Origin of the sequence: Roseateles puraquae (assembly GCF_002205845.1) — a bacterium.
GTDB lineage: Bacteria > Pseudomonadota > Gammaproteobacteria > Burkholderiales > Burkholderiaceae_C > Pelomonas > Pelomonas puraquae.
Map to the genome: position 1 here is coordinate 1 of NZ_NISI01000013.1, position 57,671 is coordinate 57,671.

Consider the following 57,671-nt stretch of genomic DNA (forward strand, 5'->3'; position numbering starts at 1 on the left):
TGGTCCATAGTGCGTACGTATCCATCAAGTCGTTGATGGATACGAGCATCCTAGGGCTGCCTCAGCGGATCAACATGCCTTGGCTGGACGCTTACCTTGATCGCACCCGTGTCGTAGGTTTGCAGCTCGAACGCGCTGGTCTTGCTCCAGCCGCTAAGCGCCGGATAGTTGATCACGTAGCGCTCGCCCACGACATAGTGAGGCTCCGCCGTCAGCAGCCAAGGACGGGAGAACTCACACCCCAGCAGCGACATGTGCAGGTCACCGCCACGGCGGACTTGATGCGGGGCCAAGCCAACCAGCCGGGCGGGCGTGGCGCCATAGAGCTGCCCGATGGCAGCGGCATGGGACGCGCCGCCCTTCACGATGGACCCACAGCCCAACAATCGCGCCGTTCCCGCCAAGCCGACAACGCGGTTCATCTCGGCCATGCGCAACGCGTAGGCGACGAGAGTTCCGACTTAGCTGAGGATCGACAGCGATGTCTTGAATCGCCACAACCCGTCCCTATAATTCCGCTCTGCTAGCACTCGGCTCGGTCGAGTGCTAACGAAATCGGGCCGAGTGATCGGCCTCCTTTTCACGGTGAGCCGCTGCCATTGCGCTGCGGCCGCTTCAGTTCCAACTCGCAAGGAGATTCCATGAAGCTGCGCCCCCTGCACGATCGCGTGATCGTTCGCCGTCTGGAGCAAGAAACGAAGACCGCCTCGGGCATCGTCATTCCCGACAACGCCGCCGAAAAGCCCGACCAGGGTGAAGTGCTGGCCGTCGGCCCGGGCAAGCGCAACGACAAGGGTGACTTCGTTGCCCTGAACGTCACCGTTGGCGACCGTGTCCTGTTCGGCAAGTACTCCGGCCAGACCGTCAAGGTCGACGGCGAGGAACTGCTGGTGATGCGCGAAGAAGACCTCTTCGCCGTCGTGCAAAAGTAATTCAGCAGTCGAAATTCGACTCTGACCCCAATTTAAGTATTCGGAGAATCACATGGCAGCAAAAGACGTAGTCTTCGGCGGCGAAGCCCGCGCCCGCATGGTTGAAGGCGTGAACATCCTGGCCAATGCGGTCAAGGTGACCCTGGGCCCCAAGGGCCGCAACGTGGTGCTGGAGCGCTCCTTCGGCGCCCCGACCGTGACCAAGGACGGCGTGTCGGTCGCCAAGGAAATTGAGCTGAAGGACAAGCTGCAGAACATGGGCGCCCAGCTCGTGAAGGAAGTGGCCTCCAAGACCAGCGACAACGCCGGTGACGGCACCACCACCGCCACCGTGCTGGCCCAAGCCATCGTGCGTGAAGGCTCCAAGTACGTGGCCGCCGGCCTGAACCCGATGGACCTGAAGCGTGGCATCGACAAGGCCGTCACGGCCCTGGTCGCCGAGCTGAAGAAGGCCTCCAAGGCCACCACCACCTCCAAGGAAATCGCCCAGGTCGGCTCGATCTCCGCCAACAGCGACGACTCCATCGGCACCATCATCGCCAACGCGATGGACAAGGTCGGCAAGGAAGGCGTCATCACCGTCGAAGACGGCAAGTCGCTGGACAACGAGCTGGACGTCGTCGAAGGCATGCAGTTCGACCGCGGCTACCTGTCGCCCTACTTCATCAACAACCCCGAGAAGCAAGCCGCGATCCTGGACAACCCGTTCGTGCTGCTGTTCGACAAGAAGATCAGCAACATCCGCGACCTGCTGCCCACGCTGGAGCAAGTGGCCAAGGCCGGCCGTCCGCTGCTGATCATTGCCGAAGAAGTCGAAGGCGAAGCCCTGGCGACGCTGGTGGTCAACACCATCCGCGGCATCCTGAAGGTCGTTGCCGTCAAAGCCCCGGGCTTTGGTGACCGTCGCAAGGCCATGCTGGAAGACATCGCCATCCTGACCGGTGGCAAGGTCATCGCCGAAGAAGTCGGCCTGACGCTCGAGAAGGTCACGCTGGCCGACCTGGGCCAGGCCAAGCGCGTCGAAGTGGGCAAGGAAAACACCACCATCATCGACGGCGCCGGCGCTGCTGCCGACATCGAAGCCCGCGTCAAGCAAGTGCGCATCCAGATCGAGGAAGCCACCAGCGACTACGACCGCGAGAAGCTGCAAGAGCGCGTGGCCAAGCTGGCCGGCGGCGTGGCCGTCATCAAGGTCGGTGCCGCCACCGAAGTCGAGATGAAGGAAAAGAAGGCCCGCGTGGAAGACGCGCTGCACGCCACCCGTGCCGCCGTTGAAGAGGGCATCGTCGCCGGTGGCGGCGTGGCGCTGCTGCGCGCCCGTCAAGCGGCTGGCGAGATCAAGGGCGACAACCCCGACCAGGACGCCGGCATCAAGCTGATCCTGAAGGCCATCGAAGCCCCGCTGCGCGAGATCGTCTTCAACGCCGGCGGCGAGCCGAGCGTGGTGGTCAACAAGGTGCTGGAAGGCAAGGGCAACTTCGGCTTCAACGCCGCCAACGACACCTACGGCGACATGATCGAAATGGGCATCCTGGACCCGACCAAGGTGACCCGCACCGCCCTGCAGAACGCCGCTTCCGTGGCCTCGCTGCTGCTGACGACCGAAGCCATGGTCGCCGAAGCGCCGAAGGACGAAGCTGCAGCGCCCGCCATGCCCGGTGGCATGGGTGGCATGGGCGGCATGGACATGTAAGTCCTCGCCTGGCGACCTGCTCGCCAGACTGATGAAGGGGCTGCGCAAGCAGCCCCTTTTTTCATGCCCGCGACGATTGCAGGCTTCGTTCAGCCATATCTCGCGTCCCGCACGACGAAGGCTGCCGCAACACACCGTGCAAAACCGTGAAAAAGGCCGCTGAAATCGATGGCAGCCCCTGCGGTTCGGGGAGCGCATGCAGGGGGGCTGATGCACCGGGGGCTTGCAGCACGAGCCGGATAATCAAATTTCGCTGTACCCGCACTTCATGCCACCCGCCCTGCACCCCTACGCCCTCCTGGACCACGCGATGACCGAAGCGGGTCCGCTGGCGCGCGAGCTCCTGAACGTGGTGCAGGACGAACTCGACGCTAAGCCCCAGCACTTCCCGCTGCGCGAGGCCTGGCGCAAGGTCCGCAATCATTTCGCGACTGACTTCGAGGGGCGCCTGATCGAGCTGCTGCAGGCGGGCCGTCGCGGCGAGGACCCGCTGCAACGCTCGGGCCGGCAGATGGGCGGGCTCGACAGCCTGAGCCTCGTCGACGAGCACCAGGCCCTGCAGGACGTGGCCATCGCCCACGTCACGCATGCGGCCGAAGAACTCAGCCGCGCCGAACTGCATCAGATCGGCAACTACTTTGCCGCGCTGCGCGGCATTGCGCGGGCCCGCGAGCGCGACAACCCCATGCGCCCGGCCCTGTTCGCCCATGCCTTGCACCACGCGCTGGCGGCAAGCCCCCTCGGCGCAGAAGCCCAATACGAGCTGATGCGCGTGGCCGCGACGCCGATGGCGCGCGCGCTCAATCGCCTCTACGTGCAAGCCTGCGCCATGCTGCATGCGGCGGACATCGGCGACATGGTGGCCTCGCATGGCCGCAGTGGCGGCGACCCGCTGGCCCACCAGCGCCTGGCCGCCGCCCGAGGCCTCGGCCAACGACCGAGCACGCCAGGCACGCTGGACGGCCTGTCGCGCCGGGTCGAGTACATCAACTCACGGCCCGCCGGCTTCATGCCGACACCGCCGAGAGATCCTGCGGCGCCGGCGCCCTTCGTGCGCACGACCGGCCCGGACATGCTCAGCCGGCTGTACGACCAGATCCTCGCCGACCCGCGCCTGCTGCCGCCGCTCAAGGGGCTGCTGGCCCGCCTGCAGATCGCCGTGGTGCGCCTGGCCCGCACCGACAGCACGCTGCTGCGCCGGCAGGACCACCCCACCTGGGCGCTGCTCAATCGCGTGGCCGCCCACGGCATGGCCTTCGAGCGCGCCGATGACCCACGGCTGGTCGAGTTCCTGCGCTTCATGGAGGGCGAGGCCCAGTTCCTCGTCGATGCGCCCACGCCCACGGCGCTGCTCTTCCAGCAGGTGCTGGCCCGGGTCAACGCCCACATCGACGAACAGGCCCGCCTCAGTGGCCAGCGCAATGCGGTCGCCATGGCGGCGCTGGAGCGCGAGCAGATGCGCCGCGACTGGCGCGAACTGGTGCGGGAGCAGATCGATCACCAGATCGCGGGCGCGCCGCTCGGGCCGCGCATGCACCGCTTCCTGCAGACCAGCTGGGTGGACGTCATCGTGGACGCCATGGTGCGCTATGGGCGCGACTCACGCGAAGCGCAGTCCGCGATGGAGGTGGTGGACGCCGTCATCGAAAGCCTCATCACCCCGCGCGACATGGCCGACCGCGAGACCCTTCGCATGCGCCTGCCGGTGCTCATCGAACGCCTGGTGACGGGCTGCGACAGCATCCAGCTGCCCGAAGCCAAACGCGAGCCGCCCCTGTCCGAACTGATGGCCCAGCACGGCCGGCTGCTGCGCGGTCTGCCGGCGCTTGATCCGGGCGAACGCCGCCCGCAGGCGCCCAAGCCGAGCAACACCGCATCGGCACCGTTGTCGGCCGACGAGATCGTGCGTCGACTGATGGAGGAGCGCGATTCGCAGGTGCCCTCGCACTGGCTCAGCGCCGACGTCGACCGGGGCGAGCTGCCGACCGTGCCGGTGCAGCTGTACAACGAGCACGATTCGCCCGACGCCCGCGCCGCGCTGCAGCGCTGGATCGACAGTATCGAGCTCGGCCGCTGGTTCCACCTGTTCATCCAGGGCGACTGGCATACCGCTCAGCTCGCCTGGATCGGCGAAGGTCGCCAGTTCATGCTCTTCGTCGGCCGAGAGGCGGATGAACGCCTGCCGCTGACCCGCCGTGCGCTGGAGGCGCTGCTGGCCAACGGACTGATCACGGCGCTGGAAGAAGACAGTGTCGTGCAGCGTGCGGTCGACACGCTGATGAACGACCTGGACGAAGGCGGGTGAACGGACCTCCCCCTACCGGCTGCGCCGTGCCAAAGCCAGAGGCTTTGTCCTTCGGCAGGCACAAAGAGTCCTCAGGACTCTTTGTGTCCGGCCTCAGTCCCCTCAAGGGGGCGCCCTCGGCTGCCCGGCAAAGCCGGATCAGCGAGGGCTGCTGGGGTTGCCGCGGGCTGTGCCGCGGCGTGCGCTCAGACGGGTTCGTCTGAATGCTCGGGTACCGGCTTGGGCGCGTGAGCCCAGGCGTGCAGGACCTGCGCGACGTCGCCGACTCCGCTTTTCTTGAGCGCGGAGAAGAGCGTCACGGCCACGTCGGAGTGTTCGGTGGTCATGCCGGCGAGGAAGTCGGTGGTGGCGTGCAGCGCCGCGTCGGCTTCCTTGCGGTTGAGCTTGTCGGCCTTGGTCAGCAGCACCAGCAGCTTGATCTCGCCGGTGGCGACACGGGCGGCGACGAATTGCAGTAACTGCTTGTCGAGGTCGGTCAGGCCCAGGCGCGAATCGACCATCAGCACGACACCCGACAGGCTGCGCCGCACCTCGAGGTAGTCGGCCATCACCTTCTGCCAGCGCAGCTTGGCGGCCTTGGCCACGGCCGCGTAGCCGTAGCCGGGCAAGTCGGCGAAGAGCGCGTCCGGCGCATCCTTGGGCCCGAGCTCGAAAAGGTTGATGTGCTGCGTACGCCCCGGCGTCTTGGACGCGAAGGCGAGGCGCTTCTGCTGGGCCAGGGTGTTGATGGCGGTGGACTTGCCGGCGTTGGATCGGCCCACGAAGGCGATCTCGGGCAGCTCGGTCGGGGGCAGGTGGATGAGCTGGCTGGCGGTGGTCAGGAAGCGCGCGGTATGCGTCCAGGCCAGGGCGAGCTTTTCGGTGATGGGCTCGAAAGCCACGGCATCAGGGATTGTGTCGGTCATGGAAAGCTCGGGCGCTGTGATTCAGCATTGTAAAATTCTCGGGTTGCGCCCTTTGAGACCCTAAAACTCCATGAAGACTGTCGCTTCTTTCCTGTCGAGTCTCCTCCTGGCCACTGCGGCACATGCCAACGAGCCTGCCGCTGCCCCGGCCAAACCCGATCTCGGCAAGGGCGGCACGATCGCTTCCCAGGTCTGCGCCGCCTGCCACACGGCAGACGGTTCGCGCGGCAGCCCCGCCAACCCCATCCTGCAAGGCCAGCACGCCGAATATCTGGTCAAGCAATTGACCGAGTTCAAGGCCGGCAAGCGCAAGAACGCCATCATGAACGGCATGGCCGCGCCGCTTTCGGAAGAAGACATGCGCAACGTCGCCGCCTTCTACGCCTCCAAGACGGCCAAGCCGGGCTTTGCCAAGAACAAGGACACCGTCGCGCTGGGCGAGAAGATCTGGCGCGGCGGCATCGCCGAGCGCGCCGTCCCGGCCTGCGCTGGCTGCCACGGCCCCACCGGTGCCGGCATCCCGTCCCAGTACCCGCGCCTGTCGGGTCAGCATGGCGACTACGTCGAGGCCCAGATGAATGCCTTCCGCAGCGGTGCCCGCGCGAATGCGCCGATGATGATGACCATCGCCGCCAAGATGAACGACAAGGAAATCAAGGCCGTCTCCGACTACGTCGCGGGCCTGCGTTGATCCATCGCAAGCAGCCTTGCTGAACGAAGGCCGGTGTTACCCACCGGCCTTTTTTCTTGGGCAACACTCCAAGACCGATGACCTCGCCCGCCACCTCCCGCCCCTCCGTCGCCCGCGAACTGCTGGACCTGCTGTCGTCCATGCGCTTCGCGATCACGCTGCTCAGCGTGATCTGCATCGCCTCCGTCATCGGCACGGTGCTGCGCCAGAGCGAGCCCATGGGCAACTACATCAACCAGTTCGGGCCGTTCTGGGCCGAGGTGTTCGGTGCGTTCAACCTCTACACGGTCTATAGCGCACCGTGGTTCCTGGTGATCCTCGCCTTCCTGGTGGTGTCCACCAGCCTGTGCATCGCCCGCAACACGCCCAAGATCATTGCGGACCTGAAGAACTACAAGGAAGGCGTGCGTGAGCAGTCGCTGCAGGCCCACCACCACAAGGCGATCGCCGAGCTGCCCAGCAACCCGCCAATGGCCCTGGCAGAGATCGGGTCGGCGCTGACACAGCTCGGCTGGAAGGCGCGCGTCCAGCAGCGCGAGCACGGCACCATGATCGCGGCGCGGCAGGGTGCGGCCAACAAGCTGGGCTACATCGCAGCGCACTCCGCCATCGTGCTGATCCTGATCGGCGGCGTGCTGGACGGCAACGCCATGGTCAAGCTGGCCATGTGGCTGCAGGGCAAGGCGCTCTACACCGGCTCGGGCTTCGTGTCGGAAATCAAGCCCGAGCACCGGCTATCCACCGCCAACCCGAGCTTCCGCGGCAACGTGTCGGTGGCCGAGAACCAACGCCAAGGCATCGCCGTGCTGAGCCTGCCCAGTGGCGTGGTGCTGCAGGACCTGCCCTTCGACATCGAGCTCAAGAAGTTCAACGTCGAGTACTACCCCACCGGCATGCCCAAGAGCTTTGCCAGCGACATCGTCATCCACGATGGCGGGCAGACGCGCGAAGCGACGGTCAAGGTCAACGAGCCGGTCATCCACCAGGGGTTGGCGATCTACCAAAGCAGCTTCGAGGACGGCGGCAGCAAGCTCAAGCTGCTGGCCCAGCCGCTGGCCAGTGCTGGCACGCCGCTGCCGATCGAGGGCCGGGTCGGCACGCGCCTGGCCTTTGGTGACCAGATGCTGGAGCTCGATGGCCTGCGGGTCATCAACGTCGAGAACCTCGCGGGTGACGCGAGCAACCCCAGCGGCGCTGATGTGCGCAAGGTTGACCTGGGCGAGCGCCTGGGCCAGCACCTGGGCAGCGGCGCGAAGGGCAACACCACCAAGTCGCTGCACAACGTCGGCCCGAGCTTCAGCTACAAGCTGCGCGACGCGGCTGGCCAGGCGCGCGAGTTCAACAACTACATGCTGCCGGTGGAGCTCGACGGTCAGAAGGTCTTCCTGGCCGGCGTGCGCGAGAGCCCGGCCGACGCCTTCCGCTACCTGCGCATGCCGGCCGACGAGAACGGCGAGCTGGCCGGCTGGCTGCGCCTGCGCCAGGCACTGGGTGACGCCAGCCTGCGCGACACCGCGGCTCAACGCTATGCGACAGCTGCCACACCGCCCACCCAGCCGCAACTCGCGCCCCAGCTCAAGCTGACCGCGCAGCGCGCCCTGACCCTGTTCTCGGGCGCAGCCGCCAAACCGGGTGACGAAGTGAAGGGCGGGCTGCCGGCGCTGTCACAGTTCGTCGAGCGCGACGTGCCGGAGTCCGACCGCCAGCGCGTATCCGAGGTGCTGCTGCGCATCCTCAACGGCAGCCTGTTCGAGCTGAACCAACTGGCGCGCGAGCAGGCCGGCCTGAAGCCGGCGGCCACCGATGCCGCCACGCAAGCCTTCATGACGCAGGCCGTGATGTCGCTGTCCGACAGCCTGTACTACCCCTCGCCAATGCTGCTGCAACTGCAGGACTTCGAGCAGGTGCAAGCCAGCGTCTTCCAGGTGGCCCGCGCGCCGGGGCAGAAGCTGGTTTACCTGGGCGCCCTCTTGCTCATCATTGGCGTCTTCGCCATGCTCTACGTGAAGGAGCGGCGCCTGTGGATCTGGATCGCCCCCAGCGCCGACCCCGCCAGCTCGCAGGTCCGCATGGCCATGTCCAGCACCCGAGAGTCGCCCGACAATGCCACGCTGTTCGCCCAGCTCAAGGCCGCGCTGCTGAAGGACCCCACATGAACACCACCACCTTCGATCTGCCCCGCCGGCATGCCTTGCAGCGCCGCGACACCCTGGACTGGGTCTTCGCGGCCCTGGTGCTGCTGGGTGGCGCTTATGCCTTCAGCCGCTACCACGCGAGCATGGACGTCTATGAGAAGGGCATCCTGCTGTGCGCCATGCCCTCGCTGATCGCACTGGGCTGGTTCTGGAAACCGCTGCGGCTGCTGTGCGTGGCCGCAGGCGGCGCCACGTTGCTCGCCATCGGGCTGTACGCCCAGCAGACCGACAGCTTTGGCGCAGACCTCGCCGCTGGCGAGAAGGTGTTCTGGCTGAAGTACATGCTCTCCAGCCAAAGTGCCATTCTCTGGATGAGCCTGCTCTTCTACATGAGCACCCTGTTCTATTGGGGCGGCATCTTCACTGGCGCAGGCCGCAACAGCGTGGCCGAGGTGGTGGGCTCCAAGCTCGCCTGGGGCGGCGTGCTGATGGCCCTGATCGGCACCCTGGTGCGCTGGTACGAGAGCCACCAGATCGCCCCCGACATCGGCCACATCCCGGTCAGCAACCTGTATGAAGTGTTCGTGCTGTTCTGCTGGATGACCACCCTCTTCCACCTGTACTACGAAGCCCGCTTCGCCACCCGCTCGCTGGGCGCCTACGTGATGCTCGTGGTGAGTGCGGCGGTGAGCTTCCTGCTCTGGTACACCGTCGCGCGGGATGCCCAGGAGATCCAGCCGCTCGTGCCGGCGCTGCAGAGCTGGTGGATGAAGATCCACGTGCCGGCCAATTTCGTGGGCTACGGCTGCTTCGCGCTGGCCGCCATGGTGGCCCTGGCCTATCTGCTGAAGACGGCCCAGACCCGCTCGCTGTGGGTCGGCCTGGTCGCCATGCCGGTGGGCGTGATCGCGTTGATCCTGGCGGTGCGTTTTGGCGCCTCGCTGGATGCCGCCACGGTCACGGGCATGGACGCCTGGGCCCGGAAGATCGCCGGCGTCGCGGTCTTCCTGGCCATCGCGGTGGCGCTGCGCAGCCGGCTCACGGCACGCTTGCCGGATGTCGTGCAGCTCGACGACCTCATGTACAAGGCCATCGCGCTGGGCTTTGCGTTCTTCACTATCGCCACCATCCTGGGTGCCTTCTGGGCCGCCGAGGCCTGGGGTGGCTACTGGAGCTGGGACCCCAAGGAAACCTGGGCCCTCATCGTGTGGCTGAACTATGCGGCCTGGCTCCACATGCGGCTGATGAAGGGGCTGCGCGGCGCGGTGTCGGCCTGGTGGGCGCTGGTCGGCCTGCTGGTTACGACCTTCGCCTTCCTGGGCGTGAACATGTTCCTGTCAGGCCTGCACAGCTACGGCACGCTCTGATCACCGGGCGGCCCGGCGAGCGGCCTTGACGCGGTACATCGCCGCGTCGGATTCGCGCAGCGCCTGATCGGCATCCAGCGCCTGCGGGTCCAGCGCCACCACGCCGACGCTCGCGCCGCCGTAGCTGATGCAGCGCTCTCCCACCGCATACTGGCCGACCGTGGCGGCTGCCAGGCGCTCCTGCCACTGCAGCGCGGCCGCGGCGCCGTCGGTTTCAGCCTGGGGGCCAAGCCCGACCACGACGAACTCGTCGCCCCCGGCACGCGCCAGCACATCGCCCCCGCGCAACGCCGTGCGCAGGGCGAGCGCCACGCCGCGCAGCAGCGCATCGCCTGCCTCGTGGCCGTATTCGTCGTTGATGGCCTTGAAGCCGTCCAGATCGAGCGTGCCCACCAGCAGCCAGTGGCTGGCGCGCCGCGCCATCGCCCGCAGTCGTTCCAGCTCCTGCACCAGCGCGCGGCGGTTCAAGAGGCCGGTCAAGGGGTCGGTCAACGCTTGGGTGAGGAGCTCGGCGTTGGCCTGCTGCAGCTGAGTGACCAGCTGCTCACGCGCGATCTGCTGCTCGATGAGCCCGGCGAACAGGCGCAACACCTGACTCGCCTCCGGGCTCACCGGCCGGCGTTCGGTGCTCGCCCCACACAGCGTGCCGTACAGCTCCCCTGCCTCGGTGTGCACGGGTGTGCTGATGTAGGTCTGCAAGCCCAGCTCGCGGGCCGCGCGGTTGTCGGGGAAGTGCGTGGGCACGTCTTCCGAGTAGAGCCGGCCGTCCTCGATCGCGCGCTTGCACAGCGCCTCATCCCAGCGGCCACGCGAGCCCTCAGGAATCTGCAACTGGCGCGAGTTGTTCGCGAACACCACCTGCTGCATGCCGGTGCTGAAGTCCACCGTCGTCAGGTAAGTCGACTCCAGGCCGGTGACGGTCTGCAGCATCTGCAGCAGCGGCCGGGTCAGCTCCTCCAGGGACCGGGCCCGGGTGACGGAGTCGGAGATTTGCTCAATGACGGCGTCCATGGCGTGCGGCAAGCGGCGACGCCCCGACTGTAGGCAGACCCGCCGCGCTCACGCAACTCACGTCACCGGCAGGGCCGTTTCGTACTTCACCTCGCGCAACACCACATTGCTGCGCACGCTGCTCACGCCGGGCAGCTTGAAGATGTGCTGCTGCAGGAAGGCGTCGTAGGCCTTCATGTCGGCGGCCACGACCTTGATGACGTAGTCGGCCTCGCCGGTGATGGCGTGGCATTCGATGATCTCGCGCTGGGTGGCCACCAGGCGCTCGAACTGCTCCACCGCGCCCTCGCTGTGCCGCACCAGGCTCACGTTGGCCAGCACGCAGATCGACAGGCCCAGCTTCTCGCGGTCCAGTAGCGCTACGTGGCCACGGATCAGGCCGCGTTCTTCCATCTCCTTGACCCGGCGCCACACGGGCGTGGCCGACAGGCCCACCTTCTCCGCGAGCGCCTGGGTCGACAGCCGCGCATCGGCCTGCAGGGCTTCGAGAATCTCGCGGCTTGCACGATCGAGTTCGTTTGTTTGCATGATTGCCTCGTTTCGAGAGGAATCATCTCACTACATACCCCATGAATCGGCATTGAGGCAAGTTTCTCCGCACGGACGGGGGAAGAATCTCTCGCCTTCACACGGCCCGGGAGCCCCGCCATGACCGACACCTCCGCCCTGCGCGACTACCGCCTCAGCGACAACCTCGCCGCGGAGGGCGGCGCGGTCTTCCTGACCGGCACCCAGGCACTGGTGCGGCTGCTGCTGGCGCAGAAACGCCTGGACGAACGCGCCGGGCTCAACACCGCCGGCTTCGTGTCGGGCTATCGCGGCTCGCCGCTGGGCATGGTCGACCAGCAGCTGTGGAAGGCCAAGAAGTTCCTGGATGCGGCCCACATCGAGTTCCTGCCCGCCATCAACGAGGATTTGGCCGCCACGGCCTGCCTGGGCGTGCAGCGCGTCGCGCTGGACCCGCAGCGCACCGTCGATGGCGTGTTCGCCATGTGGTACGGCAAGGGCCCGGGTGTGGATCGCTCCGGTGACGCACTCAAGCACGGCAATGTGTATGGCACCAGCACCCAGGGCGGCGTGCTCGTGGTGTGCGGCGACGACCACGGCTGCGTGTCCAGCAGCACGCCCCATCAGAGCGACCAAGCGCTGCAGGCCTGGAGCATGCCGCTGGTGCATCCGGCCAATGTGGCGGAGTACCTGGAGTTCGGCCTGTACGGCTGGGCGCTGTCGCGCTTCAGCGGCGCCTGGGTCGGCTTCAAGGCGATCTCGGAGGTGGTCGAGAGCGGCATGACGGTGGACCTGGACGCCGTGCCGCTCGACTTCGAGCATGCGGTCGACTACACCGCGCCGACGAACCTGCACATCCGCGCGGTCGACCTGCCGTCGCTGGACCTCGAATCGCGCCTGGCCCACAAGCTCGACGCGGTGCGCGCCTTCGCCAAGGTCAACAGCATCGACAAGCACATCGTCACCAGCCCCGCCGCCACGCTCGGCATCGTGACCGTGGGCAAGGCGCACTACGACTTCATGGAAGTGCTGCGCCGGCTGGACCTGGACCCCAACGCCCTCGCCGCCGCCGGCGTGCGCGTCTACAAGGTGGGCCTCGTCTTCCCGCTGGAGCCCACGCGGATCGTCGAGTTCTGCAGCAACCTGACCGACGTGCTCGTCATCGAGGAAAAGGGCCCGGTGGTGGAGCGCCAGATCAAGGAGCTGCTCTACCACCTGCCCGAGTTCCAGCGCCCGCGCGTGGTGGGCAAGACCGACGAGCACGGCGCGCCGGTGTTGAGCGCGCTGGGTGAACTGCGCCCGAGCCGCATCATGAACACGGTGGCCGACTGGCTCGCGCGCCTGAACCCCGCACTGGACCGCCGCCATCTGGTCGTCGACTTCCTGACACCCTGCCTGCTGAGCAACGCGGCCGACGGCGTGCGCCGCCAGCCCTACTTCTGCTCAGGCTGCCCGCACAACACCTCCACCAAGCTGCCCGAGGGCTCGCGGGCCCTCGCCGGCATCGGCTGCCATTTCATGGCGAGCTGGATGGAACGGGGCACCTCCGGCCTCATCCAGATGGGCGCCGAGGGCGTGGACTGGGCGGCGCACTCGCGGTTCACGAAAGAGAAGCACGTCTTCCAGAACCTGGGCGACGGCACCTACTACCACTCCGGCTATCTGGCCATCCGCCAGGCCATCGCTGCCCAGGCCAACATCACCTACAAGATCCTCTACAACGACGCGGTCGCGATGACCGGCGGCCAGCCGGTGGACGGCACCACCAGCGTGCCGCAGATCGCCCGCCAGGTGGAGGCCGAGGGCGTGAAGCGGCTGGTGGTGGTGTCCGATGACATCGGCAAGTACGACGGCCACCACGGCCTCTTCCCCGCCGGCACCACCTTCCACGACCGAGCCGAGATGGACGCGGTGCAGCGCGAACTGCGCGAGATCGAAGGCGTCACCGTGCTGATCTACGACCAGACCTGCGCCGCCGAAAAGCGCCGTCGCCGCAAGAAGGGCGAGTTCGCAGATCCCCCGAAGCGCATCTTCATCAACGAGGCCGTGTGCGAAGGCTGCGGCGACTGCGGCGTGGCCAGCAACTGCCTGAGCGTGGTGCCGGTCGAGACCGACTGGGGCCGCAAGCGCGCCATCGAGCAGAGCAGCTGCAACAAGGACTTCTCCTGCATCAACGGCTTCTGTCCGAGCTTCGTGTCGGTGCACGAGCCGGTGCTCAAGAAGAAGGCAGGCGCCCGCTACACCGCGCAGGACCTGGCCCGTAAACTCGCGGCCGTCCCGGCGCCGACGCCGTGGAACTGGACGGGTCCGTTCGACATGCTGGTGACCGGCGTCGGCGGCACGGGCGTCGTCACGGTCGGCGCATTGGTCAGCATGGCCGCGCACCTCGAAGGCAAGCAGGCCTCGGTGCTCGACTTCATGGGTTTCGCGCAGAAGGGCGGCGCGGTGCTCTCCTTCGTGCGCGTGGCGCCGACGCTGGACCTGCTCAACCAGGTGCGCATCGACACCCAGCAGGCCGACGTGCTGCTGGCCTGCGACATGGTGGTCGGCGCCTCGCCCGATGCGCTGGGCACGGTCAAGGCTGGCCGCACGGTCATCCTCGCCAACACGCACGAACTGCCCACCGCCGGCTTCGTGCGCAACCCGGACGCCTCGCTGCAGGCCGACTCGCTGCTAGCCAAGATGAAGTTCGCGGTGGGTGAGCACGGCGCGCTGGAGACGGTCGATGCGCAGGACATTGCCCAGCGCTTGATGGGTGACACACTGCCGAGCAACATCATCATGCTGGGTGCCTGCTGGCAGCGTGGCCTGGTGCCCGTGAGTGAGGCCGCGCTGATGCGCGCCATCGAGCTCAACGGCGTGGCGGTGGAGGCCAACAAGACGGCCTTCGCCCTGGGCCGGCTCGCGATGGCCGCGCCGGACGCCCTGCAGCGCCTGGCGGGCGACGTCAACGTGGTGAAGTTCTTCAACTACGACCAGCTGGACGGACCGGACGGCCTGATCGAGCGGCGTGCCCAGTTCCTCACCGCCTACCAGGACGCCGCCTATGCCGAGCGCTACCGCGCGCTGGTCGCCCGCGTGCGCACCGCCGAGGCGGCGCTCGGCAAGGGCCAGCGCCTGACACAGGCCGTGGCCCGCTACTACGCCAAGCTGCTGGCCATCAAGGACGAATACGAAGTGGCACGGCTGTACACCGATGGCCGGTTCGAGCAGGCCATGAAGGACCAGTTCGAGAACTGGCAGTCGCTGTCCTTCCACCTGGCCCCGCCGCTGCTGTCGCGGCCCGGCCCGGACGGCCGCGCCAAGAAGATCGAGATGGGCTCATGGACCTTTACCGCCTTCAAGTGGCTGGCCAAGCTCAAGGGCCTGCGCGGCACGGCCCTGGACCTCTTCGGCAAGACCGACGAGCGCCGCATGGAGCGCCAGCTGATCCGCGACTACGAGCAACTGGTCGACGAGCTCCTGGCCGCACTGAATGCCGACAACCTCGCCACGGCGGTGGAGCTGGCCCGCATGCCGGAAAAGATCCGCGGCTACGGTCACGTCAAGCATGCCAACGTGATGGCCGTGCGCCGGCAGTGGCAGCAGTTGCTGGACCGCTTTCACGGCCGCGCGGCAGAACCCGCGGCGCAACCCGTGGCCATGCCGGTGCGCGTGAAGGGTGTGGCCGAGCTCTGAGTCCCAGGCTCTCGCCTCAGACCGGCTCCGCCCAGCCCAGGGCCTGCATGTCCGCCTCGCGGTGGACACGGTCCCCCAGCAGGATGAAGTCGTCCAGCTGAGGTGGCTTGACCGCGGTACCGGCCAGCATGGCGTGGGCCTGGCCGCGGTGATGGGTCTGGTGCATGAAGAGATGGGCCAGCACCCGCGCCAACGGCTCGCGCGGGCCGGACTCGATGCCCGCGCCCCGGTCGAAGGCGACGATGCGCTCGTCGTCGGCCGGCGTGAGCGCAGCGCACAAAGCGATCAGCTGCTCGTCACTGCGGTCTTGCCGCTCGGCCAACTCGCGCGCCGTTGAGGCCGGCACATAGGCAGCCCAGATGTGGCGCATCTGCGTATCGCCCTGCAAGGCGGCGATGTAGTAGTGGTCCACGTTGAGCAGATGGTTCAGCGTCTGCGCCAGGCTCGGGAAGAAGCTGGTGCGCGGTGCGTGGAAATCAGCGTCAGAGAGCTGGGCCACCGCCGCCAGCAGGCGACGGTTGGCCAGGCGGTTGGCGCGTGCCTGGATGAGGTGGAGATTCATGTGCCGATTGTGCGCAAAGCCGCGGCTTGCGGGGCAGACAGCGGCCGTGCTTCAATGGGCGCGCAGGCCCCCTAACTCCACGCCGAAAGAGACAAGCTTGCAGCAGGGTGACGGCAACGCCGGTCGAGACACGAATGGCAGCATGGCCTGGGTCGCTGCCTCCGTGGTGCTGTCTGTTGGGCTCGCGCTGACGGCGGGCGCGGCCGTGTGGCAGCAGCGCGGCGCCCTGGCTGAGGCCCGCAGCCAGCAGCAACGCCAGGCCGAGCGCTTGCAGGACGATGTGACGACACGGCTGACGCTGCCGGTCTATGGCCTCAAGGGCGCGCGCGGCGCGATGGCGGCGCTGGACCACCGCTTTGACGGCCCGGCCTTTGACGCCTACGTGGCCGCACGCGACTTGGGCCGCGAGTTCCCGGGCGTCCGCGGCTTTGGCTTCATCGAGCGTGTCGCGCGCACGGACTTGCCGGCTTTTGAGGCCGCACACCAGCGCCAGGGCCGACCCGAATTCCGGGTGCATGGCAGTGGCAGCGACGATCCCCTGTACGTCGTGACGCAAGTGACGCCGTTCTCCCGCAACCTCGCTGCCTGGGGCATCGACACCGGCGCGCACCCGGTCCGGCGGCAGGCGATCGAGCAGGCCGTCGACACCGGCGACGCCGTCCTGTCGGCGCCAGTCCAGCTGATCCAGGATCCTTTGAAGGGCCCTGGGCTGCTGCTGTTCGTGCCGGCCTACCGCGAAGGACTGGACCCAGGAACGCCTGCCGCCCGCCGGCAAGCCCTGATGGGCGTGTTCTATGCGCCCCTGGTCGTGAACGACATGCTGCGGAACCTGGCCGGGCCGGCCGCACCGCTGCTGGACTTCAAGCTCTGCGCGCGCATGCCCGACGGCAGCCAGCACGCGTTGATGGCCGTGCAGTCAGGCCGGATGCTGCCGCTCGACGAGGCCGCCAGCTTCAGCCTTGCCGAGGCCGCCACCTTCGACGAACGCCGCTTCAGCGTCGCCGGTCGGGAGTTCCTGCTGGTGACGGCCCTGACCCCGGAGGCCGCGCGGCGGTTGCTGGGCTTGTCGGGCATGGCGCTGGAGATCGGCGGGGCGCTGTTGAGCTTTCTGCTGGCGCTGACGGTCTACCTGCTGGCCGCTGGCCGCAGCCGTGCCGAGCGCCTGGCGCGCGACATGACCGCTGACCTCAGCCGCCTGGCCATGGTGGCCAGCCACACCACCAATGCCGTCTTCATCACGGACACGGATCGGCGCATCACCTGGGTCAACCCTGGCTTCTCGCGCATCACCGGCTACACCGCCGAGGAGGCGATGGGCCGACGCCCGAGCGAGCTGCTGCATTCCGAGCGCACGAATGCCGACACGGTGCATGGCATGCGCGAGGCCATGGCGGTGGGCCTGGGCTGCAAGAGCGAGTTGCTCAACCGCCGCAAGGACGGCGAGGACTACTGGGTGGATGTGGAAGTCCAGCCCCTGATCGACACGCGCGGGTTGCTGACCGGGTTCATGGTCATCGAGTCGGACATCACCGCCCGCAAGGCCCTGCAGGCCCAGGCCGAAGAAGCGCGCGAGAGCCTGCAGGATCTCTACGACAACGCGCCTTGCGCCTACTACTCGCTGGACGCCGAAGGGCGCTTCTTGCAGATCAATGCGGTGGGCCTGGCCTGGTTCGGTTGCAGTGCCGCGGAGGCCATCGGTCGCCTGAAGTCCACGGCGTTCCTGTCACAGGAAGGCCAGGCCGTCTTCGCCGAGGCCTTCCCGCGCTTCAAGCAACAGGGCCATATCGCCGGGCTGGAGTTCGATGTGGTCAGCCGCCAGGGCGTGCGCCGCCGGGTGAGCCTGTCGGCCACCGCGGTGTACGGCGCTGACGGCGAATTTCTGCGCAGCCGCTCGGTCATGTTTGACATCAGCGAGACGCACCGCATCCGCCAGCAACTGCATCAGCTCACGCTCGACCAGGAGGCCATGCTGCAGAGCGATCTCGTCGGCATCCTGAAGCTGCACGACCGCCGCATCGTCTGGCGAAACCCCGCCGTCGAGCGCATGTTCGGCCACGCGGAGGGCGAGCTGCTCGGGGCGCCGGTGAGGGTGCTGTATGCCGACGACACCAGCTACGCCACGCTCGGCGCGCTGGCCTACCCGCAGCTCAAGGCGGGCGGCCGCTTTCGCACCCAACTGCAGATGCGCCGCAAGGACGGTGCGTTGATCTGGGTGGACCTGTCCGGGGTGGAACTTCCGGGCGCAGCCGGTGGCCGTGACGCCGAGTCGCTGTGGATGATGGTGGACATCACCCAGAGCAAGGCCCACGAGGCGCGCATGGAGCGCGCCGCGCTGCACGACGCCCTGACCGGCCTGCCCAACCGCCTGCTGCTGGCCGATCGCCTGCGCCAGGCAATTGCCGCCGCCGAGCGCAACGGGCTGGTGTTCTCGCTCGCCTACCTCGACCTGAATGGCTTCAAGCAGGTCAATGACAGCCAAGGCCATGACGCGGGCGACGAGGTGCTCAAGGCGGTGGCTGCGCGGCTGCAGGCCGGGCTGCGGGCCAGCGACACCGTGGCGCGGCTCGGGGGCGACGAGTTCGTGGTGCTGTTGAACCCGCAGCAGCCCGCGCCGGACGCCGACCTGGTGCTGAACCGGCTGCTCGACGCCTTGGGCGAGCCCATCGTGCTGAGCAACGGCACCACGGTGGGTGTGGGCAGCAGCCTGGGTCTGGCGCATTTCCCCGCGGATGGCCGCACGCCGGATGCGCTGATGCGCCGCGCCGATGAGGCCATGTTCGCCAACAAGCGTGCTGCCCGCGGCCTGAGAAACCGGGCCTGAAGACCCCGGCGGCTTTACACAGTCGCCCAGGGTGAGTACTAGTTCCCTCGTCACGGATTTCATTGACGTCGCACCCGCGCAAGGCCGGGCATCATGCCGCCCCATGCAGACACGTCGCCGCTTCCACCAACTTGCGCTGGCAGGGCTTGCCTTGCCGGCTTCCATGACCGCTCGCGCGCAGGATCGCGGCATCGTGCTGGGACAGTCCGTGCCACTGACGGGACCGGCCGCGCAACTGGGCCTGCAGATGCAACTCGGCGCCAAGGCCTACTTCGATGCGGTCAATGCGGCCGGCGGCGTCGGCGGCGTGCCCATCGTGCTTCGCACGCTGGACGACGGCTACGACCCGGCCCGCTGCAAGGCCAACACCGAGAAGTTCATCCGCGACGAGGTCTTCGCACTGTTCGGTTATGTGGGCACGCCCACCTCGGTGGCGGCGCTGCCGCTGGCCACCGCCGCGCGCCTGCCCTTCATCGCGCCCTTCACCGGTGCGGAATCGCTGCGCGACCCGTTCAACAAGCTGGTCTTCCACATCCGGGCGTCGTACTACGACGAAACGGAGCTGATCGTGAAGCAGCTCACGCAGCTGGACCTGAAGAAGATCGCCGTCTTCCACCAGAACGACGCCTACGGCCAGGCCGGCCTCAAGGGCGTGCAGCGTGCGCTGGAAAAGCGCGGCCTGCAGCCGTTGGGCGTGGCAACGGTCGAGCGCAACAGCGTCGACGTGGCGGCAGCCGTGAAGACGCTGGTGCCGCTGGGCGCGGAAGCCATCGTGCAGATTGGCGCCTACAAGGGCTGCGCGGCCTTCATCCGCGAGGCCCGCAAGGCCGGGTATGGCGGCCAGTTCTATAACGTCTCCTTCGTGGGCACGCAGGCCCTGGCTGACGAACTGGGCAAGGACGCGGCCGGCGTGGTCATCTCCCAGGTCATGCCCTCGCCTTTCGGCACCGCCGCCGGCTTGGTCAACGATTACCAGCAGGCGCTGCAGCGCGTGGACCCGAAGGCCGAGCCCAACTACACGAGCATCGAGGGTTACCTCGCCGCGCGCGTGGTGGTGGACGCCCTGCGCCGCACCGGCGGCAAGCCCTCGCGCGACGCCTTCATCGCCGCGATGGAAGGCCTGTCGGGCTACGACGCTCGCGGCTACCGGCTCAACTTCTCGCCCACCAAGCATGTGGGCTCCAGCTTCGTCGAGCTGTCCATGCTGACGGGCGACGGCAAGGTCAGACGCTGACGCCGACGGCGCGCCCGGCGTCGACTGCCCCTCAGGCCCGCCCCTGCCCTGCGCAGGTGGCGGGCCTGATGCATTGGGCAGGGTCGAACGCAGCGCGCCTGTTTGCAAATGCAAATCATTCTTATTCGCAAGGTAAACTACGCGGCAATCCCTGAACACCGTGCCGCTCATGCTGTTGACTGCCCTGGAAGCCTGCCGGCTTCCCGCCCTTGCCTCGCCTCGCTCGGCTCTTCGCCACCGCCCGACCGCGCTCGCCCTGGCTTGCGCGCTGCTCGCCCCGTCTGTCCACGCCCAGGCGAGTGCCGACGCGCCCGCCCCGCAGCAGCTCGAAGCCGTGCTCGTCACGGCCACCCGCGGCAGCAAGGCGCTGGACCGCATCCCGGGCGCGGTCGGCGTGATCTCGCGCGCCGACATCGAGACCCAGACGCTGGTCAGCGAAGACCCCAGCGCCCTGCTGGCCCAGCAGGTGCCCGGCTACGCGCCGTCGCGACAGAAGCTGAGCAACTTCGGCGAAGGCCTGCGCGGCCGCAACGCGCTGCTGCTGCTTGACGGCATCCCGCAGACCAACCCGCTGCGTTTCGGTGGGCGCGAGGGCTACTTCGCCGACCCGATGATCGTGGAGCGCATCGAGGTGGTCAGCGGCGCCTCGGCTGCCCAGGGCATGGGCGCGACCGGCGGCATCATCAACACCATCACCCGCCGCCCGACGAAAGCCGGCACGCAGCAGTCGGTCGAGGTCAAGCTCGGCACGCAGTTCACAGGCGACAGCAGCAGCTGGAAGACCGGCTACCTGCTCCAGCACCGCAGCGAGGGCAGCGCCAGCAGCCAGCCCTGGGATGTGATCTTCTACGCCGGCACGCTGAGCCAGGACAGCGGCGTGGACGGCGCAGGACGGCCGCTGGCGACCGAATCGCTGCACCGCTCGGCCGACCTCTTCCTGAAGGCCGGCACCGAGTTCGGCGCCCAGCGGCTGCAGGTCATGCTCAACGGCTTCCATGCCGACGGCTTTGATGACCGGATCGACGTGCCCGGCAACCGCGCCACCCGACTTCCGACCACGTCCACCGACGGCCGCCCAGCCTGGGACGCACCGCGCAACCGCGTGCGTTCGGCCAGCCTGGAGTGGACGCATGACGACCTGGCCGGCGGCCGGGCCAGCGTGCAGCTCTTCAAGCAGGACTTCAAGGCACGCTACAGCGGCGGCCTGATCAGCACCTTCCAGGACGCCAGCCTCGCACCGTTGGGCACGCTGGTCGACCAGAGCGAGGTGGTGGCTGACAAATGGGGCCTGCGCAGCAGCTGGGTGCGCCCCGACCTCGGCCTGCGCGGCCTGGAGCTGACAGCCGGCCTGGACCTGCTGGACGACACCTCCTCCCAGCGCCTGACACAGACCGGCCGCACCTGGGTGCCGCCGCTGCACTACCGCAGCCTCGCGCCCTTCGCCCAGCTGGAGTACGAAGCCGGCCCGCTGACGGTACGCGGCGGCCTGCGCGACGAACACACGCGGCTGCAAGTCGACACCTACCGCACCCTCGCCTTCTACGGCAACACCCAGGTCACTGGCGGGGAGCGACGCGCCAACCAGCTGGTGAAGAGCCTGGGGGGTATCTGGCGCTTCGGGCGCAGCGGCTGGTCGGCGTTCGCGTCTTACAACGAAGGCTTCGGCCCGCCGGATGCTGGCCTCATCCTGCGCGCGGTGCGCACGGCCAACCAGTCGGTCAGCCAGCTCGTGGACCTGCAGCCCATCGTCGTGAAGAACCACGAGATCGGCGCCAACTGGCGCGGCGGCAGCACGACACTGTCGATGTCGGTCTACCGCTCGCGCTCGGAACTGGGCAGTCAGATCGTGGTCTCCAACGGCATCGGCACCGTGCAGCGTGTGCCCATCGAGGTCGAGGGCGTCGAGCTGACCGCTGAGCATCGCTTCAATGCGGCCTTCAAGCTCAACGGCACCTATGCCCGCACGCTGGGCCGCACCGCCAGCGCCGCCGGTCAGCCCCTGGACCTGATGCTGGGCGCCCGCTCGCAGGGGCCCGACAAGCTGCTGCTGGGCGCGCAGTGGGCACCGAGCGGCGCCTGGAGCACCCAGCTCAACTTGTCGCACTACCGGCCGCGCCAGGCCAACCTGGGCCGGACGTCCGGCACCACCTCGCTGGCCGAGCGCTTCTCGGGCTACACCGTGCTCGACCTGGCCAGCCGCTGGCAGACCGACTGGGGCCAATGGGGCCTGGGCATCGAGAACCTGCTGGACCGCCGCTACTTCACCTACTACGGCGAGGCCAACTACTCTGGCACGAATGACGACTTCTACGCCGGCCGCGGCCGCACCTGGACGCTGAGCTGGCGGCGCGACTTCTGACCATGCGCAAGAGCCTCACGCTGCTGCATCGCTGGGTCGGGCTGCTGGCCGGCCTGGTGTTGGCGCTGCTGGGCCTGACCGGCAGCCTGATGGTGTGGCAGGCATCGTTGGATGCCACGCTCAACCCGGCCTGGTTCCGCGCGCCGGCCCAGGCCTGCCCGGCCACGGGCGAGCCGGTGGCACACACGCTGGCCCTGCTCGCCCAGCATGCCCCCGGCGCCCGTGCGCAGACGGTGGTGGCGCCGCGCGAGCCGGGCGCTGCCTACCAAGTGTGGGAGGCCCGGCAAGCCAAGACCGGCTGGCGCACCGAACACTTCATCGACCCCGACTGTGGCCGCTACCTCGGCTCGCGCGAGCGGGGGGCACTGCGCCTGGACGCGGCCCATGCGGTGCCCCTGATCTATGAGCTGCACAGCCACTTGCTGGGCGGCGAGACCGGCCATGTCGTGGCCGGCGTCACGGCCCTGCTGTTCGCCGGCCTCACGCTGACCGGCCTGTGGCTCTCCTGGCCGCGCTCGGCCAGCCCGCGGCTGAAGGCCTGGGGCCAGGCCTTGCGCGTGCGCTGGCAGGGCCCGCCAGCTCGGCACTGGTACGAGTTGCACCGGGCTGCGGGGCTGTGGCTGCTGCCGGTGGCGCTCGTGGTGTCGCTGACTGGCGCCGCGCTGGTCTTTCCGAACCCGACGCGGGACGGTGTGGCCACCGTGCTGCCCCTGCAGCGTCTGGCCAAGCTGCCCAAGGCGGGCGAGACCGCGGGCTCCGCGGCCCCCTCGCTCGGGCCGGACGCCTGGGTGGCTGCGGCCCAGCACGAGTTCCCGACGGCACGCTGGTCGCGCCTGACGCTGGGCGGCAAGGGTCCGGTCGAGGTGCGACTGCTGCAGCCCGGCGAACTGCGCGAGAGCACCGGCTACACCCGCGTGCGCCTGGACCGCCAGGGCCGCGTCCTGGAGCGCTATGACCCGTTGGCCGCCCCCGTCGGCAACCGGCTGGTCGACAGCTTTTTCCCACTGCACAGCGGCGAGGCACTGGGCCTGGCGGCGCGCCTGCTGTGGACGGTCTTTGGCCTGCTCCCCGCCACGCTGCTCGCCACCGGGGCCTGGCTGTGGTGGCGCCGCGGGCAGCGCCGCGCGGCTCAGGCCCGCTCGTCCTTGGGCGACTCCATCACGATGTAGCTGGTGATCATGCTGACCTGCGGCAGGCCGCCCAGCACGTCGGCATGGAAGCGCTTGTAGGCCGGCAGGTCGGCCACCTCCACGCGGATCAGGTACTCGAAGGCGCCCGTCACGTTGTGGCACTCGCGCACGACCGGGCAGTCGCGCATCGCTTGCTCAAAGCCTCGCTGCTCGGCCAGCGTGTGGCGTGACAGCCCGATGGCCACATAGGCCACGAAGCCCTGGCCCAGGCGCGCCGGGTCCAGCACCGCGCGGTAGCCCTTGATGACGCCCAGCCGCTCCAACTCCTGCACCCGGCGCAGGCAGGCCGACGGGCTGAGGGCGATGCGCTGGGCCAGCTCGGCATTGGTCAGCCGGCCATCGGCCACCAGCTCACGCAAGATCTTCTCGTCAATGGCATCCATGGCCGCAGATCATTGCACGGCAGGCGGCGTTCGCGCGCCAGAACGCAAGCCCATTCGACGCCCGCCTGCCTAGAGTGGCGGCCCATGGACAGCCATTCCCTCGCCCTGCTTGCCGCGCTCGCCGGCTTCGCCTTCGTCACCTCCATCACACCCGGGCCGAACAACCTGATGCTGCTGGCCTCCGGCACGCACTTCGGCTGGCGGCGCAGCCTGCCGCATCTGCTGGGCATCAGCTCTGGCTTCGGCGTGATGCTGGCGCTGGTGGGCTTGGGCCTGGGCGAAGTGTTCCAGCACGCCCCGTGGCTGCACGAGGTGCTGAAGTGGGCCAGCCTGGCCTACCTGCTCTACCTCGCCTGGCGCGTCGCGACCGCTGCCCCGCCGCGGGACGATGGCCGCAGCGAGGGGCGGCCGATGGGCTTCATTGCGGCGGCACTGTTCCAGGCGGTCAACCCCAAGGCCTGGGCCATGGCGCTCACCGCCGTGACGGCCTACGGCAGCCTGGGCGTGTGGGTGATCACGGCGGTGTTCGTGGCCATCAACCTGCCCTGCTGCGGGTCCTGGGCGCTGCTGGGCGAGCAGATGCGCCGTTGGCTGCACCGGCCGCGCGCGCTGCAGGCCTTCAACTGGGGCGCCGCCGTGCTGATGGTGGCGTCGGTGCTGCCGCTGCTGCGCGGCTGATCAGGGCGCCACGGGCTCCACCGTCACGCCCACGCGCAGCGTGGCCACGCCGCCGCCACGCAGCACGCCGCGCAGCGGCGCCACGTCGGCATAGTCGCGGCCCCAGGCCAAGGTCACATGGTCGAGGCCGGCACAGACGTCATTGGTCGGGTCCAGCGCCAGCCAGCCCTGCTCGGGGCACCACAGCTCGGCCCAGGCATGCGAGGCGTCGGCACCCACGAGCTTGGGCTGCCCCGGCGGCGGGCGGGTCAACAGGTAGCCGCTGACGTAACGCGCGGCCAGGCCGAGCGAGCGGCAGGCGGCAATGAACACATGGGCGAAGTCCTGGCACACGCCACTGCGCTGGGCCAGGGCATCCGCCGCCCGCGTGGCCACGGTGGTGCTGTGCGGCAGGTAGCGCAGTTCGCCGTGGATCTGGTGCATCAGGCTCAGGCCGCCGGCGGCCAGCGTGCGGTCGGGCGTGAAGGCGCGGCGGGCGTAGGCGGCCAGCGCGTCGTCGGGCGCGGCGTACGTGGAGGCGAGCGCGAACTCGTCGGCCTCCTGCAGCGCGCGGCCGGCACGGTAGCGCAGGCTGGCCGCAACCGCCTCCCAGGCCGGCCCACGGGTGGGGTCGGCCGCCGGGCGTTCGGTCAGCGTGGCCTCGAAACGGCTGTCCACCACCAGCCGCTCGTGCACCCGCGCATGGCCGAAGCTCAGGTGGCGATTGCCCCAGGGGTCGCGGCGCAGATGGCGCATGAGCGTGCCCTCGTCCAGCTCCAGCCCCTCCACCCCCCAGCCGTCGGGCAGGGGGTCGATGTTCAGGCGCCAGCCCGTCACACGCTGCCACGGCGTATCTCGCGGCGCCAGACAGGCCGCGTGGTGGGCCCATTCCACCGACGCGTCGTAGGTGTACTCGGTGACGTGATGGACGTTCAACCGCACGCTCATTGCCACACCCGTTGCTCGGCCCCGATGACGTGGGCGAAATAGCGCTGGCTGATCAGGCTGGACAGCTCGGCGGCCTGCGCGGCAGCCTGGTGGAGATGATCGACCAGCACGGTGCCCGGCGCGGCGATGTCAGCCAGCGGCCAGGCCTCGGGCACGGGCAGCTGGGCGGCGATGTCGGCCGCCCACTCCGGGTCGTGCCGCGCGAGCTTGGCGAAGCGGTCGCGCAGCGTGCGCGCCACCCAGGCCAGCGAGCGCGGGTTGTCGGTGTCGTGCACCAGCAGATGCAGCAGCGGCGCGGCCTCGCGGCGCGCCTGGTACTGGGCGCGGTAGGTGATGGTGGAGTCGAACACGCCCAGCAGCAGGCTGAAGCCGTCCTCGGTCAGGGCCAGCGGATGGGCCTGGCCCCACGCCGGGTCGTCGCCCAGGCTTCCCCCCCGCGCTGCCGGGGCCGGCTCGGCACTGCGGCGCTCGAAGGTTTCGGCCAGCACTTCGGCATGGAAGGACAAGCGCTCCACCTGGCGGCCGATGGACAGCAGCCGCCAGCCGTCGTCACGGGTCATGCGGTCGGTCTGTGCGCCGGTGATGGCCGCCAGATGTGTGTCGGCCCGCGACAGCACATTGAGCACGTCGGCCACCGGGGTGCCCGGCCCCGGGCGGTCAAGCACCGCGCGCAGGTGCTGCTCGAACTGCGCGGCGGTTTCATGGATGAGCCGCCATGACTCCGGCGACAGCCGCTCGCGCAAGGCCTGGGCGCAGCCCTGCAATGCGCGCAGGTTCCAGCCCACGCTGGTCACGCCCGAGCCCGGCAGCAGGGCCGCCAGCAGCGCACGCACGAAGGCGCGCGGGTCTTCGGCCGCATCCGGCGCCTGTGGCCCGACCAGGCCGTGGCGGCGGGCCAGCGCATCCAGCAGCGGCATCATCCGCGCCGGCATCGCGCCGCGCTGCACCATGACGCTGGCTTCGATCACATGCCGCGCCAGCCGGGCGCTGTTCTCGGCGCGCTCGGTGTAGCGGCCGAGCCAGAAGAGGTTCTCGGCGGCGCGGCTCGTCACCGTCCAGTGCGACTGCGCCAGGTCCGCCGGCTGCAGCGGCTGGGGCAGCAGCGTGGTGGCATCGACATCGCCGTCGGTCATGACCCAGGTGTCGGCACTGAGCGAACCGCGCTGGATGGACAGCCATGCGTCGGCCAGCGGGTCGCGGCGCGGTGCGACGCGGGTGAGGCCGCCTGGCAGCACCTTCCAGCCGCCGTGGCCGTCGGTCAGCGCAAACACCAGCAGCACCGCCACCCGCGGCTCCAGGGCGCCGCGGGTCCAGACCGGCTGCTTGGTGGGCTTCACGCGGGCCTGCAGCGTGTAGGCCGTGGGGTCGGCATCGATGCGCTGCGCCAGCTCCCACAGGGCTTCGTCGCTCAGTTCAGCCGCCACGATGGGGTTGAAGCTGCGCGTGGTGGTGCTGGCCGCGAACGTGGGCACCACGATGAACTCGGCCAGGCGCGGGCGCAGGTTGCGCCAGGCGCTTTCTTCACCGCACCACCAGCTCTGGATGGCCGGCAGCAGCAGCGGCTCGCCCAGCAGTTGCTCCGCCACACCCGGCCAGAAGGCGGCCAGGCCCGGGCTCTCCAGCCAGCCAGCGCCGGGTACGTTGGCGATGACCACCTCGCCCGCGCGCGCTGCCTGCAGCAGGCCCGGCACGCCGAGGATGGACTCCGGCCGCAGCTCCAGCGGGTCGAGCCAGGTGTCGTCCACGCGGCGCAGGATGACGTGCACCCGCTCCAGGCCCGCCAGGGTCTTGAGGTAGACCTTGTCGGCCCGCACGGTGAGGTCGGCGCCTTCGACGAGCGTGATGCCGAGATAACGCGCAAGAAAGGCCTGCTCGAAGTAGGTCTCGTTGCGGGGGCCGGGCGTGAGCAGCGCCACGCGGCTGCGCTCGCCGGCGGGCGAGAGCGTCATCAATGCCTGGATGAAGTCCCGGTAGCTCGCCGCCAGCCGCTGCACCTGCATCTGCCGGAACGCCTCCGGGAACTGCTGCGCGATGATGAGCCGGTTCTCCAGCACATAGCCCAGCCCTGAGGCCGCCTGGGTGCGCTGGCCGACCACGCGCCACTGGCCGTCGGCACAGCGTGTGAGGTCGAAGGCCAGCACGTGCAGATGCACGCCGCCGGCAGGCTTGGCGGCATGCATGCCGCGCAGGTATTGCGGATGCGCCAGCACGAGGGATGCGGGCAGCAGGCCGCGCTGCAGCAGGCTGCGTTCGCCGTAGATGTCGGCCATGACGGCCTCCAGCAGGCGCGCCCGCTGGGTGATGCCGGCTTCGATCTGGGCCCACTCCTGCGGCTCGATGAGCATCGGCAGCAGCTCCAGCGGCCAGTGGCGCGCCAGCGGCAGGCTGCTCTCGGCTTCCTGGCCGGGCAGCGGCGGGCCGTCGCTGTGCACGTTGTAGCTCGCGCCGTCTTCCAGCACGCGGCGCTGCACGCGCAGGGCCTTGGCACTGAGCTCCTGCCAGCCGGCCGCACCGCCTGCGGCGAAGAAGCGGCGCCAGCGCTCGGCCAGCCCCGCCTGCGGCTCGCCGGCCTGGTTCACATGACCCGTCAGTTCGTAGAAGTGCCCATCACGGCTGCGCAGCGCGGCGGCCAGCGCGAGCGCCAGCGGGTCGGGCGCCTGCGATTCCTCGGGCTCGTCGGGCAGCAGGCTCCATTGACTGGGGGTGGGCTCGGTCATGGAGGCTGGCGGTGCGGGCGATGCAGGCAGAAGGTGGAAGGGGCGGATTGTCGATGAACCGATGCCTTCAGGCGCTCAGGAAGCCCCGCAGTACTCGCTCCGCCGCCTCAGGGTCGTCGCGCCACGCGCCGTGGCCCACGCGGGCGAAACGCTCGAAACGCACCCACTGTGCCGGAAGCGCCGCAACGATCTCCTCGGCGTCCTCCGGCGGCGTGACCGGGTCCTCCTCGCCGGCCATCACCAGCACCGGGCATTGCACGGCGGCCAGCCCGGGGCGCAGATCCATGCCGGGCAGTTCGGTGGCGGTGTGCTCGAAGAGGATGTCCGGCCGCGGCAGCATCCAGCCGCCGGCATCGGGGTTCTTGGGCTGGGTGTTGTAGAGGTGGCGGCAATGCACCTCGTAGGCCGCCCAGGTCTCGGGCCCGGGGCGCTCCCAGAAGTCCCGCGTGGCCGCTGCCGCCTCAGGGCCGCCCAACCGAGCGAAGTGATGGATCTTGCGGGCCAGGCCGAAGTGATGCGAGGTGCTGCTTAGGATGACCTTGGCCGGGTGTGCCGGGTGCCGGGCCAGATAGCGCTGCGCCACGAAGCCGCCGAAGCTCTGGCCCAGCACGATGGGCTTGGCGATGCCCAGCACGTCGCAGAGCCGCACGACATCGTCGGCCAGCGTGTCGAGCCGGCATTCGCCCAGCGGCCGCGGGCTGCTGCGGCCATGGCCGCGCTGGTCGAAGTAGACGACCTGGCAGAGGTCGGTGAAGCGGCTGAAGAACGGCCGGAAGGCGGTGTGGTCGAAGCCGGGGCCACCGTGGATGAGGACGAGCGTGGGCTTCTCGCGCAGCAGCTTGCCGTCGGGCACATGGCCGAGGCCTTCGATGTCGACGAAGAGGCGGACGCCGGGTTGGATTTCAATGTGCATGATGGGATGTCAGCGCTCTTCGCGCTGATGGTGAACCCGGAGGATGAAGGCGGCTTCCAGGCGAGCCACGTATTCGTAGCGGGCCACGTAGCCACGCGCACCACGCCCGATCACGAGTTCCCGCGCCCGTTGACCGACACGGCGGCCAATTTCGGGCGCATGGGTCAGCACGTCAAGGGCGGCGGTCAGATCCAGAAACCGTTCTTCGGCGTTGTCCGGGTCATGGGTCAGCAGGAAATCGCGAATGCGTTCAAGGTCAGCCAGCGCCGCCGGCATCAGCACCAACTGCGTCATCAAAAGAGCTTTCGCGGCGCCGGCTTCTTGACCTTCTTGCCGGCAACGGTGGCCTCCAGATAGGCCTTGGCCTCTTCCCAAGGCACCGCCTCACCGGTCTTCAGAAACTCCCCCCAGCGCTCTTCGCAGATGCGGTCCATCTCCGCATCGAACTCTGCCTGAGTCACGGATTCAACGATGGCATCACGGATGAAGGCGTGTGCGCTCTTGCCCGCACGCGCGGCGGCCTCGGCGATGCGTTCCTTCAGGTCGTCTTCCAGGCGGATGGTGGTGGTGGACATGGCAGCTCCCGCAGATGTAGCGCAATTGTGCTACATCACCCTGCCTTGCGCAGATCCAGCGTGAACGGGAACTCCAGGCTGCGCCGGGGCTCGCCCACCTCGACACGGCCCGGCGTGTGGCCATGCGACGTGAAGCGCGCCAGGCGCCGGCTCTCGGCCTCGTAGGCATTGACCGGCAGCGTCGCGTAGTTGCGCCCGCCCGGATGGGCCACGTAGTAGCGGCAGCCGCCGAGCGACTTCTGCTGCCAGGTGTCCACCAGGTCCACGGTCAGCGGCGCATGGATGCCGATGGTCGGGTGCAGGGCCGAGGGCGGCAGCCAGGCGCGGTAGCGCACGCCGGCCACGAACTCACCGACGCGGCCGGTGGGCTGCAGCGGCAGCGGGTGGCCGTTGACGGTGATGCGGTGGCGCGGGTCGACCAGGCCGCTGACATGCACCTCCAACCGCTCCAGCGACGAGTCCACATAGCGCACCGTGCCGCCGGCCGAGCCTTCCTCGCCCATCACATGCCAGGGCTCCAGCGCGCCGCGAAGCGTGACATGCACGCCGCGTGCGGCGAACTCGCCGTACTTCGGGAAGCGGAACTCCACATGCGGCGCGAACCAGGCCGCATCGAAGGCATAGCCGGCTTCCGCCATGTCCTCGATGACGTCGGCGAAGTCCTCGCGGATGAAATGCGGCAGCAGCCAGCGGTCGTGCAGCTCGGTGCCCCAGCGCACCAGCGGCGCCTTGTAGGGCTGGCGCCAGAAGCGCGCGATGAAGGCCCGCAGCAGCAGCTGCTGCACCACGCTCATGCGCGCATGCGGCGGCATCTCGAAGGCGCGCAGCTCCAGCAGCCCGAGCCGCCCGGTGGCCGAGTCGGGGGAATAGAGCTTGTCGATGGAGAACTCGCTGCGGTGGGTGTTGCCGGTCACGTCCACCAGCACATTGCGCAGCGTGCGGTCCACCAGCCAGGGCGGCATCGCTTCGCCAAAGCGTTCCTCGGCCTTGAAGATCTCGCCGAGCGCGATCTCCAGCTCGCGCAGCTGGTCGTTGCGGGCTTCGTCCACCCGCGGCGACTGGCTGGTCGGCCCGATGAAGAGGCCGCTGAACAGGTAGCTCAGGCTCGGATGGTTGTGCCAGTAGGCCAGCAGCGAGGCCAGCAGCGAGGGCTTGCGCAGGAAGGGCGAATCGGCCGGCGTGGCGCCGCCCATCACGAAGTGGTTGCCGCCGCCGGTGCCGGTGTGGCGGCCGTCGATCATGAACTTCTCGGTCGACAGCCGCGTGAGCCGCGCCGCTTCATACAGGAACTCAGTGTGCGAGACCAGTTCGCCCCAGTGGTGGGCCGGGTGGATGTTGACCTCGATGACACCGGGGTCGGGCGTGACCTGCAGCACCTTCAAGCGCGGGTCGCGCGGCGGCGGGTAGCCCTCCAGCACGATCTTGTAGCCGGTGTCTTCACACGCGGCCTCGACCGCGGTGAGCAGCTCCAGGTAATGCTCCAGCTTCTCCAGCGGCGGCATGAACACGTACAGCACGCCGCTGGCGTGGCCCTTGCCCTCGGCCGCTGGGCCATTGGCGCGGCGAGGGTCGCGTGCCTCGACACACAACGCCGTGCGTGTGATGCCATGCGCGCTCTCGAAACGGCCTGGGATGCCTTGGCTCGCAGCGGCCCGGCCGCCCCGGCCGTCCGACGCGGCGCCAGCACCATCGCCCGCGCTGCCGCGCAAGCCCGGCGTCGGCCCGGCCGACGTGACGCCCTGCACCTGCGCGCGCAGGGCCGCGGCGGCCGGCAGCATGCCGCGCGGCGCGAAGGGGTCCTGCTCGATCAGGTAGGGGTAGTCGCTCTGGCTGACCCAGGGCAGCGAGTCCAGCGGCAACCGCCAGCCCATCGGGGAGTCCCCCGGGTAGAGATAGAGACGCTCGTCACGGAAGAACCAGGGACCCGTCTGCCAGCGTGTGCCGGCCAGCGACGGCGCCTCGCCGCTGTGCCGGATGGGCAGCACGTAGCCCACCACGTGCGACAGCCCCTGCTCGAAGACCCGGCGCAGGCGGGCGCGCTCCATCTCGTCGTCCAGGCGCGAGTCGAAGGGGTCGACGTTCACCGGCAGGCGGCGCTCACGCCACAGGTAGTACCAGGTGTCCTCGTAGCCCGGCTGCACGTGGGTGTCGGGCAGGCCCAGGCGGCGGGTGAGCGCCTTCATGAAGACCTCGGCGTCTTCGCTGGAATAGCGATGGCGCTCGCGCTCGTCGGCAAACCAGTCGGGGTTGCGCCAGCAGGGCTGGCCGTCTGCGCGCCAGTAGATGGACAGCGCCCAGCGCGGCAGCTGCTCACCGGGGTACCACTTGCCCTGGCCGAAGTGCAGGAAGCCGCCCTGCCCGTACTCGTCCCGCAGCCGGTGGGTGAGCTGTTGCGCGTAGATGCGCTTGGTGGGACCGAGGGCATCGGTGTTCCACTCCGGCGCGTCGCGGTCGTCGATGGCGACAAACGTCGGCTCGCCGCCCATGGTCAGCCGCACGTCGCCGGCCACGAGGTCGCGGTCGACCTGCTCGCCCAGGGTCAGGATCTCGCGCCACTGCGCGTCGCTGTAGGGCTTGGTCACGCGCGGCGACTCGTAGATGCGCGTGACGCTCATTTCGTGGTCGAACTCGACCTCGCTCTTGTCCACCGCGCCGCTGATCGGGGCCGCGCTGCCGGGTGTGGGCGTGGCCGCCAGAGGGATGTGACCTTCGCCGGCCAGCAGGCCCGAGGTCGGGTCCAGGCCGATCCAGCCAGCGCCGGGCAGATAGACCTCGCACCAGGCATGCAGGTCGGTGAAGTCCACCTCGGTGCCGCTCGGGCCGTCCAGCGCCTTCTCGTCGGGCGTGAGCTGGATCAGGTAGCCCGACACGAAGCGTGCAGCCAGGCCCAGGTGGCGCGCGATCTGCACCAGCAGCCAGCCGGAGTCACGGCAGGAACCCGAGGCTTTGGCCAGCGTCTCCTCGGGCGTCTGCACGCCGGGCTCCAGGCGGATCAGGTAGGAGACGCTGTTCTGCACCCGCTGGTTCAGGTCGACGATGAAGTCGATGGTGGCGCGCTCGGTGCGGGGGATGTCCTTCAGGTAGGCTGCCAGCAAGGGTGTGAGCGGCTCGACCTGCAGATAAGGCGCGAGCTCGACCTGCTGGGCCTCGTCATACGCGAACGGGAAGGTCTGCGCATGCGGCTCCAGGAAGAAATCGAACGGGTTGTAGACCGCCATCTCGGCCACCAGGTCCACCGTGACCGTGAACTCGGTCGTCTTGTCGGGGAAGACCAGGCGCGCCAGGTAGTTGGCGAACGGGTCCTGCTGCCAGTTGATGAAGTGCTGGGCCGGCTCGATGCGCAGCGAGTAGCTGAGCACGGGGGTGCGGCAGTGGGGCGCGGGGCGCAGGCGCACGACCTGGGGGCCCAGGTTGACGGGGCGGTCGTACTTGTAGCGGGTGACGTGCTTGAGGGCGACGTGGATGCTCATATCAGTGGCTCCGCCGCGCGGGGTGCGGGCTGCTTGTTCGTTGATCGGTGTTGATGGCGAGGCCCATGCCGGGAGTTCGCCCCGGCGGGCGACCTACTTTTTGAGCGACCAAAAAGTAGGCAAAAAGTCGCCCCCCGACCCGCCCGGCCTTTCGCTTCGCTCTGGCTTCCCTGCGCTGCTCAGGCCTTGAGGGCCCGCGCAAAACTCCCTCCGCTACGCTCCGGTCAAACAGTTGCGCGGAGTCAGAGGTTGATGCGCGCTGCGCGCGCGCCCTCAAGGCCTTCCGCTGCTCGGCGGGCTCAAGGGGGGACAGCAGGAACAGCCGCGACCGAAGGGATGCGGCGTTTGGCTGTTGGCTGTTCGGCTGTTCCTTCACTCCCCTTTGGAGGAGCCGAGCATCGCAGGGGTTCGGGGCGCGTGCGCAGCACGCTTCAACCTCTGACTTCGCGCCCCTTTGTCTGAGCGTAGTGAGCGCAGCGAACGAAGCGAGTTGGGCGCGGCCCCGAACCCCGAGAAGCGCAGGGAACCCCAGAGCGCAGCGCAGGGGCGACGGAACAGGGGCGACTTTTTGCCTACTTTTTGGTCGCCCAAAAAGTAGGTCGCCCGCCGGGGCGAATTCCCGGCTGGGCCTCGGCATGCTCCCACTCTGGTCAGACCCAAGAACAAGACGGGTCATGCCCATACCGTCTTACGCCGACGGCACCAGGAAGTCCTGGCTGATCCGGACCCCCAGGTCCGCCACCTCCGCCAGGAAGCCATCCAGGAAAGGATGCAGGCCATCCGCCAGTATCTCGTCGATGCGTCCGAAGGCCAGCTCGGCCTCCAGCCGACCGACGCGCCGAAGCGTCTCTGCCGACTGCGCGTTCGCCACCCGTTTCAGGTTGGCCTGCATGCGCGTCATGCAATGCGACAACGACCGCGGCATGTCGGCGCGCAGGATGAGCAGCTCCGCCACCTTCTCCGGCTGGATGACGTTGCTGTAGACCTTGCGGTAGATCTCGAAGCCCGACACCGACCGCAGCACGGCCGACCAGTAGTAGAAGTCGCGCGCGGTGTCATGGCCGGCGTCCTCGACGCCGGACTGGGTCTGCTCCTGGCGATAGAACTTCACGTCCAGCAGCCGGGCGGTGTTGTCGGCACGCTCCAGGAAGGAGCCGATGCGGATGAAGTGAAAGGCCTCGTCCTGCAGCATGGTGCCCACCGTCACGCCACGCGACAGGTGGCTGCGGTACTTCACCCACTCGAACAGCTGCGATGGGTCGCGCGCGAGTGCGCCTTCGCGCAGCAGGCGGCGGAACTCCAGCCAGGTCTGGTTCATGGTCTCCCAGACCTCGGTGGTCAGCGCGCCGCGCACCGCACGGGCGTTCTCGCGGGCGGCACGCAGGCAGTTGAAGATGGACGAGAGGTTGCTCTCGTCGGCCACCATGAACTCCATGACATTGCGCGCATTGATCGCGCTGTACTTGGCTCCGAACAGGCCATTGAGTTCAGAGATGGACACCAGGCTGCGCCAGGTCTGCTCGGACTCCTCGGCAGACTGGGGCTGCAGCGACGTCTGGTAGGCGATGTCCAGCATGCGGGCCGTGTTCTCGGCGCGTTCGATGTAGCGGCTCAGCCAGAAGAGGTGATCAGCAGTTCTAGAAAGCATCGTGTTGTCTCCCTCAGTCTTCCAGCACCCAAGTGTCCTTGGTGCCGCCGCCCTGGCTGCTGTTCACGACCAGTGACCCTTCCTTCAAAGCCACGCGCGTCAGGCCGCCGGGCACCATGCGCACGCTGGACCCGGACAGCACGAAGGGTCGCAGATCAATGTGACGGGGCGCGATGCCCTTCTCGACAAACGTCGGGCAGGTGGACAGCGCCAGCGTCGGCTGCGCGATGTAGTTGGCCGGGTTGGCCACCAGTTGGGCGCGGAAGGCCTCGATCTCGGCCTTGGTGGCGGCCGGGCCGACCAGCATGCCGTAGCCACCGGCGCCATGCACCTCCTTGACCACCAGCTCCGGCAGGTGGGCGAGCGTGTAGGCCAGGTCGTCCTTCTCGCGGCAGACGTAGGTCGGCACGTTCTGCAGGATGGGCTTTTCGCCGAGATAGAACTCGATCATCTTCGGCACGTAGGGGTAGATGGACTTGTCATCCGCAATACCGGTGCCGATGGCGTTGGACAAGGTGACCTTGCCGGCCTTGTAGGCCTCCACCAGGCCTGCGCAGCCGAGCTGGGAGTCCGGCCGGAACACGCGCGGGTCCAGGAAGTCGTCGTCGATGCGACGGTAGATCACATCCACCCGCTTCGGGCCGCGCGTGGTGCGCATGTACACAAACCCGCCGTCGACGAAGAGGTCCTGCCCCTCCACCAGCTCCACGCCCATCTGCTGGGCCAGGAAGGCGTGCTCGAAGTAGGCCGAGTTGTACATGCCGGGCGTCATGACGACGACCGTCGGGTCGGCCACGCCCGAGGGGGCCACGCTGCGCAGGGTGTCCAGCAGCAGGTCGGGGTAGTGGGCGACGGGCGCGATGCGGTGGTTGACGAACAGCTCGGGGAAGAGCCGCATCATCATCTTGCGGTTCTCGAGCATGTAGCTCACGCCGGAGGGGACGCGCAGGTTGTCTTCCAGCACGTAGTAGTGGCCGCTGCCATCGGCATGGCCGGCGCGCACGATGTCGACGCCGGCAATGTGGCTGTACACGCCGCCAGGCACATCCACGCCCATCATCTCCTTGCGGAATTGGGCGTTGTTCAGGATCTCGTCGGCAGGCACCAGGCCGGCCTTGAGGATCTCCTGGCCGTGGTAGACGTCGTGGATGAAGCGGTTGAGCGCCGTCACGCGCTGGGCGAGGCCCGCCTGCATGGAGGTCCACTCGGCGGCCGGAATGACCCGCGGGATGAGGTCGAAGGGGATGAGCCGCTCGGTGCCTTCGCCGCTGTCCTTGTCGCCGTAGACCGCGAAGGTGATGCCCACCCGCCGGAAGATCAGTTCGGCCTGCTCCCGCCGCTCGCGCATCAGGCTTTCGGGCTGGTCGGCCAGCCAGCGGGCGTAGGACTCGTAATGGGCGCGGGTCACTCCACCGGAGGCCCCCGCCGCGTTCATTTCGTCAAAGGCGGTCTGCATCGTTGCTCCTCTCAGAGCCTGCGTCGCAAGTTCCGCGCCACATGGCGCGGCGGCTTGTGGTGCGCGCAGGCACTCTTCGGGTGCAGCATGCCCTCCCGCCAAGCGCCCAAGCACCAGGGTAAGTCCTGGCCCTGGGCGTTCTCGATCAGAACCTCACTTGCACGCCGGTCATCACCGACCGGCCCGGCTGCGGGCTCAGGTCCCGGATGGTGGGAACGGCCGTGGCGTTGTAGGCCAGCTTGTTGCCCAGGTTGGTGAGCCGCAGGTACCACAGGCCGTCCAGCTCGCCCAGCTTGAGCTGGCGCGCCAGGCTGGCGTTGACGGTGCCGTAGCCGGCCGTCGGACGGTCGAAGGCATCGACCCGGTCCTGCCGCGCCGCCAGGCGCCACTCCACCCGCGCCGACCACGGGCCCTGCGTCGCCTCCAGCCCCAGCATCGCGCGGCGCGGTGCCAGGCGCGGCAGGGGCTCGCCGGTCTGGGTGTTCTCGCCGCGCACCGCGTCGAACTGGCCGAGCAGCGCCAGCATGGCCGTCGCCTGCCAGCGCCCCTCCAGCTCCACGCCGCGCAGCCGCGCCGGCACGCCCTGGAAGACGTACACCGGCAGCTCATTGCCATTGTCCGGATTGATGACCGACTGGCCGTTGGCCTGCAGCGCGATGTAGTTGGAGAAGCGCGTCTCGTAGACGTTCATGTGCACATGGCTGCGCTCGCCTTCCCACTTGACGCCGAAATCGGCACCACGCGAGCGCTCCAGGCCCAACGTGGTGTCACCACGCTCGAAGGCGTCGGTCGCCAGGTGCAGGCCGTTGGCGTAAAGCTCGTAGTAGGCGGGGGCGCGCTGTGTGCGGTTCAGGTTGGCGCTCACGCTCCAGCCGCCCGCCAGGCCGTAGACGCCGCTGAGCGCAAGGCTCGTCGGGCTGAAACGGCGCTGCTGGGGCGAGCCGAAGCGGCCGTCGCTGGTGTCGGTGTCGCCATCGGAATGCACCCGGACCTGCTCATGGCGCGCGCCGGCCGACAGCTGCAGGTCGCCCATGCGGTACTGCTCCAACACGAAGAGGCCCGTGTTGCGGGTGTTGGTGCTGGGCACGAAGGCCTCCTCGCCGAGCGCCGAGAAGTCCAGGCTTTCAAACTGGACACCCACCACACCGTGCAGCCCGCCTACAGGGGCATGGGTCAGCTCGAAGCGCCCGTCCGTGCCCGTGCTCTTGAACGTGGTGCCGACCTGGCCATCCTCGATCTCGGAGTGCTCGTACTTGTTGCGGCTCAGCTGCCAGCTCAGGCGGCGCACCGGGCCATCGTCCGAATTCCATTCGCCGGCCGTGGCCACGCGCTGGCGCTTCATCTTGATCTTGGCGGCGTCTTCCACGGTCGTGCCATAGGTCGTGCGGAAGTCGTCCACCGACACGCCGGCGTAGCCGCCCTGGAAGAACACCGAGCCGCCCAGCGCCGCGCTGTGGTTGTGGGTGGCGGAGTTGCGCACCGTGGTGCGGCTTTCGCTGCCGTCGTCGGTCGGGCTGGAGAAGCGCGGCGCGCGCTGATTGCCGGCGTCACGCTCCGACAGGTCCGCATGCCAGCCCCAGCCCGCGTTGGGCCGGCCGCTGCCGCCGTCCAGCACCACCGCACCGCTGCGATCGTTGGACGCCCCGCCCAGACGCACCTCGGCGGCACCGCTCAGGCCGTCGATCAGGGTGCGAGGGATGCGGTTGTCCAGCGTGTTGACCACGCCGCCCACCGCATTGCCGCCGTAGAGCAGCGCCGCCGCGCCGCGCAGCACCTCGACTTTGTCGATGACGAGCGGGTCGATCGCCACGCCGTGGTCGAAGCTCAGGTTGGAGGCGTCCACCGACGCGCCGGAGTTGTTCAGGATGCGGACCCGGTCGCCATCCAGGCCGCGGATGCTGGGGCGGCTGGCGTTGGGGCCGAAGTTGGTGGCCGACACGCCGGCCAGGCCCTGCAAGGTGTCGCCGAGGTTGGCGGCGCGGGTCAGCACGAGCTGGTCACCGCTGAGCGAGTCGCTGGGCTGGGCCAGCACCTGGCTCTTCAGGGGGTTGCCGGTGACCACGACCTTGTCCAGGGATTCGGGGGTGGCATCGGCGAGGGCGGCCTGCGCGGCCAGGGTCAGGCAGGCAGCCGCGAGGGGCGCCAGGGCAAAGGAACGCATGAGGAAACTTCCACGAGAAAACGCAAGAGCCCGCGGGCCATGGCGGCACGCGGGAGGAGCTTGGAGGTCAGGCGGAAACGGGTGGCGCGCGGGCCGGCGGCAAGCCCAGGCTGACGGCACGCGGCGCGCCGCCCCGGGCCAGCAGGGGCGCGGCATGAGCGGCATCGCCCCCGAGCAGCAGGGCCGTTTCGGCCGCGGGCGCGCCGCTGCCCAGGTCAGCGGCGGTGAGGCACAGGTCGCAATGGACGAGGTGAGCGAGGCTGTCGCCCGACTTCTCGCCGGTGGCGTGCGACAGCGCATGCACGCCCGCCATCGCTTGCGCGAGGGGCAGCAGCAAGGCCAGCCACAGCAGCCACTTTCTTGACCAACGACCAGGGTTCACGGGCGCAATCCTAAACTCAAGCCCTTCCAGAGCCTGAAGTCACCCATGAAGCTCATCGACACCATCCTGGCCGACGCGCCCGAGATCACGGCCATCCGCCGCGACCTGCACAAGCATCCCGAACTCTGCTTCCACGAAGAACGCACGGCCGACGTCATCGCCCAGGCGCTGACCGACTGGGGCATTCCCATCCACCGGGGCCTGGGCAAGACGGGGATCGTGGGCATCGTCAAGAACGGCACCTCCAACCGCGCCGTGGGCCTGCGCGCTGACATCGATGCGCTGCCCATGACGGAGCGCAATCAGTTCCCGCACGCCAGCAGCTACCTGGGCCGCATGCACGCCTGCGGCCACGATGGCCACACCGCCATGCTGCTGGCTGCGGCCAAGCACCTGGCCAAGCACCGCAATTTCGACGGCACGGTCTACCTCGTCTTCCAGCCTGCCGAAGAAGGCGGCGGCGGCGCCCGCGAGATGATCAAGGACGGCCTGTTCGAGAAGTTTCCGATGGAGGCCATGTTCGGCGCCCATAACTGGCCGGGCATGAAGGCTGGCCAGTTCGCGCTGAAGACCGGTCCGGTGTTCGCCAGCAGCAACGAGTTCAAGATCACCCTCAAGGGCAAGGGCTCTCACGCGGCCATGCCGCACCTGGGCGTGGACCCGGTGCCAGCCGCCTGCCAGCTGGTCTCGGCCTTCCAGACCATCATCAGCCGCAACAAGCGCCCGATCGACCCTGGCGTGATCTCCGTGACGATGATCCACGCCGGTGAGGCCACCAACGTCGTGCCCGATTCGGTCGTCATGGAAGGCACGGTGCGCACCTTTACGCTGGAGCTCCTGGACCTGCTGGAGCGCCGCATGAAGGACATGACCGAGCAACTTGCCGGCGCCTTCGAGCTCACCGCCGAGTTCGAGTTCCGCCGCAACTACCCGCCCACGATCAACCACGCGGCCGAGACCGAGTTCGTGCGCGGCGTGCTGACCGACATGGTCGGCCCCGAGAACGTGCAGGAGTTCGAGCCCACCATGGGCGCCGAGGACTTCAGCTACTACCTGCTCGACAAGCCGGGCTGCTACTTCCTGATCGGCAACGGCGACGGCACCCACCGCGTGGGCGGCCACGGCCTGGGCCCGTGCACGCTGCACAACCCGAGCTACGACTTCAACGACGAGCTCATTCCGCTTGGCGGCTCCATGTGGGTGCGCATGGCGGAGGCCTGGCTGAACCGCAACTGATGGAGAAACAAAGCCACAGAGGCACAGAGACACCGAGGAACAGCCCGTGAGTTTCTCTGTACCCCTGTGTCTCTGTGGCTGTGTTCGAGTAACTCACGCATGAACCACGATCAAGTCATCCAAGACACCCGCGACTGGGTCGTCAAGGCCGTCATCGGCCTGAACCTCTGCCCCTTCGCGAAATCGGTGCACGTGAACGACCGCATCCGCTACGTGGTCAGCGAGGCAACCGAGCCCGAGCAACTGCTGAAGGACCTGGCGCGTGAACTGCTCGCGCTGAACCGGGCCGACCCTGAAGAGGTCGACACCACGCTGCTCATCCACCCCGGCGTGCTGACCGACTTCCTGGAGTTCAACGACTTCCTCGACGCCGCCGACGCGCTGGTGGACGAACTGAAGCTCGACGGCATCCTGCAGATTGCCGACTTCCACCCCGATTACCAGTTCGAAGGCACGCCTGAGGGCGACATCGGCAACTACAGCAACCGATCGCCCTACCCCACGCTGCACCTGCTGCGCGAAGAGAGCATCACGCGGGCGGTCGAATCCATGCCCGACACCGCGGCGATCTTCGAGAGCAACCTCGACACCCTGGCGCGCCTGGGGATCGACGGGTGGCGCAAGCTGGGCTTGAAAGGCTGAGGAGCGCGTCTACTCTTTCACCCAGGAGAGGTTGCCGCCTCGCTTGGGTGAATTGGCGCGCGTGCGCAGCACGGCGTCAAAGCCGCTCTTGCCGCCGTTCCAGACGGCCGTGAGCAGGCTCATCACGTCCTCCCGCGTGTAGGCCTCCAGATCGGGACGGAACTGCTTCAGCGCCACCGCCAGCACCTCGCGCGGCAAGGTCTGGTGGGTGGCCAGCACGACGAACATCGCCGCATGCAGATCGGGCCACGCCACGCACAAGGCCTGGATGCGGCGAAGCGCATCGGCCGGCGTCGCCCGATGCGCGGGCAGCAGCCAGTCGGGCAGATCGCGCTCCTCGGCGCGCTCGTCGGCGTCGTCCATGGCTTGTCTCCTCGTTTATCCAGATTTCACACGCCCCCAGGCCGTTGTCAATCATTTATCGCCCCCGCGACTGCGCAAATCAGCACGGACATGACGATTGAGACTCCGCTGACGCCTCCGTCATGCGGCAAACTTCGCGGTTGCCCTGGAGCACCCCGCCACCATGCAGCCCAAGAACCTTGCCCTCATCGACGACGACGCCGAGTACTCCGAATTCCTCGCCCAGTTCCTGCAGGAGCAGGGCATCACCGTCAGCCGCTTCGATGACAGCAATGCCCTGCTCGCGGCCCCCGAGGCCTTCACGTTCGACTTCTACCTGGTCGACCTCATGCTGCCGGGCGTCAACGGCGTCGAGCTGATCAAGATCCTGCGTCGCCGCACGGATGCCGGCGTGGTCGTGGTCTCCGGGCGGCTCGGGCCCGAGGTGTTCCGCGAAGTCATCACCGCGGGCGCCGACATGTACCTGGTCAAGCCGGTGCAGTTCGAGCAGGTGGCACTCGCCATTGCTGCGGTGCAGCGCCGCGTGGCCAAGCCTTCTGCAGCCGACGCCGTCTGGAAGCTCGACCGTGCCAGCGGCGAACTCATCGTGCCCGACGGCACCCGCATCCAGCTCAGCGAGGCAGACCGACAACTGCTGGAATGCTTTGCGCAGGCCGGCGGGGAGCCGGTCACGCGCGAGGCGCTGCTGAACAAGCTCGGCCGCGAGGTCAACGAGGGCGAGACCGACGACGGCCTCTCCGCCACCATCTACCGGCTGCGCCGCCGCATCGAGCGGGCCACGCCGACCCTGGTGCCGCTGCAGAGCAAGTCCCGCGTGGGCTACGTGTTCCGAGCGCCGCTGCAGCTGATCTGAACGCAGGTCAGCGCGGCGGCAGACCCGGCTCGGCGGTCTTCAACACCACGGTGTTGCGGCCGCTGCGCTTGGCCTCGTACAGCGCCGCATCAGCCCGGTCCACCAGCGGGCGCACATCGCCGTCATCCGGCGACACCAGGCTGACCCCGACACTGACCGTGACCCGCCCCACGGCGCCGAAGCGGGCGGCTTCCACCGTCTGGCGGATCTTCTCCGCGGCGGCAATGGCATCCACCGCACCCGCCAACTCGGGCAGCAAGACCGCGAACTCCTCGCCACCGAAACGCGCGGCCAGATCGCTCACGCGCAGCGTGCTCAGCAACAGCTGCGCGAGCTGGCGCAGCACGGCATCGCCGGCAGGGTGGCCGTGGGCATCATTGATGTGCTTGAAGTGGTCGACGTCGATCAGCAGCAGGCCATGGACACGGCCGCTCTGCACGGCGTAGCGGCGGTCCAGCGCCAAGGCTTCGTCCAGCCGCGCATCCAGGCTGCGGCGGTTGTGAAGGCCGGTCAGCGGGTCGCGCGTGGCCAGGTGCTCCAAGGCCGCGTTGGCAGCCTGCAGTTCCGCCGTGCGCTCCTGGACCTGAGACTCCAGCGTGGCATTCGTCTTCTGGAGGACATGCTCCGTCTCGATCAATGACTGCGCCATCGAGCGCATGGAGTCGCTGAGCTGGGTCAGCTCGCGGAAGGCGGGCTCGCGCGGGAACTCCGGCACTTCGCGTTCCGCCTCCACACGACGGGCGATACGGGCCAGCTCTTCCACGGGCCGGCTCACACGCCGCGCCAGCATCAGGCAGGCGAGGGTCAAGGCAGCCGCCACGAAGACACCGAGCAGCAGCAGTTCACGGCGCAAGTCGTGTACCGGCCGCAGGGCCACCTCCAGTGGCTGCCGGGCCACGATGCGCCAGCCGAGCTCGGCATTCGTCCGCGCGTGGAGCAGGGCCTCGCTGGTGAGGTAGTCACGCCCGTCGCCAAACCGCAGCGCGCCCTCGAACCGGCCGTTGACCAGGGCCGTCGGCAGCACCGGCTGACCTTCGGCCTGCGCGACCTTCAGCAGCTCGGGGTAGAGCACGCGACCTTCACGGTCCAGGATCAGGGCATCAATGCTGCTGCTGGCCCCCTGGCGCCGGGTGACCCCGTCGACGAGGCCGGTGATCCAGCGCCAGTGCGCGTGCGCTCCCACCACGCCGCGCAGCCGCCCGTCGGCATCCCGGATGGGGGCGGCAAAGTCGATGAAGCGCGTCGGCTCGCCCGACGGTTGGGACGGCAGCATGGTCGCGAGCAGCTTGGCCTCATGCACGTCGCCCACGTACACCCGCTCACGCGCGGCAATGAACCAGTCCCGCTGCGCCACGGAACGCCCGGCGAGCATGCCGCTGGTGGCCTGCAGGACCTTGCCTTCTGTATCCGTCACGCCGAGCCAGGCGAACTCGTCATGCAGGGCGGCCCGCCGGTCGAGGGAATCGCGCACGGCGGCGGAATCGAGGGGCCCCTGCATCAGGTGCGGGGACAAGCTGAGCAGCTCGATCTCGCGCTCGCGGTCGCGCAGCTGGGAGGCCAGCAACTCGGCAGCGGACTGCGCCGTCGAGCGGACAACCGCCTGCTGGGCCGCGAAAAGCTCGTCGGTCGCCAGGCTGCCCAGGTAGCCGCCGACGCTGCCCAGGATGGCCAGGGCCAACCCGCCCAGCACCACGCTGAGCTGGCCCCGCAGACTCCAGTGCCCCTTCATGCGGGCAGGGGCGCCACCGCAGGCCGATGGCGCTGCGCATCGCGCATCAGGCGCGCAACGATCAGGCGCATGACGTGGAACCCGAGCTTGGGGTTCTGGTAGTAGAGCAAGGCCATCTCTTCGGCAGTCAGGCTGTAGACGACGCCATCACTCACGGCCTCCAGCGTGAGCGTGCGACGGTTGTCGGGCGCACTCAGACCCAGATCACCCGCGAGAGCACCCGCAGGCAGGGCCTTTTCATGCTCGACCTGACGCAGGTTACCGGCTTTGGCGTCGAGCCTTGCGATGGCCGCATCGCGCTGGCGCCACAAAGTCGTGTCAGCCGTCACGGTTCGGCGGCGCCCAGGGGGCGGCCGCCTTGCCGCCACCAGGGCGCCGCGCACCTTCTGGCAAAGCACCATGACCCGGGTCACCCGGTCGACCCGTTCAAGGAGCATCGCAGTTTCAAGGCGCAGGGGCATCGCAGGCCAAGGCGAAGCTGAGGCGCGCCGAGTCTAGTCGGCCTGAGGCAAGGTCAATCTCATGACCGTCCCCAAGGGGCCGGTACGCAACAGCTCGGCATTGCCGCCGTGCATGTCCATCACCCGCCGCACGATGTACAGGCCCAGGCCATGGGTCGACTCGGTACCGGCGCTGCCCCGAGCGCCCCGGGTGAAGAGGCGGGGGATCAGCTCGCGCGAGATGCCCGGGCCGGTGTCGGCCACCTCCAGCTGCAGGGCCGGCGGCTCGTCGAAATCCATCACATGCAGCGCGACGCTGCTGCTGGCCGGCGAGTACTTCAGCGCGTTGGAGAGCAGGTTGCGCAAGGCCAGCCGCAGCAGGCTCATGTCCATCAGCGCGGTGCGTGTGGCCGTGTGGCGGTGCACCACCACGCGCCCACGCTGCTCGCGCGGCAGGTCGGCGATGGTCACGGCGATCAGGGTGTCGATGTCGGCATCCTCGCGCGCGATGCGCCCGCCCCCGGCCAGCAGGCTGGCGGCGGCCAAGGTGTTGTCCACGCCGGCCAGCACCTGCGCCAGCACGGACTGGGCCCGCGTCAGCCGCATCTGCGCCTCCAGCTCGCCCCGGCCGGCGAGGCTCGCCGCCGCGCTCTGCAAGGCGGCGCTGGCATTGTTCAGCGGCTGGCGCACCTCGTGGGCCAGCACATCCAGCATTTCTGATCGCTCACGCAGCAACTGGTCGAGTTCCTGCACATGGCGCTCCGTCTGGCGCCGCATCTGCTGCTCATGCGCCAGGGCGGCCCGGCGCTGCAGGTCTTCGGTGATGTCGTTCACCAGCGCCAGCGCGCGCAGCGGCCGGCCTTCTGCGGTGTATTCGGCCACGGCCGAGATCAGCATGTCGCGCAACTGGCCATCGGCGCAGATCAGCTGCACCGCGCAATCGGTCAGCTGGCCGTCACGCCAGAGGGCGGGCCGGTGCACCTCGCGCGCCAGGCGAGCCGACTCGGGTGTCATGAAATCTTCCAGCGAGCGGCCGATCACCTGCTGGCGCTTGTAGCCCAGGCGCTGCAGCCACCGGTCAGACACGCTCAGGACCCGGCCCGCCGCGTCGACCGAATGCATCAGGGCCGGCGTGGCTTCGTACAGCGCCCGCAGGCGCTGGCGGTTGTGCTCCAGCTCGACCGCCGCGCGGTGGTGCTCGGTCACGTCCTGGAAGGCGCCGACCAACCGCACCGGCAGGCCGTCCTGCCAGTCGACCTGGCCCTGGGCCAGCACCCAGATCTCCCGGCCCTTGGCCGTCACCAGCGGCAGCTCCAGGCTCCAGGGCTCGCCATGCTGCATGCCGCGCCGCACGGCACTCTCGATGGCCGCCCGGGCCTCGGGCTTGTAGTAGCTGAACGACTCCTGCAGCGTGGGTCGGTGGCCCGGCTCTAGGTCGTGGATGCGGCAGGTCTGGTCACTCCACACCATTTCCTCGGTCTGCAGGTCCAGGCTCCAGCCGCCGATGCCGGCCACGCGGCCGGTGCGGTCGAGCAGGGCCTTGCTCTCGCGCAGCTCGCGCTCGGCGGTGATGCGGTCGGTCACGTCCTCGACGATGCCCACATAGCCGCACAGCAAGCCAGCGCTGGCCAGCAGCGGGCGTGCGCGGGCCACCACCTGGCGCAGACCACTGTCGCGCCGCACCTGGTAGCGCATCTCGAAGGCCTCGCGCCGCTCGATGCTTCGACGCCACTGGTGCAACACCTCGGCGCGATCGCCCGGCGCCAGCGTGGCGGCCCAGCCGTCCCCCAGGGCTTCGGCGGCCGTCAGGCCGGTCATCTCCTGCCAGGTGCTGTTGGTGTAGACGAAACGCCCCGAGGCATCGGTGCGAAACACCCCCAGCGGGGCGGTCTCGGCCAACACCGAAAACGCCTGGCCCGGCTCGCTGCCCGGGCCAGCGGCCATCGCCCGCTCGCGCATCATCAATGCTTCGGCGGCTGCATCGGCCAGGCGCAACAGGGCTTCGCGCTGGTGCTCGGTCAGCTCGCGCGGCTGGAAATCCACCACGCACAGGGTGCCGGGGTGGCTGCCGTCGTCGAGCCGGATCGGCACGCCGGCATAAAAGCGCAGCGCCGGGTTGGCCAGCACGTCGGGATGGGCAGCGAAGCGCTCGTCCAGCAGCGCATCCTGCACCTCGAACAAGCCGTCGGCCAGCAGCGTGTGGGCACAGAAGGTCAGCGCCCGCGGCGTCTCGTCGCGGCCGAAGCCCACGGCGGCCTTGAACCACTGGCGGCGCTCGTCCATCAGCCCGAGCAGGGCCACCGGCGTGCCGCAGATCTGCGCGGCCAGGGCAGCCAGGTGGTCGAAGAGCGGCTCGGGCTCGGTATCCATGACGCACAGCGCGGCCAGGCGGGCCAGGCGTTGGGCTTCATCGGGCGGCAGGTCCAGGGTCACCATGGCCGCGAGCTTAGGGCAAGCTGGCGCGCCGTCTCGCAAAATCCTGCACCCGGTGCGAGTGCCGCACAGAAGCTTTCCCGCACCGGTTCACGGGACAGCGCACCTGCCAGCGTCTGCGGCAAGATGTCGGGATGGACGAGCATGAAATGGACGCGCTGATCGCCCGAGTGAACGCGGGCGACACCGCCGCGCAGGACGCCCTGTTCGCCGCCGCCTACCCGGCACTGCGCGAGCTGGCCAGCGCCCGCCTGCGCGATGGCGGCGGCCATGCCGGCGGGCTGCACACCACCCAGCTGGTGCACGAGAGCTACCTGCGGCTGGCACGCGGCAGCCGGCTCAGGCCGGAGTCGCGCCGCGAGTTCTTCACCTTCGCCGCCCGCTTCATGCGGGAATTCATCGTCGAGAGCCTGCGCCGTCCGCGCGCCGGCGAGCCGCTGACCCTGGACACAGCGGCCGAACTCGCCCTCACGTCGGAGGCCGACGAGGTCCTGCGCCTGCACGAGGCCCTGGCCGCGCTGCAGGCTGCCGAGCCGCGCCTGGCCCAGGTGGTCGAGATGCGCTACTTCGGCGGCTACACCGAGGTGGAGATCGGCGAGGTGCTGGGCCTGACCGAGCGCACCGTGCGCCGCGACTGGGACAAGGCGCGCCTGCTGCTCCTGGCGCTGCTGCGCCAATCCTGACCCCATGACCGCGCTGAGCACCGACGACCTGGCCGCGCTGAGCACGCTGCTCGACGACGCGCTGGCCCTGCCGGCGGCCGAGCGCGAGGCGTGGCTGGCCGCCCTGCCCCATCCGCATTGGCGCGACGCCCTCGCCCAGATGCTGGCCGACCACGACGCCCTGGCCGGCAATGGCGCCCTGCAGCAGCTGCCGCGCCTGACCGAGCCGCCGCCGGCCACACCGGGCGAGCGCATCGGCCCGTGGCGGTTGATCGAGGAGATCGGCCGCGGCGGCATGGGCAGTGTCTGGCGGGCCGCCCGGGCGGACGGCGTCTTCGACCGGGAGGTGGCCCTCAAGCTGCCGCGGCGTTCACGGCGGGCGCCGCAGTCGGACGCCGCCCTGGCCGAACGTCTTGCGGCCGAGCTGCGCATCACCGCGCGCCTGGAGCACCCCCACATCGCCCGCCTTTACGACGCCGGACTGGACGCCCAGGGGCGGCCCTACCTTGCGATGGAACTGGTGGCGGGCGCGCCCATCGATCGGCACGTCCAGCAGGCCGGGCTGGACGTGCCGGCCACACTGCAGTTGATGGCCCAGGTGGCGCGCGCCGTCGCGCATGCGCATGCCCGCGGGGTCATCCACCGCGATCTGAAGCCCGGCAATGTGATGGTGGCGGCCGATGGCACACCACGGCTGCTGGACTTCGGCGTCGCCACGCTGCGCGCTGGCCCCGCTGCCACGCCCACCTCGGCCGGCCTCACGCCGGCCCACGCCGCCCCGGAGCAGCTGGCCGGCGCGGCCCCGAACGAGTCGGCCGACATTTATTCGCTGGGCGTGCTGGCCTACGAGCTCCTGTGCGGCGAACTGCCCCACGGCAAGGCCGGCCCACGGGACGCCGACTCGCTGCGCCCGCCCAGCGAGCGCTGCACCGACCCGGCGCGCGCCCGAGCCCTGCGCCGCGGGACCGACGCGCTGCTGATGCGCGCGCTGTCGCCGCTGCCCTCGCACCGCCCGGCTTCGGCCGCTGACTTCGCTGCCGCGCTGGAGGCCGAGGCCCAGCGCCTGGGGCCGGCCGGCCAGCGCCACCGGCGTGCGGTCGCGCTGGCCGCCAGCGTGCTGGTCACGCTGGGCCTGGGCGCCGGTGTGGCCGTCGTGCAGGCCCAGCGTGCCGCCAACGCCGTGGAACGCGAGCAGGCGGCACGAGCCTTCGTGAACGAGGTGTTCAAGCTGCAGTCGCCCGCCTCGGCCGCGGCGCAGACACCGGCTGCCCTGTTGGCCCGCAGCACCGCGCTGATCGAGCCCCGCTTCGAGCCCGCGGCCAAGGCCGAGATGTACGCCGGCCTGAGCCAGCTGCTGGCCGACATGGGCGCGCCGCGCCTGGCTGTGGAGGTCAGCCGCCGGCGCCTGGCGGCGCTGGACGAATCGCAGGCCCGCCCGACCGAGCGCGCTCGGGCCTGGCGACTGCAGGCGGCGCTTCAGCTCGATGCCCGGGAGCCGGACGCCGCGGAGGCCAGCGCGCGCGCGGCGCTCGCCTTGCAGCCGGGCGACCTGGAGGCTGAGGTGCTGCTGCTGCGCAGCCTGATCGCCCGCCATCGCTTTGCCGAAGCAGCGCCGCAGCTCGCTGCACTGGAAGCCCACGCGCCGCCGGCCAGCCTGGCGTCCGCCTGGGCCCAGTCGCTGCGCGGCCGGCTGCTGCTGGCCGAGAACCGCCGCGACGAAGCCCTGCCCCGGCTGCAACGCGCGGTGTCCATCGGCCTGTCGGCCGCCGGCCCCCATTCGCTGGACGTGGTCGCCCTGCGGCTGGCCGCCGCCGACGCACTGCTCGGGAGCCACGAACGCCGCGAACTGCAGGCCCAGCTCGACGCGGCCCTGGCCACGCTGGACCAGCTCGGCGGCGCCCATGCGGTGCGCTCGGCCCTGATCGCCGCGCGCATGGCCACGGCCCGGTACACCGGCTACTTCCAGATCAGCGCCGAGGAGGCCCTGGCCACCATCCGCGCCAGCCGAAGCCGGCTCGCGGCCCGCGGCGACGCGCTGCCGGACGAAGTGACCGCGCCGCTGGACCTGTACGAGGCCAGCGTGCTGTCCCGCAGCGGCGACATCGGGGCGGCATTGCCGCTGATCGAGCGCAGCCGTGCTGCCCTGGAGGCCGATGCGCGCACGCCGCCCGAGCGGCTGCGATTGGGCCACACCGTGGGGGAAATCTATGAAGCCCTGGGCCGGCATGACGAGGCGGACCGCTACTTCCGCATGGCCCTGCAGGCCCGCATCGACGGCGGCTACGCGCGCCACCCGCTGACGGCCTTCCAGTACATGGCGGCCGCCACCAATCTGTCAGCCGGCGGACGCTCGCAGGCCGCGCTGGCGCTGCTGGACGGGGCGCCGGAGTTCCCGCCGGTGGAGGGGCCGAATGCCGCCAACCCGCGCCGCTTCAGCCACCTGGTGCAGCTGGCCCGGGCGCGGGCGCTGCAGGACGGCGGCCGCCCGAAGGAAGCCCTCGCCAGCCTGCCGGCCGAGCTGATCCGGCCCGCAGACAACGACCGCATCAGCCTGTACGACACGCAGCAGGCCCTGGCCCTGCGCGGGGAGGCCCGCTGCGCGCTGCAACAGTCCGCCACCGGTCTGGCCGACCTGCAGGCTAGCCTGGCCCTGGCCAGCCGCACCCGCGACGACCCGCTGGACACCGACCTCGCGCGGCTGCATGCCCTCACCGGCGCGTGCGCGCTGGCCCAGGGCGACCGCGCCCTGGCCCGGCATGAGGCAGAGCTGGCCCGGCGCAGCTTTGCCACGCGGCCCTGGGCGGCGAGCTACCGGCAGGCGCCGCTCAAGCGGCTGGACGCCGCCCTGGCCGCCCGCGGTTGAATCTCAAGGCGCCACGCGCCCCAGGTGCTGCAGCCAGAACGCCTCGTACTTGCGATGCCAGCCGGCGGGCTTGACCACACCGCCCAGCGCATGCACGCCGTCCGGGTCGAGGAAGAGCTCGACCAGTGACTCCTTGCCCGAGTCCAGCAGCTCACGGTAGACGTTGACCGTGTCCTGGTAGAGCACATTGGGGTCCTGCATGCCATGCACCAGCATCAGCGGCTTCTTCAGGCCCTTGGCCAGGGGCAGCAGCGAGTACTTGCGCAGCACCGGCTTGCTGCGATCGACCTTGCCAATGGTGCGGCCGCTGTACCAGCTGTTGTAGTTCTCCCATTCCGTCGGGCCGGCGCCGGCAATGCCGGCAGCGAACAGGTCGGGCCGCGTGTACATCGTGTACTGGGTCTGGAAGCCGCCGAAGCTCCAGCCGTTCAGACCGATGCGAGCGCCGTCGACCCCGAACTGCGCGGGCATCAGCTTGACGAGGTCCTCCAGGTCTTCGGCCTGCGGCTCGCCAGCGCGTTCCCAGTTGGCGTCCGAGAACTTGCGGCCGTAGTTGCTGTGGCCGCGCGGGTCGACGGCGATGGTCACATAGCCGTGCTTGGCCGCCATGTACTGGCCGAACAGATAGGCCGTGTTCTGGAAGCTGTCGACCTCGACGATGTGCCGGTCGTTCAGCGGGCCGCCGTAGACGTAGACCACCGCCGGGCGCTTGTCGCTGGCCTGCCAGCCGGCGGGCTTGAAGACGTAGGCCTCGATGCGGTCGCCGTGGCGGTTCTTGTACGCAAAGCGCTCCGGCTGCAGCAGCTTGAGGTCAGCCAGGGCCTTGTCGCTGCTGTCAGTCAGCACCCGCGCCGGGGAGCGGGCATCGGTAGCCAGCAGCTTCAGCTCGGGGCGGCGTGCCCAGTTGCCGGCGTTGGCCGCCACCCAGCGACCGTCTTCCGACATCGCCGCGCTGCGATGGAACTCGCCCGCAGCGCCGACGGCCTGCGTGGTACCGGTGGCCATGTCCACGCGCAGCACGTTCATGGCGGCCGTGTCGCCCAGGTTGCCCAGCACGTACAGGGTCTTGCTGTCGGCCGTGAAGCCGATCACCTGGTGCGCCTCGAACTCGCCCTTGAGCAGCGGCCGCAACGCGCGGGTGGCCACATCCATGGCATAGGGCTGGCGCCAGCCGGCTTCATCGAGCGCCAGCACCAGGGTCTTGCCGTCAGGCGTGAAGCGCGGCTTGAGCACGTTGACCACCTCGTGGCCCACGTCGCCGCGGCGCTCCAGCACCATCTCGGGCTTGGCTGTCTCCGAGGCCTGGCCCAGGTAGACGCGCAGCAGCTCCTTCTCGCGCTCCCAGGTCGCGAAGGCATAGCGGCTGCCGTCCTTGGCCCAGGCCACGTCGCTCATCTCGAACCAGACATCGCCGCCGTTGTTGGTGAACACCGGCTCGGGCTGCTTGCGCGGCGGCTCGGCCCCCGCCGGCACGGCGCGGATGTAGAGGGCCAGCGGCTTCTCGGTGCGCTTGTCGTCGGACACCTCGCGGTTGACCTTCTTGGCCGTGGCCCAGCGCTCGCTGTAGTTCATGATCTCGACCTGACGCCCCGGCGGCGCGGGCTTGTCATCCGCGGTCTTCAGCGGCGCGCGGGCCAGCAGCGACATCCAGCGGCCGTCCTCGCTGATGACGGTCTGGTCGATGCGGTACTTCTTCTGCTCGTCGTCCGGGTGGATGAGCTCGCGGTTGACCACCTGCACGCCGGCCTGCTTGAACGACAGGCGCAGCACACGGGTCTCGTCCATGTAGATGAAGCCGTTGTCGTCGGGCGTGTAGGCCACGGTGCGCAGCTCCCGCTGCGTCGCCACCAGCGGCATCGGCGCCTTGGCGTCCGGCTGCCAGCGGTACAGGCCGCCGCGGTACTGGAACACCAGCTCATCGGCCTTGTTGGCCCACACGAACTGAGCGGGGCCGGGGTAGAGGTCGGCGGGCTTGAGCTTCTCGCGGGCGAGTTTCTTCTTCAGCTCGTCGCGCAGCTCCCAGAGTTCCTTCTCTTTGTCGTCCTTCTTGTCGGGCGCCGAAGCGGCCGGCGAAGGCGCCGGGGCCGGCTTGCCGGCACGCTTGGCGGCGAGCACCGCCGCTGCGTACTTCTCGGCGTCGGCGTCGGCCTTGTCGGCCGCCTTCTGCGCGTCGTCTTTGGCCTTCTTCTCGGCCAGCTCTTTCTTGAGCTGCTCGATGGCCGCGGTTTCCCACTGCGACAGATCGACCTTCTCACCGCGCAGGTAGGCCTGCTGCGCGACTTCGCGCGCCTGGCGCTCGGCGTACTCGGTATTGCGCTGCTGCAGCTTCTTCTCGAACCGCGCCATGTCCTCGGGCGCCTCGAAGGCCGCCATGACCTGCGGTGAAGTGACCCGCGTTGTCTTGCCGGTGCGGGTGTCATGGACCCACAGGTCGCTGCCCGGCTCGCCGAACGGGCTCCACAGGTAGGCGAGGTAGCGACCGCTCTTGCTGAAGGCGGCCTCCTTGGCGTTCTCGCCACGGTAGGGCTGGGCGCGGAAGATCTGCTCCAGCGTCGGCGCCGCGGTGTTGGCGACCGGGGTGTTGGCGACCGGGGTTTGCGCCTGCAGCGGCGTGGTGGCCGACAGGGCCAGCGCGAGGGTCAGGCTGCCGAGGGCGGCCAGGGTGACGGGCTTCAAGGGGGTCTCCTGAATGGGGCCCCTGGGGATGGAGGGGCGGCGCATTCTAGGGATGGGAGGGCGGGGGGCTGTTGGTCACGGGGGGCGCGGCTTTGGCGACGAACGCGAAGGGAAGGCTTTGCAATGAGCCTTTGCCGCTCGGTGCACCGTGCCGGGAGTCCGCCCCGGCGGGCGGGTAACTTTCTTCTGCTGCGCCAGAAGAAAGTCACCAAAGAAGAGGCGCTGAACCGCAAGTCGCCTCTGGCCTGCGACGGACATCGCGCGAAAACAAATACTCAGAGCCTCAGCCGAGGCGAGCCGCTGCGCTCTCGCTGCTGACCCTATCCAGAGCCCGCGTCATCCACCGCTTGTGCGGTCAACGTCGGCTGCACGCCGAACTCACGAGTTGAAAACCAAGCGCCGTCGACGGCGCGTCGTGGCGTCAGCTGCATTCATTGGTGAGCCCGGCGTGCAGCCGGCGTTAACGGGCGTGAAGGGGCGATAGATGATGCTCGTGACAGGGACAGCAGCGAGAGCGCAGCGGGTCGCTTCGGCGCACAAGCCGAGCACGAGTTTTCGCGCGTGAGCTTCAGCACCAGGGCGATGACTTGCGGTTCAGCGCCTCTCTTTTGGTGACTTTTCTCTGGCGCGACAGAGAAAAGTTACTCGCCCGCCGGGGCGGACTCCCGGCACGGTGCACCGAGTCGAAAGGCTCTCAGCAAAGGCCTCCACATCCATGCCGGAGGCCGCGCCGCCAAAGACCCCAAACAAAAAGACCTCCCCGCAGCCCAACGCCACCGAGAGGTCTCGTGCCACAGGGGGCCCAAAGCCCCCGCCAACTCAGTTGGCCTTGGCCGCCAACTCCGCGGTCTCGCCGCGTGTCTTCCACATCGACACTATCACGCCACCCGCGATCAGGCCGAAGGTCACGCTCAGCGACACCACCGCAGGCACCTTGCCGATGAAGCCCACCAGGAAGATCTTGCTGCCGATGAACACCAGCACCAAGGCCAGGGCGTACTTCAGGTACTTGAAGCGGTGGATCATCGCGGCCAGCGCAAAGTACAGCGCGCGCAAGCCCAGGATGGCGAAGATGTTGCTCGTGTAGACGATGAAGGGGTCGGTCGTGATCGCGAAGATCGCCGGCACCGAGTCCACCGCGAAGATCAGGTCCACGAACTCCACCAGCAGCAGGGCCAGGAACAGCGGCGTGGCGAAGCGCTCCACGCGGCCGGTCTTGGGGTCGGCTTCCTTCACCCAGAAGGCATTGCCGCGCAGGCCGTCCGTCACGCGCATGTGCTTCTTGAGGAACTTCAGCAGCGGGTTGTTGGCGATGTCCGGCTCATGGTCGACCATGAACCACATCTTGATGCCGGTGAGCACCAGGAAGGCACCGAACAGGTACAGGATCCAGCTGAACTGGCTCACCAGCGTCGCGCCCAGGCCGATCATGATCGCGCGCAGCACGATGACGCCCAGGATGCCCCAGAACAGCACGCGATGCTGGTACAGCCGCGGAATCGCGAAGAAGCTGAAGATCAGCGCGATGACGAAGACGTTGTCCATGGACAGCGACTTCTCGATCATGAAGCCGGTGTAGTAGTCCATGCCGGCCTGTGCGCCGAGGTACCACCACACATAGGCGCCGAAGGCCAGGGCCACGCCGATGTAGCCGGCCGACAGCAGCAGGCTCTCGCGCACGCCGATCTCATGGTCGTCCTTGTGCAGCACGCCCAGGTCGAAGGCCAGCAGCGTCACCACGACGCCCAGGAAGCTCAGCCACAGCCAGGCAGGCTTGCCCAGGAAGTCGGATTGCAGGAAGTTCAGAAGGAGTTCCATCAAAGGCTTTCGTCAGAGCAGAAAGGACAGCGCCGCACCGGCGGCTGAAACACCGCCACCGACCCCGAGCAAGGTCACGTCGCGGCGCTCGTTGCCGATGCGCCAGGCTTGCCACGCCGCGGCGCAGAGTACCGCGGCGAGCAGCAGGCACAGAAGAGTGAGGGTGTCCATTTCAGGCTCCGTCAGGTTCAGGAAATCAGGAAGTGATCAGGGTGGCGCGCACCGGCGGCACCTGGCTGCGCTGCCACCAACGCAGCGCGGCGTGCGAGGCGCCGCCCGCCAGCAGCAACAGCGCCGCGCCGACCGCCCAGGTGATCCAGGCCAGCACCGTCACGCCGCCGGCCAGGGCGGGCATGGTGTCCAGCACCGTCTGGAACCAGGGTTGCGCCGCTTCGATGCCCTGCGTGATGGACTCGGACACGCCCTGCGGCAGCCAGCGCGTCCAGCCCTCGGGCAGGGCGAGATCCTTGACAGGCAGGTGGCCGGCGCCACCGAGCAGCACGGTCAGCAGCCACTGGCCGAGCCAGACGATGACCGACCACACGGCCATCAGCACACCCACCACACTCCACAGCAACAGCGCCATCACGCACCTCCGTCCACAACGAGGTGCGCAGTGTCCGCAGCAGGAGACGCCCGGAGAAGCGCAGTTCTCCGAGCGCAGACTTCCGAAAAACCGAAGTTACGCCGTGCGCGCCAGCACCGGGGCCAGCGCGACGCCGGTGTGGCTGCCACTGGCCACCACCTGCTCGGGTGTGCCCTGCACGACGACGCGGCCACCGGCCGTGCCACCTTCCGGCCCCAGGTCCAGCACCCAGTCGGCTTCGGCGATGACGTCCAGGTCGTGCTCGATGACCACCACCGAATGCCCGCCCGCCACCAGCCGGTGCAGCACACGGATGAGCCGCTCCACATCGGCCATGTGCAGGCCCACGGTGGGCTCGTCCAGCACGTACAGCGTGTGCGGCGCCTTCTGGCCGCGGCGCGTAACGTCATCGCGCACCTTGACCAGCTCCGACACCAGCTTGATGCGCTGCGCCTCGCCGCCCGACAGCGTGGGCGACGGCTGGCCGAGCGTCAGGTAGCCCAGGCCCACGTCCTTCAGCAACTGCAGCGGATGCGCGATGGACGGCATGGAGGCAAAGAACTCCACCGCCTCGTCCACCTCCATCTGCAGCACGTCGCCGATGCTCTTGCCGCGCCAGGTCACACCCAGGGTCTCGGGGTTGAAGCGCTGGCCGTGGCACTGGTCGCACGGCACCTTCACGTCCGGCAGGAAGCTCATCTCGATGGTCTTCATGCCCTGACCTTCGCAGCCCGGGCAGCGACCCTCGCCGGTGTTGAAGCTGAAGCGGCCCGGCCCGTAGCCGCGGGCCTTGGCCTCCAGGGTTTCGGCGAAGAGCTTGCGGATGGCGTCCCAGAAGCCGATGTAGGTCGCCGGGCAGGAGCGCGGCGTCTTGCCGATGGGAGTCTGGTCGACCTCCAGCACGCGGTCGACCTGGGCATGGCCTTCGATGCCATCGCAGCCCTGCCACTTGGCCGGCGACTTGCGCAGCGGCACGGCGACCGCCATGTTGGCCAGCAGCACGTCACGCGCCAGCGTGGATTTGCCCGAGCCTGACACGCCCGTCACGCCCACCAGGCGCTTGAGCGGCACGTCCACCGTCACGCCCTGGAGGTTGTGCAACGCGGCGTTGAGCACCGTGAGACGCGGCGTGTCGGCATCGACCGCACGCCGTTCCTGCAGCGGGTGGATGAGCGGATGCGCCAGCATGCGGCCCGTGGTGGAGTCGGGCTGCGCGGCCAGCTCGGCCGCCGTGCCCTGGGCCACGACCCGCCCACCGCGTTTGCCGGCCCCGGGGCCGATGTCGATGATGTGGTCGGCCCGGCGGATGGTGTCCTCGTCATGCTCCACCACCACCAGCGTGTTGCCCTTGTCGCCCAGGGTGGACAGGGCCTTGAGCAGGATCTGGTTGTCGCGCGGGTGCAGGCCGATGGTGGGCTCGTCCAGCACATAGCACACGCCCTGCAGATTGCTGCCGAGCTGGGCCGCCAGCCGGATGCGCTGGGCCTCGCCGCCGGAGAGCGTGGGCGCGGCACGGTCCAGGGTCAGGTAGCCGAGGCCCACCTCCTCCAGGAACTCCAGCCGCCCGAGGATCTCGCTGACCACGTCGCGGGCGATGTCGGCATCGCGCCCTTCCAGGCGCAGGCCCTTCACCCAGTCGCGGGCCTGGCCGACGCTCCAGGCAGCCACCTCGCCGATGCCCTTGTCGTCGAACTCGACCGAGCGCGCCGTGGGGTTCAGGCGGGTGCCGTGGCAGTCCGGGCATGGCGCATCGGTCAGGCCCTCGACCTCGGCCTCTTCGGACGGGAAGCTCTGCTCTCGGCCGCGGTTGTCCTCCGCCTGCACGCTGTCGTCCAGCGCGCGGCGCTGTTCGCGGGTGAGCTGCAGGCCGGTACCCACGCAGCTGCCGCACCAGCCGTGCTTGGAGTTGTAGGAGAACAGGCGCGGGTCCAGCTCCGGGTAGCTCGTGCCGCAGACCGGGCAGGCGCGCTTGGTGGAGAAGACCTTGACCTGGCCGATGCCGCGGCCGGTCTCGCCGGCTGCCAGCGCGCTGCTCAGGCCGTCCAGCGGCGCCAGCAGGTGCAGCACGCCCTTGCCGGCGTCCAGCGCCTTGGCCAGCAGCTCGCGCAGCTCCGCCTCGCGCGCCGGCTCGATGACGAGGTCACCCACCGGCAGCTCCAGCGTGTGCTCCTTGAAGCGGTCCAGGCGCGGCCAGGGCGAGGTGGGCAGGAACTCGCCGTCCACGCGCAGATGCGTATGGCCGCGGCCCTTGGCCCACTTGGCCAGGTCGGTGTAGACGCCCTTGCGGTTGACCACCAGCGGCGCCAGCAGCCCGACGTGTTGGCCGCGGTAGTCGCGCATCAGCTGGGCCGCGATGCTCTCCACGCTTTGCGGGCGCACGGGCGCGCCGTCATGCACGCAGTGCTGCACGCCGAGCTTCACGTAGAGCAGCCGCAGAAAGTGCCAGACCTCGGTGGTGGTCGCCACCGTGCTCTTGCGGCCGCCGCGCGACAGGCGCTGTTCGATGGCCACCGTGGGCGGGATGCCCCACACCGCGTCTACCTCCGGCCGGCCGGCCGGCTGCACGATGCTGCGCGCGTAGGCGTTGAGGGACTCCAGGTAGCGGCGCTGGCCCTCGTTGAACAGGATGTCGAACGCCAGCGTGCTCTTGCCCGAGCCCGACACGCCGGT

Annotated in this window: 42 protein-coding genes (1 of these 42 running past the window's edge); 17 read left to right on the forward strand and 25 right to left on the reverse strand. The window is 69.0% G+C overall.

Translation table 11 applies throughout. The annotated features are described in order from the left end of the window. Positions 1-50: 50 nt before the first annotated feature. Positions 51-431, reverse strand: a complete 381-nt coding sequence (locus CDO81_RS23065) for a hypothetical protein (RefSeq protein ID WP_144397373.1) — start codon at positions 429-431, stop codon at positions 51-53. Positions 432-641: 210 nt separating this feature from the next. Between CDO81_RS23065 and groES the strand changes: the two genes are divergently transcribed. The 3 genes from groES to CDO81_RS23080 all read left to right on the forward strand — a co-directional run bounded on the left by groES (position 642) and on the right by CDO81_RS23080 (position 4,930). Further along, positions 642-932, forward strand: coding sequence for a co-chaperone GroES (gene groES, locus CDO81_RS23070; RefSeq protein WP_088485609.1), 291 nt, complete (start codon positions 642-644; stop codon positions 930-932). Positions 933-984: 52 nt separating this feature from the next. Continuing rightward, positions 985-2,625: a chaperonin GroEL gene (gene groL, locus CDO81_RS23075; protein ID WP_088485610.1), complete on the forward strand. Its 1,641-nt coding sequence runs from the start codon at positions 985-987 to the stop codon at positions 2,623-2,625. Positions 2,626-2,893: 268 nt separating this feature from the next. Then, on the forward strand, positions 2,894-4,930 hold the full coding sequence (locus tag CDO81_RS23080; RefSeq protein ID WP_088485611.1) for a DUF1631 family protein: 2,037 nt from the start codon (positions 2,894-2,896) through the stop codon (positions 4,928-4,930). Between the two features lie 185 nt (positions 4,931-5,115). Here the strand turns inward: CDO81_RS23080 and yihA are convergent, their stop codons facing one another. Beyond that, positions 5,116-5,835, reverse strand: coding sequence for a ribosome biogenesis GTP-binding protein YihA/YsxC (gene yihA, locus CDO81_RS23085; protein ID WP_088485612.1), 720 nt, complete (start codon positions 5,833-5,835; stop codon positions 5,116-5,118). 70 nt (positions 5,836-5,905) lie between these two features. Between yihA and CDO81_RS23090 the strand changes: the two genes are divergently transcribed. From CDO81_RS23090 to ccsB, 3 genes are all read left to right on the forward strand, one after another. Continuing rightward, the gene (locus tag CDO81_RS23090; protein ID WP_088485613.1) at positions 5,906-6,526 is read left to right on the forward strand and encodes a c-type cytochrome; all 621 of its coding nucleotides are present in this window, start codon (positions 5,906-5,908) and stop codon (positions 6,524-6,526) included. A gap of 77 nt (positions 6,527-6,603) precedes the next feature. After that, positions 6,604-8,682 (forward strand): cytochrome c biogenesis protein ResB, encoded by a 2,079-nt coding sequence (locus CDO81_RS23095; RefSeq protein WP_241517112.1) that lies wholly within the window; start codon positions 6,604-6,606, stop codon positions 8,680-8,682. Further along, a complete protein-coding gene (gene ccsB, locus CDO81_RS23100; RefSeq protein WP_088485614.1) occupies positions 8,679-10,028 on the forward strand; it encodes a c-type cytochrome biogenesis protein CcsB in 1,350 nt (449 codons plus the stop codon). The genes CDO81_RS23095 and ccsB overlap by 4 nt, the downstream gene beginning before the upstream one ends. On the opposite strand, the gene CDO81_RS23105 is transcribed toward ccsB, so the two are convergent. Both CDO81_RS23105 and CDO81_RS23110 read right to left on the reverse strand, forming a co-directional pair. Next, positions 10,029-11,039, reverse strand: a complete 1,011-nt coding sequence (locus CDO81_RS23105) for a sensor domain-containing diguanylate cyclase (protein WP_088485615.1) — start codon at positions 11,037-11,039, stop codon at positions 10,029-10,031. It lies immediately after the preceding gene. Between the two features lie 57 nt (positions 11,040-11,096). Continuing rightward, entirely contained in the window at positions 11,097-11,567 is a 471-nt protein-coding gene (locus CDO81_RS23110) for an Lrp/AsnC family transcriptional regulator (protein WP_088485616.1), read from the reverse strand. 120 nt (positions 11,568-11,687) lie between these two features. Here CDO81_RS23110 and CDO81_RS23115 point away from each other — a divergent pair, with 120 nt between their 5' ends. After that, positions 11,688-15,224 carry an indolepyruvate ferredoxin oxidoreductase family protein gene (locus tag CDO81_RS23115; protein ID WP_088485617.1) on the forward strand — a complete coding sequence of 1,179 codons (3,537 nt, stop codon included), beginning with the start codon at positions 11,688-11,690 and terminating at the stop codon, positions 15,222-15,224. Positions 15,225-15,240: 16 nt separating this feature from the next. Here CDO81_RS23115 and CDO81_RS23120 read toward each other — a convergent pair whose 3' ends face one another. Further along, positions 15,241-15,786 carry a DinB family protein gene (locus CDO81_RS23120; RefSeq protein WP_088485618.1) on the reverse strand — a complete coding sequence of 182 codons (546 nt, stop codon included), beginning with the start codon at positions 15,784-15,786 and terminating at the stop codon, positions 15,241-15,243. Positions 15,787-15,928: 142 nt separating this feature from the next. On the opposite strand from CDO81_RS23120, the gene CDO81_RS23125 reads away from it, so the two are divergent. The 4 genes from CDO81_RS23125 (at position 15,929) to CDO81_RS23140 (ending at position 23,369) form a co-directional block, all read left to right on the forward strand. Continuing rightward, a complete protein-coding gene (locus CDO81_RS23125) occupies positions 15,929-18,607 on the forward strand; it encodes a sensor domain-containing diguanylate cyclase (RefSeq protein WP_158218396.1) in 2,679 nt (892 codons plus the stop codon). A gap of 103 nt (positions 18,608-18,710) precedes the next feature. Beyond that, positions 18,711-19,841, forward strand: coding sequence for an ABC transporter substrate-binding protein (locus CDO81_RS23130; protein WP_088485620.1), 1,131 nt, complete (start codon positions 18,711-18,713; stop codon positions 19,839-19,841). 169 nt (positions 19,842-20,010) lie between these two features. Beyond that, entirely contained in the window at positions 20,011-22,200 is a 2,190-nt protein-coding gene (locus CDO81_RS23135) for a TonB-dependent receptor (RefSeq protein ID WP_088485621.1), read from the forward strand. Positions 22,201-22,202: 2 nt separating this feature from the next. After that, positions 22,203-23,369 carry a PepSY-associated TM helix domain-containing protein gene (locus CDO81_RS23140; RefSeq protein WP_088485622.1) on the forward strand — a complete coding sequence of 389 codons (1,167 nt, stop codon included), beginning with the start codon at positions 22,203-22,205 and terminating at the stop codon, positions 23,367-23,369. On the opposite strand, the gene CDO81_RS23145 is transcribed toward CDO81_RS23140, so the two are convergent. Further along, positions 23,330-23,773, reverse strand: coding sequence for an Lrp/AsnC family transcriptional regulator (locus CDO81_RS23145; protein WP_088485623.1), 444 nt, complete (start codon positions 23,771-23,773; stop codon positions 23,330-23,332). The genes CDO81_RS23140 and CDO81_RS23145 overlap by 40 nt on opposite strands. Before the next feature lie 84 nt (positions 23,774-23,857). Between CDO81_RS23145 and CDO81_RS23150 the strand changes: the two genes are divergently transcribed. Then, positions 23,858-24,451: a LysE family translocator gene (locus CDO81_RS23150; protein ID WP_088485624.1), complete on the forward strand. Its 594-nt coding sequence runs from the start codon at positions 23,858-23,860 to the stop codon at positions 24,449-24,451. Here the strand turns inward: CDO81_RS23150 and CDO81_RS23155 are convergent, their stop codons facing one another. The 10 genes from CDO81_RS23155 to CDO81_RS23200 form a co-directional block, all read right to left on the reverse strand. Next, positions 24,452-25,366 (reverse strand): transglutaminase family protein, encoded by a 915-nt coding sequence (locus tag CDO81_RS23155; RefSeq protein WP_420893084.1) that lies wholly within the window; start codon positions 25,364-25,366, stop codon positions 24,452-24,454. It lies immediately after the preceding gene. A gap of 8 nt (positions 25,367-25,374) precedes the next feature. Beyond that, the gene (locus CDO81_RS23160; protein WP_088485626.1) at positions 25,375-28,095 is read right to left on the reverse strand and encodes a circularly permuted type 2 ATP-grasp protein; all 2,721 of its coding nucleotides are present in this window, start codon (positions 28,093-28,095) and stop codon (positions 25,375-25,377) included. A 67-nt stretch (positions 28,096-28,162) separates the two neighbouring features. Beyond that, positions 28,163-29,008 (reverse strand): alpha/beta fold hydrolase, encoded by an 846-nt coding sequence (locus CDO81_RS23165; protein ID WP_088485627.1) that lies wholly within the window; start codon positions 29,006-29,008, stop codon positions 28,163-28,165. Between the two features lie 9 nt (positions 29,009-29,017). After that, positions 29,018-29,302, reverse strand: coding sequence for a type II toxin-antitoxin system RelE/ParE family toxin (locus CDO81_RS23170; protein ID WP_206602159.1), 285 nt, complete (start codon positions 29,300-29,302; stop codon positions 29,018-29,020). Then, positions 29,302-29,583: a ribbon-helix-helix protein, CopG family gene (locus CDO81_RS23175; RefSeq protein ID WP_088485628.1), complete on the reverse strand. Its 282-nt coding sequence runs from the start codon at positions 29,581-29,583 to the stop codon at positions 29,302-29,304. Before CDO81_RS23175 ends, CDO81_RS23170 begins: the two co-directional genes overlap by 1 nt. Before the next feature lie 35 nt (positions 29,584-29,618). Next, positions 29,619-33,053 carry a transglutaminase family protein gene (locus CDO81_RS23180; protein ID WP_088485629.1) on the reverse strand — a complete coding sequence of 1,145 codons (3,435 nt, stop codon included), beginning with the start codon at positions 33,051-33,053 and terminating at the stop codon, positions 29,619-29,621. Positions 33,054-33,741: 688 nt separating this feature from the next. Then, complete coding sequence (locus tag CDO81_RS23185) at positions 33,742-34,701, reverse strand: alpha-E domain-containing protein (protein WP_088485630.1); 960 nt, start codon at positions 34,699-34,701, stop codon at positions 33,742-33,744. Between the two features lie 13 nt (positions 34,702-34,714). Beyond that, complete coding sequence (locus tag CDO81_RS23190) at positions 34,715-36,157, reverse strand: circularly permuted type 2 ATP-grasp protein (protein WP_088485631.1); 1,443 nt, start codon at positions 36,155-36,157, stop codon at positions 34,715-34,717. 145 nt (positions 36,158-36,302) lie between these two features. Next, positions 36,303-38,318: a TonB-dependent receptor gene (locus tag CDO81_RS23195; RefSeq protein WP_088485632.1), complete on the reverse strand. Its 2,016-nt coding sequence runs from the start codon at positions 38,316-38,318 to the stop codon at positions 36,303-36,305. A 67-nt stretch (positions 38,319-38,385) separates the two neighbouring features. After that, positions 38,386-38,700, reverse strand: a complete 315-nt coding sequence (locus CDO81_RS23200) for a hypothetical protein (RefSeq protein WP_144397374.1) — start codon at positions 38,698-38,700, stop codon at positions 38,386-38,388. Positions 38,701-38,745: 45 nt separating this feature from the next. Between CDO81_RS23200 and CDO81_RS23205 the strand changes: the two genes are divergently transcribed. Together CDO81_RS23205 and CDO81_RS23210 are read left to right on the forward strand one after the other, a co-directional pair. Then, positions 38,746-39,936 (forward strand): M20 aminoacylase family protein, encoded by a 1,191-nt coding sequence (locus tag CDO81_RS23205; RefSeq protein ID WP_088485634.1) that lies wholly within the window; start codon positions 38,746-38,748, stop codon positions 39,934-39,936. A 99-nt stretch (positions 39,937-40,035) separates the two neighbouring features. Beyond that, on the forward strand, positions 40,036-40,578 hold the full coding sequence (locus CDO81_RS23210) for a DUF1415 domain-containing protein (protein ID WP_088485635.1): 543 nt from the start codon (positions 40,036-40,038) through the stop codon (positions 40,576-40,578). Positions 40,579-40,587: 9 nt separating this feature from the next. On the opposite strand, the gene CDO81_RS23215 is transcribed toward CDO81_RS23210, so the two are convergent. Beyond that, positions 40,588-40,941: a hypothetical protein gene (locus tag CDO81_RS23215; protein ID WP_088485636.1), complete on the reverse strand. Its 354-nt coding sequence runs from the start codon at positions 40,939-40,941 to the stop codon at positions 40,588-40,590. 163 nt (positions 40,942-41,104) lie between these two features. Between CDO81_RS23215 and CDO81_RS23220 the strand changes: the two genes are divergently transcribed. Then, complete coding sequence (locus CDO81_RS23220; RefSeq protein WP_088485637.1) at positions 41,105-41,794, forward strand: response regulator transcription factor; 690 nt, start codon at positions 41,105-41,107, stop codon at positions 41,792-41,794. 7 nt (positions 41,795-41,801) lie between these two features. Here CDO81_RS23220 and CDO81_RS23225 read toward each other — a convergent pair whose 3' ends face one another. Genes CDO81_RS23225 through CDO81_RS23235 form a run of 3 tightly spaced genes read right to left on the reverse strand, consistent with a single transcriptional unit; the run spans position 41,802 to position 46,399 of the window. Further along, on the reverse strand, positions 41,802-43,523 hold the full coding sequence (locus CDO81_RS23225) for a sensor domain-containing diguanylate cyclase (protein ID WP_088485638.1): 1,722 nt from the start codon (positions 43,521-43,523) through the stop codon (positions 41,802-41,804). Next, a complete protein-coding gene (locus CDO81_RS23230) occupies positions 43,520-43,960 on the reverse strand; it encodes a cyclic nucleotide-binding domain-containing protein (RefSeq protein ID WP_158218397.1) in 441 nt (146 codons plus the stop codon). The genes CDO81_RS23225 and CDO81_RS23230 overlap by 4 nt, the downstream gene beginning before the upstream one ends. Positions 43,961-44,017: 57 nt before the next feature. After that, a complete protein-coding gene (locus tag CDO81_RS23235) occupies positions 44,018-46,399 on the reverse strand; it encodes a sensor histidine kinase (protein ID WP_088485640.1) in 2,382 nt (793 codons plus the stop codon). 131 nt (positions 46,400-46,530) lie between these two features. Here CDO81_RS23235 and CDO81_RS23240 point away from each other — a divergent pair, with 131 nt between their 5' ends. After that, positions 46,531-47,079, forward strand: coding sequence for an ECF-type sigma factor (locus tag CDO81_RS23240; protein ID WP_088485641.1), 549 nt, complete (start codon positions 46,531-46,533; stop codon positions 47,077-47,079). Positions 47,080-47,083: 4 nt separating this feature from the next. Then, the gene (locus CDO81_RS23245) at positions 47,084-49,921 is read left to right on the forward strand and encodes a serine/threonine-protein kinase (protein WP_088485642.1); all 2,838 of its coding nucleotides are present in this window, start codon (positions 47,084-47,086) and stop codon (positions 49,919-49,921) included. Positions 49,922-49,924: 3 nt separating this feature from the next. On the opposite strand, the gene CDO81_RS23250 is transcribed toward CDO81_RS23245, so the two are convergent. From CDO81_RS23250 to uvrA, 5 genes are all read right to left on the reverse strand, one after another. Next, a complete protein-coding gene (locus tag CDO81_RS23250) occupies positions 49,925-52,597 on the reverse strand; it encodes a prolyl oligopeptidase family serine peptidase (protein WP_144397376.1) in 2,673 nt (890 codons plus the stop codon). A gap of 819 nt (positions 52,598-53,416) precedes the next feature. Further along, positions 53,417-54,415 carry a TerC family protein gene (locus CDO81_RS23255; RefSeq protein WP_088485644.1) on the reverse strand — a complete coding sequence of 333 codons (999 nt, stop codon included), beginning with the start codon at positions 54,413-54,415 and terminating at the stop codon, positions 53,417-53,419. A 12-nt stretch (positions 54,416-54,427) separates the two neighbouring features. Then, positions 54,428-54,586, reverse strand: a complete 159-nt coding sequence (locus CDO81_RS28250; protein WP_158218398.1) for a hypothetical protein — start codon at positions 54,584-54,586, stop codon at positions 54,428-54,430. Positions 54,587-54,611: 25 nt separating this feature from the next. After that, a complete protein-coding gene (locus CDO81_RS23260) occupies positions 54,612-55,001 on the reverse strand; it encodes a hypothetical protein (protein ID WP_088485645.1) in 390 nt (129 codons plus the stop codon). A gap of 96 nt (positions 55,002-55,097) precedes the next feature. Then, positions 55,098-57,671 carry the end of an excinuclease ABC subunit UvrA gene (uvrA, locus tag CDO81_RS23265; RefSeq protein ID WP_088485646.1) on the reverse strand. The gene runs 3,054 nt beyond the window's last position, so only the last 2,574 of its 5,628 coding nucleotides appear in the window; its start codon lies beyond the right edge, outside the window; it ends in the stop codon at positions 55,098-55,100.

Excerpts from the sequence above, each read along its gene's own strand:
- CDO81_RS23065 (WP_144397373.1), bottom strand. The coding sequence starts at position 431 with ATGGCCGAGATGAACCGCGTTGTCGGCTTGGCGGGAACGGCGCGATTG.
- groES (WP_088485609.1), top strand. The coding sequence starts at position 642 with ATGAAGCTGCGCCCCCTGCACGATCGCGTGATCGTTCGCCGTCTGGAG.
- groL (WP_088485610.1), top strand. The coding sequence starts at position 985 with ATGGCAGCAAAAGACGTAGTCTTCGGCGGCGAAGCCCGCGCCCGCATG.
- CDO81_RS23080 (WP_088485611.1), top strand. The coding sequence starts at position 2,894 with ATGCCACCCGCCCTGCACCCCTACGCCCTCCTGGACCACGCGATGACC.
- yihA (WP_088485612.1), bottom strand. The coding sequence starts at position 5,835 with ATGACCGACACAATCCCTGATGCCGTGGCTTTCGAGCCCATCACCGAA.
- CDO81_RS23090 (WP_088485613.1), top strand. The coding sequence starts at position 5,906 with ATGAAGACTGTCGCTTCTTTCCTGTCGAGTCTCCTCCTGGCCACTGCG.
- CDO81_RS23095 (WP_241517112.1), top strand. The coding sequence starts at position 6,604 with ATGACCTCGCCCGCCACCTCCCGCCCCTCCGTCGCCCGCGAACTGCTG.
- ccsB (WP_088485614.1), top strand. The coding sequence starts at position 8,679 with ATGAACACCACCACCTTCGATCTGCCCCGCCGGCATGCCTTGCAGCGC.
- CDO81_RS23105 (WP_088485615.1), bottom strand. The coding sequence starts at position 11,039 with ATGGACGCCGTCATTGAGCAAATCTCCGACTCCGTCACCCGGGCCCGG.
- CDO81_RS23110 (WP_088485616.1), bottom strand. The coding sequence starts at position 11,567 with ATGCAAACAAACGAACTCGATCGTGCAAGCCGCGAGATTCTCGAAGCC.
- CDO81_RS23115 (WP_088485617.1), top strand. The coding sequence starts at position 11,688 with ATGACCGACACCTCCGCCCTGCGCGACTACCGCCTCAGCGACAACCTC.
- CDO81_RS23120 (WP_088485618.1), bottom strand. The coding sequence starts at position 15,786 with ATGAATCTCCACCTCATCCAGGCACGCGCCAACCGCCTGGCCAACCGT.
- CDO81_RS23125 (WP_158218396.1), top strand. The coding sequence starts at position 15,929 with ATGGCCTGGGTCGCTGCCTCCGTGGTGCTGTCTGTTGGGCTCGCGCTG.
- CDO81_RS23130 (WP_088485620.1), top strand. The coding sequence starts at position 18,711 with ATGCAGACACGTCGCCGCTTCCACCAACTTGCGCTGGCAGGGCTTGCC.
- CDO81_RS23135 (WP_088485621.1), top strand. The coding sequence starts at position 20,011 with ATGCTGTTGACTGCCCTGGAAGCCTGCCGGCTTCCCGCCCTTGCCTCG.
- CDO81_RS23140 (WP_088485622.1), top strand. The coding sequence starts at position 22,203 with ATGCGCAAGAGCCTCACGCTGCTGCATCGCTGGGTCGGGCTGCTGGCC.
- CDO81_RS23145 (WP_088485623.1), bottom strand. The coding sequence starts at position 23,773 with ATGGATGCCATTGACGAGAAGATCTTGCGTGAGCTGGTGGCCGATGGC.
- CDO81_RS23150 (WP_088485624.1), top strand. The coding sequence starts at position 23,858 with ATGGACAGCCATTCCCTCGCCCTGCTTGCCGCGCTCGCCGGCTTCGCC.
- CDO81_RS23160 (WP_088485626.1), bottom strand. The coding sequence starts at position 28,095 with ATGACCGAGCCCACCCCCAGTCAATGGAGCCTGCTGCCCGACGAGCCC.
- CDO81_RS23165 (WP_088485627.1), bottom strand. The coding sequence starts at position 29,008 with ATGCACATTGAAATCCAACCCGGCGTCCGCCTCTTCGTCGACATCGAA.
- CDO81_RS23170 (WP_206602159.1), bottom strand. The coding sequence starts at position 29,302 with ATGACGCAGTTGGTGCTGATGCCGGCGGCGCTGGCTGACCTTGAACGC.
- CDO81_RS23175 (WP_088485628.1), bottom strand. The coding sequence starts at position 29,583 with ATGTCCACCACCACCATCCGCCTGGAAGACGACCTGAAGGAACGCATC.
- CDO81_RS23180 (WP_088485629.1), bottom strand. The coding sequence starts at position 33,053 with ATGAGCATCCACGTCGCCCTCAAGCACGTCACCCGCTACAAGTACGAC.
- CDO81_RS23185 (WP_088485630.1), bottom strand. The coding sequence starts at position 34,701 with ATGCTTTCTAGAACTGCTGATCACCTCTTCTGGCTGAGCCGCTACATC.
- CDO81_RS23190 (WP_088485631.1), bottom strand. The coding sequence starts at position 36,157 with ATGCAGACCGCCTTTGACGAAATGAACGCGGCGGGGGCCTCCGGTGGA.
- CDO81_RS23195 (WP_088485632.1), bottom strand. The coding sequence starts at position 38,318 with ATGCGTTCCTTTGCCCTGGCGCCCCTCGCGGCTGCCTGCCTGACCCTG.
- CDO81_RS23205 (WP_088485634.1), top strand. The coding sequence starts at position 38,746 with ATGAAGCTCATCGACACCATCCTGGCCGACGCGCCCGAGATCACGGCC.
- CDO81_RS23210 (WP_088485635.1), top strand. The coding sequence starts at position 40,036 with ATGAACCACGATCAAGTCATCCAAGACACCCGCGACTGGGTCGTCAAG.
- CDO81_RS23215 (WP_088485636.1), bottom strand. The coding sequence starts at position 40,941 with ATGGACGACGCCGACGAGCGCGCCGAGGAGCGCGATCTGCCCGACTGG.
- CDO81_RS23220 (WP_088485637.1), top strand. The coding sequence starts at position 41,105 with ATGCAGCCCAAGAACCTTGCCCTCATCGACGACGACGCCGAGTACTCC.
- CDO81_RS23225 (WP_088485638.1), bottom strand. The coding sequence starts at position 43,523 with ATGAAGGGGCACTGGAGTCTGCGGGGCCAGCTCAGCGTGGTGCTGGGC.
- CDO81_RS23230 (WP_158218397.1), bottom strand. The coding sequence starts at position 43,960 with ATGCTCCTTGAACGGGTCGACCGGGTGACCCGGGTCATGGTGCTTTGC.
- CDO81_RS23235 (WP_088485640.1), bottom strand. The coding sequence starts at position 46,399 with ATGGTGACCCTGGACCTGCCGCCCGATGAAGCCCAACGCCTGGCCCGC.
- CDO81_RS23240 (WP_088485641.1), top strand. The coding sequence starts at position 46,531 with ATGGACGAGCATGAAATGGACGCGCTGATCGCCCGAGTGAACGCGGGC.
- CDO81_RS23245 (WP_088485642.1), top strand. The coding sequence starts at position 47,084 with ATGACCGCGCTGAGCACCGACGACCTGGCCGCGCTGAGCACGCTGCTC.
- CDO81_RS23255 (WP_088485644.1), bottom strand. The coding sequence starts at position 54,415 with ATGGAACTCCTTCTGAACTTCCTGCAATCCGACTTCCTGGGCAAGCCT.
- CDO81_RS28250 (WP_158218398.1), bottom strand. The coding sequence starts at position 54,586 with ATGGACACCCTCACTCTTCTGTGCCTGCTGCTCGCCGCGGTACTCTGC.
- CDO81_RS23260 (WP_088485645.1), bottom strand. The coding sequence starts at position 55,001 with ATGGCGCTGTTGCTGTGGAGTGTGGTGGGTGTGCTGATGGCCGTGTGG.